This window comes from Salmonella sp. SAL04162, from assembly GCF_046551535.1.
Taxonomy (GTDB): domain Bacteria; phylum Pseudomonadota; class Gammaproteobacteria; order Enterobacterales; family Enterobacteriaceae; genus Salmonella; species Salmonella enterica.
In genome coordinates this window covers 1-57671 of the sequence record NZ_JBGDVX010000009.1, presented here as the reverse complement: position 1 = coordinate 57671, position 57671 = coordinate 1, and the positions used below count along the sequence as shown (strand labels likewise).

The window sequence follows — 57671 nt, the reverse complement described above, 5'->3', positions numbered from 1 at the left end:
AGTTCGGCCCAATAAATTTCGCCACGGGAAGATCCAGCATCCCTGCCACCATCGGCACCAGCGGCCTCGTCGGGCCGACAAAACGTCCGACCAGGATCGTGAACATACTGTGCTGATGCAGCGCGTGTTCGGTTTTATCCAGCAGCGACTTGTTCTTTTTCATAAAAGACCAGCGGTGTAGCGGCTTTTTAAAGCGCCACCCCAGCCAGAACGAAATCCAGTCGCCCATCAGACAGCCGATAATACCCACCAGCCAGGCATGCCAAAAATTGAGCTCGCCGCTGCCGATAAGCGCGCCCAGCCCCGCCATCAGTACCGTGCCGGGTAAAATCAACCCCACCAGCGCCAGCGATTCCAGGAAGGCGACCAGCAACACAGCGATAAGCGAATACAGAGTGGATTGGGTGATAAAGTGTTCCAGCAGTGCTTGCATAGTGTGTCCGTCAGCATGATGAAGCAGGGATTCTGCTTACCCCGTCCCCCTTCGTCAAGCCGTCAATTATCCGAATAGTTACGGCTTATGACATCTTTGTGGACACATCATTCACTTTTTATTCACATCCGGCCCTGAATTCGCTAGGACTTGCCCCGGTGCATTTTTTAAATACCCGCGAAAAATAGAGCTGATCGTCAAATCCAACATTGCGCCCAACGGTCGCTATCGGCATTCGCGTGGTGCTAAGCAGGAGTTTCGCCTGGCTGATACGCTGATCTTCGCGCCAACTCAATACGCTAATGCCTAACTGCTGGCGGAACAGATGCGATAACCGGGAGGGCGACAGGCAGACATGCTGGGCGACGCTGGCGATATCAAAATGGCTGTCCGCCAGATGGTCGCTGATATACTGGCAGGCATCGCGCACACGGCTATCCATCGGCGGATGCAACGACTCATTAATTACCGCCATACGTCTGAGCAACAACTGCTCCAGCAGATTGATCGCCAGTAGCTCAGAATAGCGGCCTTCCCCTTGCCCGGCGCTGATGATCTGCCCGAACAGTTCGCTGAAATGCGGCTGGCGCGCCTCGTCCGGGCGGAAAAATCCTGTCTGGGCAAAGATTGTCGGCCAGGTCAGCCACTCCTGCCAGTAGGCGCGGGGCCGGAAGTAAACCCACTGGTGATACCACTCGCTGGCGTCCGGATGCCGTCCATAGTGATGAATCTCGCCCGGCGGAAACAATAATATATCGCCAGGCCGACAGACAAACTGCTCACCATTATTATTAATGACGCCCTCTCCGCGGATGGTCAGGTTAAGAATATATCCCTTCATACCCAACGGACGATCGATAAAAAAATCCAGATATCCATTCGCTTCAATTGGCGTCAGTCCGGCGACCAGATGGGCATTAAATGAATATCCCGGCAATAGCGGATCATTTTGCGTTTCAGCCATGATTTCTATACCCCCCGATGTTCAGAGAAGAAACAAATTGTCCATATTGACCAGGACGACAGAGCTTACGTCTCCGCAAGACCTTGCGCTTAATGAAAGCACGTATCAACCCCGCTTGTGAAAAGCGCTTTGTAACAAAAGCGTACAGTTCAGGCGATAAAATTAAGTAACAGAAGTGTCTATAACTATGGCTGGAATGTCCACATTGAATATTTGCACAGCGTCACACTTTGCAAAGCATTAGCATTTTTGTCCATAAGATTAGCGAATCCTGCCTGACGGTTTTTGCCGCGACTCTCTACTGTTTCTCCATACCTGTTTTTCTGGATGGAGTAAGACGATGGCAATTGCAATTGGCCTCGATTTTGGCAGTGATTCAGTGCGCGCTCTGGCAGTGGACTGCGCCACCGGCGACGAGATCGCCACCAGCGTAGAGTGGTATCCGCGCTGGCAAGAAGGCCGTTATTGCGACGGCCCGAACAACCAGTTCCGTCATCATCCGCGCGACTACATGGAGTCAATGGAGGCCGCGCTGAAAGCCGTTCTGGCACAATTAAGCTCCGCGCAACGCGCAAATGTCGTTGGCATTGGCGTTGACAGCACCGGTTCTACGCCAGCGCCGATTGACGCCGACGGTAACGTCCTGGCGCTGCGTCCGGAGTTCGCCGAGAACCCGAATGCGATGTTTGTGCTGTGGAAAGATCACACCGCCGTGGAAGAGGCCGACGAAATCACTCGTCTGTGCCATAAGCCTGGTAAGATCGACTACTCCCGCTATATTGGCGGCATTTACTCCAGCGAATGGTTCTGGGCGAAGATTCTGCACGTCACCCGGCAGGATAGCGCCGTCGCGCAGGCCGCCGTCTCGTGGATTGAACTGTGCGACTGGGTGCCGGCGCTGCTTTCCGGCACCACTCGCCCGCAGGATATCCGCCGTGGCCGCTGCAGCGCCGGGCACAAAACGCTGTGGCATGAAAGCTGGGGCGGCCTGCCGCCCGCGAGCTTTTTTAATGAACTCGATCCGTGCATTAACCGCCATCTGCGCTACCCGTTATTTAGCGAAACCTTCACCGCCGATCTGCCCGTGGGCACCCTGTGCGCCGAATGGGCGCAGCGCCTCGGCTTGCCGGAAAGCGTGGTGATTTCCGGCGGCGCGTTCGACTGCCACATGGGCGCGGTCGGCGCGGGCGCACAGTCCAATACGCTGGTAAAAGTCATCGGCACGTCTACCTGCGACATTCTGATTGCGGATAAACAGAGCGTCGGGGATCGCGCCGTGAAAGGCATTTGCGGTCAGGTTGACGGCAGCGTGGTGCCGAACTTTATCGGTCTGGAAGCGGGGCAATCTGCTTTCGGCGACATCTACGCCTGGTTTAGCCGCGTGTTGAGCTGGCCGCTGGAACAACTTGCCGCGCAGCACCCGGAACTGAAAACCCAGATTAACGCCAGCCAGAAGCAGCTACTGCCAGCGCTCACCAACGCCTGGGCGAAAAATCCGTCCCTGGATCACCTGCCGGTGGTGCTCGACTGGTTTAACGGTCGCCGCACGCCCAATGCCAACCAGCGTCTGAAAGGCGTCATTACCGATCTCAATCTCGCCACCGACGCACCAGCGCTGTTTGGTGGTCTGGTCGCTTCGACCGCCTTCGGCGCGCGCGCCATTCAGGAGTGTTTTACCGATCAGGGTATCGCAGTCAATAACGTGATGGCGCTTGGCGGCATCGCCCGTAAAAATCAGGTCATTATGCAGGTCTGCTGCGACGTACTGAATCGTCCGTTGCAGATCGTCGCTTCCGACCAGTGCTGCGCATTAGGCGCCGCTATCTTTGCCGCCGTCGCTGCGAAGGTCCATGCCGATATTCCTGCCGCCCAGCAAAGCATGGCGAGCGCGGTAGAACGCACTCTGCGCCCCCACCCTGAACAGGCGCAACGCTTCGAACAGCTTTACCGCCGCTACCAGCAGTGGGCGCTAAGCGCAGAACAACATTATCTTCCGACTGCCGCGCCGGCGCCAACGATCCCGGCCAATCAGGCAATCCTGACTCATTAAGGACACGACAATGACGATTTTTGATAATTATGAAGTATGGTTTGTGATTGGCAGCCAGCATTTGTATGGCGCAGAAACCCTGCGTCAGGTCACTCAACATGCCGAGCATGTGGTCAACGCGCTGAATACCGAAGCCAAACTGCCATGTAAACTGGTATTAAAACCGCTGGGCACCTCGCCGGATGAGATTACCGCCATTTGTCGTGACGCCAATTATGACGATCGCTGCGCAGGGCTGGTGGTCTGGCTGCACACCTTCTCCCCGGCCAAAATGTGGATCAACGGGCTGAGTATCCTTAACAAACCACTACTGCAATTCCATACCCAATTTAACGCCGCCCTGCCGTGGGACAGCATCGATATGGACTTTATGAACCTGAACCAGACTGCGCACGGCGGTCGCGAGTTCGGCTTCATCGGTGCGCGGATGCGCCAGCAGCACGCGGTCGTCACCGGTCACTGGCAGGATAAAGAGGCCCATACGCGTATCGGCGCCTGGATGCGCCAGGCGGTCTCTAAACAGGATACCCGCCAGCTAAAAGTCTGCCGCTTCGGCGACAATATGCGTGAAGTCGCAGTGACTGACGGTGATAAAGTGGCCGCGCAAATCAAATTTGGCTTTTCGGTCAATACCTGGGCGGTCGGCGATCTGGTGCAGGTGGTGAACTCCATCAGCGACGGCGATATCAACGCTCTGATTGACGAGTATGAAAGCAGCTATACCCTGACGCCCGCCACCCGGATCCACGGCGATAAACGCCAGAACGTGCGGGAAGCGGCGCGTATTGAACTCGGGATGAAGCGTTTCCTGGAACAGGGCGGCTTCCACGCATTCACTACTACCTTTGAAGATTTACACGGTCTGAAACAGCTTCCGGGTCTGGCCGTACAGCGTCTGATGCAACAGGGCTACGGCTTTGCGGGCGAAGGCGACTGGAAAACCGCCGCTCTGCTTCGCATTATGAAAGTGATGTCAACCGGTCTGCAGGGCGGCACCTCATTTATGGAGGATTACACCTACCACTTCGAGAAAGGCAACGATCTGGTGCTCGGCTCTCACATGCTGGAGGTGTGTCCGTCCATCGCGGTGGAAGAGAAACCGCTCCTCGACGTCCAGCACCTCGGCATTGGCGGTAAGGAAGATCCGGCGCGTTTGATTTTCAATACCCAAACCGGCCCGGCGATCGTCGCCAGCCTGATCGACCTCGGCGATCGTTATCGCCTGCTGGTCAACTGCATTGACACCGTAAAAACGCCGCACTCCCTGCCGAAACTGCCGGTGGCTAACGCGCTGTGGAAGGCGCAGCCGGATCTGCCGACCGCCTCCGAAGCGTGGATTCTGGCTGGCGGCGCGCACCATACCGTCTTCAGCCACGCGCTGGATCTGAACGATATGCGCCAGTTCGCAGAAATACACGATATCGAAATCGCGGTGATTGATAACGATACCCGTCTGCCGGCCTTTAAGGACGCGCTGCGCTGGAACGAGGTGTATTACGGTTTAAAACGCTAAAAGTGGAGTCTGAATGCCCGGTGGCACTGCGTTTACCGGGCCTACGGTCCTGTAGGCCGAATAAGGCATTTGTGTCGCCATCCGGCACACCGTCGCTCGTAGGCCGGATAAGCGAAGCGCCATCCGGCAGGGAGAAAACAATGTTAGAAGATCTCAAACGCCAGGTACTGGAAGCCAATCTGGCGCTGCCAAAACACAACCTGGTCACCCTCACCTGGGGTAACGTCAGTGCCGTCGATCGCGAACGCGGCGTACTGGTGATTAAACCGTCCGGCGTCGATTATAGCGTCATGACCGCTGACGATATGGTGGTGGTCAGCCTGGAGACCGGTGAAGTCGTTGAAGGTCATAAGAAACCGTCGTCCGATACGCCAACCCACCGTCTGTTATATCAGGCATTTCCGACTATCGGCGGCATCGTACACACCCATTCGCGCCACGCGACTATCTGGGCGCAGGCGGGTCAGCCGATTCCGGCGACGGGAACCACCCATGCCGACTATTTCTACGGTACGATTCCCTGCACTCGCAAAATGACCGAGGCGGAAATTAATGGCGAGTATGAATGGGAAACGGGCAATGTCATTGTTGAAGCCTTTGAAAAACAAGGTATTGACGCCGCTCAAATGCCCGGCGTGCTTGTCCATTCGCACGGCCCGTTTGCCTGGGGTAAAAATGCCGAGGATGCCGTGCATAACGCCATCGTGCTGGAAGAAGTGGCCTATATGGGGATCTTCTGCCGCCAGCTTGCGCCGCAGTTGCCCGATATGCAGCAATCCCTGCTGGATAAACACTATCTACGCAAACACGGCGCAAAAGCCTATTACGGGCAGTAATGCCTCTAAAAACGCGTCCCATTGGGGGCGCGTTGATGAATCTGGTCGGTGATATATTCAGCAAATGCGCTTTGATAGACGTAATTATCAGAACTCACATATTCAATAATATTATCATAATGTCCCTGCAACACTTTTCCTTCCAGCGCATGGAAGAAAATATAATCTTCGATTGTTGACTGCCAGCGTTGCCCATTTAACAGATAGTTAATAATGGTATCCCGATGTCCGTTTTTTCTGTCGTGTCCTTGCCAGTGAAAAAAAGCATTGCCGTTTTCAATAATTTCGGTACGCCAAATCTGATCTGTCCATGTTTTATACTCAAAAAATCGACTCACGGTTTTTATGGAAGGGTTAGCGCGTTGAGTATTGACGAAAAGATAACGTGCGTTCCCTACCGGACACGCCTGCATATTCACATTCATAAAAGATAATTCCCGAATACCACAAATTTTGATAAAAACACCCGCACCTGAAAGTCAAAATAAAATTATATTCTAAAATAAAAATTAAATTATGCAGAGAGTTCCCGACGAATTCGCACTGTAATCCATTTTTATTTAACCATAGCGGCCAATTGGAATATTATATTTCTACCTGACGGTGCGGATGTTTCAAATAAAATTCTTACACTTTTCATTAATTAAAACAAACAAAAAATATCGCTTTTTTGTTAATCCGAGAAATAAGTAACAAATTCGAGCAAGCACTATTCTGAAAAATACTTAATGTATGGAAACAGACTTGACACAAAACAGCCAACCTATGGATAAAAATTGTAAATAAACATGATTCAAAATTAGCAGTTATAGGATAATTATATCAGCTGTCTACACCGACATCATTATATTGATAAATACACGTCAGCAAAAATATCTGACGCTAAAAGTTCTTTTATCGTTAAAATATTCATTACACCCGTCACGGGGAACGAACTCATTCATGAAATATCGCTACATCACCAGAATCGCGGCAGGCATAATTCTCATTATGGCCACGGTGTTTATCAATAACGCTATCGCTATTTATCAGTTCAGTCAGCAAGACCAGACGCGCGTAGCTGACTGCGCGATTGTCGCAGGAGCAGGCGTTAGCGGAAAAACGCCTTCTCCCGTTTTTCAGGCCAGACTGGATCATGCCATCTGGCTTTACCAACAACACATTGTCCGCGCGTTGGTATTAACCGGCGGCTACGGCGCTGGCGCAACGGTTTCCGACGCGGCGATAGCCCGTCAATACGTTCTGGAAAAAGGCATTCCGGCTAAGGCGATTTTTATTGAAGAGCGCTCTACCGTGACGCGCGAAAATATTCGTTACGCAAAACAGATACAGCGGCAACAACAATGGCGCACAGCGTTACTGGTCAGCGATCCGCTGCATATGCTGCGTCTGAAAACTATCGCTCAGGATAATGGTATCGATAGCCGCTCATCACCCACGCGATCCACCCGCTATAAATCCTGGTGGGCGAAAACCCGCTTCTTACTGCGAGAAACTTTTTATTACAGCGGATATCGGCTTTTACGTTATATGCCTGTACAAAATAACAGTATTACCCCCTAAAACAGGTTATAATTAGCGTGAATTTTTTAGACAGGTAATCATCGTGGCGCAGGCAGGTTTCATTTTAACCCGGCACTGGCGGGATACGCCGCAAGGAACGGAGGTCTCTTTCTGGCTGGCGACAGACAACGGCCCTGTGCAGGCGACGCTGGCGCCGCAAGAGTCCGTGGCGTTTATTCCGACCAGCCAGACCTCCCGCGCCGCCTCGCTGCTACAGGCGGAAAAAGACTATCGCCTGACGCCGCTCCAGCTGCGAGACTTTCATCGTCAGCCGGTCTCCGGTCTGTATTGCCGTACTCACCGCCAGCTTATGCGGATGGAGAAACTGCTGCGCGAAAACGGCGTCACCGTTTATGAAGCGGATGTACGCCCGCCGGAACGTTACCTGATGGAGCGTTTTATTACGTCGCCCGTTTGGGTAGACGGCGAGATGCGCAACGGCGTTATCCGCAATGCGCGTCTTAAACCCCACCCCGACTATCGACCGCCGCTAAAATGGGTCTCGCTGGATATCGAAACCACGCGACACGGCGAACTGTATTGCATTGGTCTGGAAGGCTGCGGCCAGCGTACCGTTTATATGCTGGGTCCGGCGAATGGCGATGACCGCCAACTGGACTTCGAGCTTGTGTATGTCGCCAGCCGCCCGCAGCTGCTGGAAAAACTCAACGCCTGGTTTGCCGAACATGATCCTGACGTCATCATCGGCTGGAACGTGGTGCAGTTCGACCTGCGTATGCTGCAAAAACATGCCGAACGCTACCGTATCCCTTTACGGCTGGGGCGAGACAATAGCGAACTGGAGTGGCGCGAACATGGCTTCAAAAACGGCGTTTTTTTCGCCCAGGCCAGAGGGCGAGTCATTATCGATGGTATCGACGCGCTTAAATCCGCGTTCTGGAATTTTTCGTCTTTTTCGCTGGAAGCCGTCTCGCAGGAACTGCTCGGCGAAGGAAAATCCATTGATAATCCCTGGGATCGTATGGATGAGATCGATCGCCGCTTTGCCCAGGATAAACCCGCCCTCGCCACCTACAACCTGAAAGACTGCGAGCTGGTCACGCGCATTTTCCATAAAACCGAGATCATGCCGTTTTTGCTGGAACGCGCGACGATCAACGGCCTGCCGGTCGATCGCCACGGCGGTTCGGTCGCCGCATTTGGGCATCTTTACTTTCCGCGAATGCACCGCGCCGGCTATGTCGCGCCCAATCTCGGCGAAGTGCCGCCGCTGGCAAGTCCCGGCGGCTACGTAATGGATTCACAACCCGGATTATACGATTCAGTACTGGTGCTGGATTATAAAAGCCTGTACCCGTCGATTATCCGCACGTTTTTGATTGATCCCGTCGGGCTGGTCGAAGGCATGGCGCAGCCGGATCCGGAACACAGTACCGAAGGTTTCCTTGACGCCTGGTTTTCACGAGAAAAGCACTGCCTGCCGGAAATTGTTAGCCAAATCTGGCACGGGCGCGATGAAGCCAAACGTCAGGGTAATAAACCGCTCTCGCAGGCGCTTAAAATCATTATGAACGCCTTTTATGGCGTACTCGGCACCACGGCCTGTCGCTTTTTCGATCCCCGTCTGGCGTCGTCAATCACCATGCGCGGTCATGCGATTATGCGCCAGACCAAAGCGCTGATTGAGGCGCAGGGTTATGACGTGATTTATGGCGATACCGATTCCACTTTCGTCTGGCTCCGGCGCGCGCATTCAGAAGCCGACGCGGCGGAAATCGGGCACAGGCTGGTGCGTCACGTGAACGAATGGTGGGCGCAGACGTTACAACAGCAAAATTTGACCAGCGCGCTGGAGCTGGAGTTTGAAACCCACTTTTGTCGCTTTCTGATGCCGACCATCCGCGGCGCGGATACTGGCAGTAAAAAACGCTACGCGGGCCTGATTCAGGAAGGCGACAGCCAGCGTATGGTATTTAAAGGTCTGGAAACGGTGCGGACCGACTGGACGCCGCTGGCGCAGCGCTTTCAACAGGAGCTGTATCTGCGTGTTTTTCGCAATGAACCTTATCAAGACTATGTGCGCGAGACTATTGATAAACTGATGGCGGGCGAACTGGACGCGCAGTTGGTTTATCGTAAGCGTCTGCGTCGCCCTTTACATGAGTACCAACGTAACATCCCGCCGCACGTTCGCGCCGCCCGGCTGGCGGATGAACAAAACCTGAAGCGGGGTCGTCCGGCGCAGTATCAGAATCGCGGCGCCATAAAATATGTCTGGACTGTTAACGGCCCCGAGCCCGTGGATTACCAGCAGTCGCCGCTGGATTACGAACACTATCTTACCCGCCAGCTACAACCCGTGGCGGAAGGAATTCTTCCCTTCGTTGAAGATAATTTTGCTACACTACTGACCGGGCAACTGGGGTTATTTTGACGCGTGACGAAAGCGCCGCCTTCCAGTACCATAGCGCCCTTTCCATTCCTGGACCTAATTAACGCCACTACCACATTAGCCTGGTAGCGGGGTCGTATACTCGCAATTATCCAGTGCTGTCGCCTGGGAATGGCGAGTAATGCCTGCAATTAAAGATATAGAGCCGAACACATATGCCTTTTACACTTGGTCAACGCTGGATCAGCGATACAGAAAGCGAGCTGGGACTTGGAACCGTTGTTGCGATGGATGCGCGAACCGTCACCTTACTTTTCCCGTCCACGGGGGAAAACCGCCTGTATGCGCGTAGTGATTCTCCCGTGACCCGCGTCATGTTCAACCCTGGCGATACGATTACAAGCCATGAAGGCTGGCAGCTACATATCGATGAAGTAAAAGAAGAAAATGGCCTGCTTGTTTATGTCGGCACCCGCCTGGATACCGAAGAGACCAATGTGACGCTGCGCGAAGTTCTGCTCGACAGCAAGTTGGTTTTCAGTAAGCCCCAGGATCGTCTGTTCGCCGGTCAAATCGATCGAATGGATCGGTTCGCGCTGCGCTATCGCGCCCGTAAATTTCAGAGCGAGCAGTACCGGATGCCATACAGCGGCCTGCGCGGTCAGCGGACCAACCTGATCCCGCATCAGCTTAATATCGCTCATGATGTGGGTCGTCGCCATGCGCCGCGCGTACTGCTGGCGGATGAAGTGGGCTTAGGTAAAACCATTGAAGCCGGGATGATTCTGCATCAACAGTTATTATCCGGCGCGGCGGAACGCGTATTGATCATTGTTCCGGAAACCCTGCAACACCAGTGGCTGGTAGAAATGCTGCGCCGTTTCAACCTGCGCTTCGCGCTGTTCGATGACGAACGCTATACCGAAGCGCAGCACGACGCGTATAACCCGTTTGAAACCGAGCAACTGGTGATCTGCTCGCTGGATTTCGCCCGCCGTAATAAGCAGCGTCTGGAACATTTGTGCGACGCCGAGTGGGATTTGCTGGTGGTCGACGAAGCGCATCATCTGGTGTGGAGCACCGATGCGCCGAGCCGTGAATATATGGCCATCGAACAATTAGCTGAACGCGTACCGGGCGTGCTGCTGCTGACCGCCACGCCAGAACAGCTGGGGATGGAAAGCCATTTCGCCCGTCTGCGCCTGCTGGATCCGAACCGTTTCCACGATTTCGAACAGTTTGTCGAAGAACAGAAAAACTACCGCCCTGTCGCCGATGCGGTGGCCATGCTGCTGGCGGGCAATAAACTCAGCAACGACGAACTGAACAGGCTGGGCGATCTGATCGGCGAACAGGATATTGAACCGCTGTTGCAGGCCGCTAATAGCGATCGCGACGACGCGCAGGCCGCCCGTGATGAGCTGGTGTCGATGCTGATGGATCGCCACGGCACCAGCCGCGTTTTGTTCCGCAACACCCGTAACGGCGTCAAGGGGTTCCCGAAACGTGAACTGCATACGGTAAAACTGCCGCTGCCGACCCAGTATCAGACCGCCATTAAGGTCTCCGGCATTATGGGCGCGCGTAAAAGCGCGGAAGATCGCGCCCGCGATATGCTCTATCCGGAACAAATTTATCAGGAGTTCGAAGGCGATACCGGCACCTGGTGGAACTTCGACCCACGCGTTGAGTGGCTAATGGGCTATCTGACCAGCCATCGTTCGCAAAAAGTGCTGGTGATCTGCGCTAAGGCGACCACCGCGTTACAGCTGGAGCAGGTGCTGCGCGAACGCGAAGGCATCCGCGCCGCCGTGTTCCATGAGGGCATGTCGATTATCGAACGCGACCGCGCCGCCGCCTGGTTCGCCGAAGAAGATACCGGCGCGCAGGTGCTGTTATGTTCTGAAATCGGCTCCGAAGGACGTAACTTCCAGTTTGCCAGCAATCTGGTGATGTTCGACTTGCCGTTTAACCCGGATCTGCTGGAACAGCGTATTGGTCGTCTGGATCGTATCGGCCAGGCGCATGATATCCAGATCCACGTCCCGTACCTGGAAAAAACCGCCCAGTCGGTGCTGGTTCGCTGGTATCACGAAGGGCTGGACGCCTTTGAGCACACCTGCCCGACCGGTCGCGCGATTTATGATTCAGCCTACGCCAGTCTGATTAACTATCTGGCCGCGCCTGAAGAAACCGACGGGTTTGACGATCTGATCAAATCCTGCCGCGAACAGCATGAAGCGCTAAAAGCCCAGTTAGAACAGGGCCGCGACCGCCTGCTGGAGATCCACTCCAACGGCGGAGAAAAAGCCCAACAGCTCGCACAAAGCATTGAAGAACAGGACGACGACACCAACCTGATCGCGTTCGCCATGAACCTGTTCGATATCGTCGGCATTAACCAGGACGATCGCGGCGACAATCTAATCGTGCTGACGCCGTCTGACCACATGTTGGTGCCGGATTTCCCCGGCCTGCCGGAAGACGGCTGTACTATCACGTTTGAACGTGACGTAGCCCTGTCTCGCGAAGATGCGCAGTTTATTACCTGGGAACATCCGCTCATCCGTAACGGACTGGATCTGATCCTCTCCGGCGACACCGGCAGCAGCACCATTTCGCTGTTGAAAAATAAAGCGCTGCCCGTCGGCACGCTGCTGGTCGAACTGGTTTACGTCGTGGAAGCGCAGGCGCCGAAACAGCTACAACTGAACCGCTTCCTGCCGCCGACGCCGGTACGTATGCTGTTAGATAAAAACGGCAACAATCTGGCCGCCCAGGTCGAGTTTGAAACCTTCAACCGTCAGCTCAGCGCCGTGAATCGCCACACCGGCAGCAAACTGGTGAACGCCGTGCAACAGGACGTCCACGCCATTTTGCAACTGGGCGAGACGCAGATTGAAAAGTCCGCCAGAGCGCTGATTGATAACGCGCGTCGCGAGGCGGATGAAAAACTGTCCGGGGAACTGTCGCGTCTGGAAGCGCTGCGCGCCGTCAACCCGAACATTCGCGACGACGAACTTGCCGCTATCGACAGTAACCGCCAGCAGGTACTGGAAAGCCTGAATCAGGCAGGCTGGCGTCTGGACGCGCTGCGTCTTATCGTCGTCACGCACCAATAACGGAGCCGTACATGGGGATGGAAAACTACAATCCGCCGCAGGAACCCTGGCTGGTTATCCTGTATCAGGATGAGCACATTATGGTGGTCAATAAGCCCAGCGGCCTGTTGTCCGTGCCGGGGCGTCTGGAAGCGCACAAAGACAGCATTATGACGCGTATCCAGCGCGACTACCCGCAGGCAGAATCGGTGCATCGTCTGGATATGGCCACCAGCGGCGTAATTGTAGTGGCGCTGACCAAAGCCGCGGAACGGGAGCTAAAACGTCAGTTCCGCGAACGTGAGCCGAAAAAGCAGTATGTGGCGCGCGTATGGGGGCATCCCTCCCCGGCGGAAGGACTGGTTGACTTACCACTCATCTGCGACTGGCCGAACCGGCCAAAGCAGAAAGTGTGTTATGAAACCGGCAAACCGGCGCAAACGGAATATAACGTGGTGGAGTTTGCGGCGGATAATACCGCCCGCGTGGTGCTCAAACCGATCACCGGACGTTCGCATCAGCTTCGTGTGCATATGCTGGCGTTAGGCCACCCGATTTTAGGCGATCGGTTTTACGCTTCGCCGGAAGCGTTGTCGCTGGCGCCGCGTTTGCAGTTACACGCCGAAATGCTGACCATTACTCATCCCGCTTACGGCACCAGCATGACGTTTAAAGTCCCGGCAGATTTTTAAATTCTGAGCCAATTTATGCCGGGGCGCTTCGCTTGCCCGGCCTACATTCATTAACGTAGGCCGGATAAGGCGCTAGCCGCATCCGGCAATTCAATCACTTGAAGCCTTTCTGTTCTTTGATTAGCTCATACGCTTTCTGAATTTCCTGCGCTTTTTGCTTCGCCATTTCCATCATTTCCGGCGGTAAACCTTTCGCGACCAGTTTGTCCGGATGATGCTCGCTCATCAGTTTGCGATAAGCGCGTTTAATGGTGGTTGCATCGTCGGTGGTTTTAACCCCCAGCACATTACAGGCATCTTCCAGCGTCGGGCCGCGCTGCGCCTGCTGCCAGCCGCCGCCGGACTGTTGATGATAACCACCGCCAAACTGCGCGCCGCCCTGCATCATGCGCAGAAACTGATCGAACTGTACGCGGGAAATACCTAACTCTTCCGCAATCACATACAGCACTTCCCGCTCATTAGGGTGCAGCGAGCCATCGGCAAACGCCGCCTGGATCTGAATTTCCAGAAACATCCGGATCAGATCAAAACGCCCGAAGCAGACGCTACGAAACTGCCGCATCTTTTCACGTAATGGGTAATTATCCGCTTTTCCGACCCGAAAGGCGTTCTGCGCGGCAGTACGTGAATCGCCGTGTAAATTCATGCGATCCATCAACTGACTGGCGATATGAATATCCGCTTCCGTCACCCGTCCTTTTGATTTGGTTAAGTGGCCCATCACCTCAAAGGTGGTGGCAAAAAACAGCGCCTGCCGTTCCCGCTGGTTGGCAAACCACGCCATTTTTCGGCTGCGGGCTTTGTCGAACATATGGCCCACCAGCAGACCCAGGACCACGCCCCAAAAGCCGCCGCCCATCATCAGGGCTACGGCGACGCCAATTATCTTTCCCCAGTACTGCATAGACTCCCCAAAACGTTACGCTATCGGTGAGGCTATCTCCCACAAAATAAGGTGCTTTTCTGCGAATGAAGGCTACGGTCAATTGTGGGACATCGCCTATAATTTGCATTATCATACCTGTCATTCAATGCCGTGCCTAACACCACAGACGCTAAACGGCAGGATTAACACTGGCGCAGCGAAGATGAGTAAGTTAGGCTGTGACCGTTTGTCACGCGCAACGCTACCGATGATGGAACAATAAATACAACGTATGAAAAAACGTATTCCCACTCTTCTGGCCACCATGATCGCCAGCGCCCTTTATAGTCATCAGGGGCTGGCAGCCGATCTCGCCTCACAGTGTATGTTGGGCGTGCCGAGCTACGATCGTCCTCTGGTAAAAGGCGATACCAACGATCTGCCGGTTACTATCAATGCCGATAACGCTAAAGGTAACTACCCGGACGATGCCGTTTTTACCGGCAACGTGGACATTATGCAGGGGAATAGCCGCCTGCAAGCGGATGAAGTGCAGCTTCATCAGAAGCAGGCGGAAGGTCAGCCGGAACCTGTACGCACCGTCGATGCGCTGGGTAATGTGCATTATGATGACAATCAAGTCATCCTTAAAGGGCCGAAGGGCTGGGCGAACCTGAACACCAAAGACACGAACGTCTGGGAAGGCGATTACCAGATGGTGGGCCGTCAGGGACGCGGTAAAGCCGATCTCATGAAGCAGCGCGGCGAAAACCGCTATACCATTCTGGAAAACGGCAGCTTTACCTCCTGTCTGCCTGGCTCCGATACCTGGAGCGTGGTGGGGAGTGAAGTCATCCATGACCGTGAAGAACAGGTTGCGGAGATCTGGAACGCCCGGTTTAAAGTAGGTCCGGTTCCGATCTTTTATAGCCCCTATTTACAGCTCCCCGTCGGTGACAAACGTCGCTCAGGTTTCCTGATCCCGAACGCGAAATACACGACCAAGAACTATTTCGAGTTCTACTTACCGTATTACTGGAACATCGCGCCCAATATGGACGCCACCATCACCCCGCACTATATGCACCGCCGCGGCAATATTATGTGGGAGAACGAATTCCGTTATCTCACGCAGGCAGGCGCCGGGTTGATGGAATTAGATTATCTGCCTTCTGATAAAGTCTACGAGGACGAACATCCCAAAGAGGGCGATAAGCACCGCTGGTTATTCTACTGGCAGCACTCAGGCGTGATGGATCAGGTGTGGCGTTTTAACGTCGATTACACCAAAGTCAGCGACTCCAGCTATTTTAATGATTTCGACAGTAAGTACGGTTCCAGTACCGACGGCTACGCAACGCAGAAATTCAGCGTCGGCTACGCCGTACAAAACTTTGACGCTACGGTGTCGACCAAACAATTCCAGGTGTTTAACGATCAGAACACCAGCAGCTACTCTGCGGAGCCGCAGTTAGACGTTAACTACTACTATAACGATCTCGGGCCGTTTGATACCCGGATTTACGGCCAGGCGGTACATTTCGTCAACACCAAAGACAATATGCCGGAAGCGACCCGCGTCCACCTGGAGCCAACCATCAATTTGCCGCTCTCCAACCGCTGGGGCAGCCTGAACACCGAAGCGAAGCTGATGGCGACGCACTATCAGCAAACGAATCTGGACTGGTACAACGCCAATAACAGCAAAAAACTGGAAGATTCGGTTAACCGCGTCATGCCACAGTTTAAAGTCGACGGTAAGCTCGTCTTCGAACGCGATATGGCGATGCTGGCGCCGGGGTATACCCAGACGCTGGAACCACGCGTGCAGTACCTGTATGTGCCGTACCGCGACCAGAGCGGCATCTATAACTACGATTCTTCTTTGCTGCAATCCGACTATAACGGCCTGTTCCGCGACCGCACTTATGGCGGTCTCGACCGTATTGCTTCCGCCAACCAGGTCACGACCGGCGTCACAACACGCGTTTATGATGATGCCGCCGTTGAACGTTTTAACGTTTCTGTTGGTCAAATCTACTATTTCACGGAGTCTCGCACCGGCGATGACAACATTAAATGGGAGAATGACGACAAAACCGGTTCGCTGGTTTGGGCAGGCGACACTTACTGGCGTATTTCAGAACGCTGGGGGCTGCGTAGCGGAGTGCAGTACGATACCCGTCTGGATAGCGTCGCTACCAGCAGCAGCAGCCTCGAATACCGTCGGGATCAGGATCGTCTGGTACAGTTGAACTACCGCTATGCCAGCCCGGAATATATTCAGGCTACGTTGCCTTCGTATTATTCCACGGCAGAGCAGTATAAAAACGGCATCAACCAGGTGGGCGCGGTGGCAAGTTGGCCGATTGCCGATCGCTGGTCGATTGTCGGCGCGTACTACTTCGATACCAATTCGAGCAAACCTGCAGACCAGATGCTCGGCTTGCAGTACAACTCTTGCTGCTATGCGATCCGCGTCGGATACGAACGTAAGCTGAACGGTTGGGATAACGATAAACAACACGCGATTTATGATAACGCGATTGGCTTCAACATTGAGCTGCGCGGTTTGAGCTCTAACTACGGCCTCGGCACGCAAGAAATGTTGCGTTCGAACATTCTGCCGTACCAAAGCTCTATGTAATCTGATTGATTTACAACGTAATCCGCATTGCGGTTAATTGAAATGGAAAAAGTATGAAGAACTGGAAAACGCTGCTTCTCGGTATCGCCATGATCGCGAATACCAGTTTCGCTGCCCCCCAGGTAGTCGATAAAGTCGCAGCCGTCGTCAATAATGGCGTCGTGCTGGAAAGCGACGTTGATGGCTTAATGCAATCAGTCAAACTCAACGCGGGTCAGGCAGGTCAGCAGCTTCCGGACGACGCCACGCTGCGTCACCAGATCCTGGAACGTTTGATTATGGATCAAATTATCCTGCAGATGGGTCAGAAGATGGGGGTGAAGATCACGGATGAGCAGTTGGATCAGGCCATCGCCAACATCGCCAAACAAAACAATATGACGATGGATCAGATGCGCAGCCGTCTGGCTTACGATGGGCTGAACTATTCAACCTACCGTAACCAGATTCGTAAAGAGATGATTATCTCTGAAGTGCGCAACAACGAGGTTCGTCGCCGTATCACCGTTTTGCCGCAAGAAGTTGACGCGCTGGCAAAACAGATTGGCACCCAAAACGACGCCAGCACCGAGCTGAACCTGAGCCATATCCTGATTGCTCTGCCGGAAAACCCAACCTCCGAGCAGGTTAACGACGCGCAGCGCCAGGCGGAAAGCATTGTTGAAGAAGCGCGTAACGGCGCAGATTTCGGCAAACTGGCGATTACCTACTCTGCCGACCAGCAGGCGCTAAAAGGCGGTCAGATGGGCTGGGGCCGTATCCAGGAGCTGCCGGGGATTTTCGCCCAGGCGCTGAGCACCGCGAAGAAAGGCGACATTGTCGGCCCGATTCGCTCCGGCGTCGGCTTCCACATTCTGAAAGTAAACGACCTGCGCGGTCAGAGCCAGAGTATCTCCGTGACCGAAGTTCACGCTCGTCACATTCTGCTTAAGCCGTCGCCGATCATGAACGATCAGCAGGCGCGCCTGAAGCTGGAAGAAATCGCGGCTGACATTAAGAGTGGTAAAACCACCTTTGCCGCTGCGGCGAAAGAGTACTCTCAGGACCCGGGCTCCGCTAACCAGGGCGGTGATTTGGGTTGGGCTACGCCAGATATTTTCGATCCGGCGTTCCGCGACGCGCTGACGAAGCTGCATAAAGGCCAAATAAGCGCGCCGGTACACTCCTCTTTCGGCTGGCATCTGATCGAATTGCTGGATACGCGTAAGGTAGACAAAACCGATGCGGCGCAGAAAGATCGCGCTTATCGTATGCTGATGAACCGTAAATTCTCAGAAGAAGCGGCGACCTGGATGCAAGAACAGCGCGCCAGCGCTTATGTTAAGATTTTGAGTAACTAATGAGCAGTGCGCAACGCGTTGTTATCACTCCCGGCGAACCCGCCGGGATTGGCCCCGATCTTGTTGTCCAACTGGCGCAACGCGCGTGGCCGATTGAACTGGTCGTCTGTGCGGACGGCGCGCTCCTGACGGAGCGGGCCGCCATGCTCGGCCTGCCCCTCTCGCTTCTCCCTTACTCGCCTGATGTCCCCGCTGCGCCGCAGCCCGCGGGAACGCTGACCCTATTGCCAGTCTCGCTGCGCGCGCCTGCCATCCCCGGTCAGTTGATGGTAGAAAATGGCCCCTATGTGGTAGAAACGCTGGCGCGAGCGTGTGATGGCTGTCTGAACGGTGAATTTGCCGCGCTGATCACAGGGCCGGTGCACAAAGGCGTGATCAATGACGCCGGCATTCCGTTTACCGGTCATACCGAGTTTTTCGAAGAGCGTTCGCAGGCGAAAAAAGTCGTGATGATGCTGGCAACCGAAGAACTTCGCGTGGCGCTGGCGACCACGCATCTGCCACTACGGGCGATTGCAGACGCCATCACCCCTGCGCTTTTGCACGAAGTGATTGCTATTTTGCATCACGATTTGCGGACCAAATTTGGTATTGCCGAACCGCGCATTCTTGTCTGTGGCCTGAATCCGCACGCGGGCGAAGGCGGTCATATGGGCACGGAAGAGATAGACACCATCATTCCGGTGCTCGACGAGCTGCGGGCGCAGGGGATGAAACTCAACGGGCCGCTACCTGCTGATACGCTGTTTCAGCCCAAATATCTCGATAATGCCGACGCGGTGCTGGCGATGTACCACGATCAGGGCCTGCCCGTGCTAAAATACCAGGGATTCGGTCGGGGAGTGAATATTACGCTCGGCCTACCTTTTATTCGAACCTCCGTTGACCACGGCACCGCGCTTGAACTGGCGGGCCGTGGAAAAGCGGATGTCGGCAGTTTTATTACGGCGCTTAATCTCGCCATCAAAATGATTGTTAATACCCAATGAATAATCGAGTCCATCAGGGCCATTTAGCCCGTAAACGCTTCGGGCAAAACTTTCTCAACGATCGGTTTGTGATCGACAGTATTGTTTCTGCTATTAATCCGCAAAAAGGCCAGGCGATGGTTGAAATCGGCCCCGGTCTGGCGGCGCTGACGGAGCCGGTCGGCGAACGACTGGATAAGCTCACGGTCATTGAACTTGACCGCGATCTGGCGGCGCGTTTGCAAACCCATCCGTTCTTAGGGCCGAAGCTGACTATTTATCAGCAGGACGCCATGACCATGAACTTTGGCGAGCTGTCTACGCAGTTGGGCCAACCGCTGCGTGTGTTCGGCAATCTGCCTTATAATATCTCCACCCCGCTGATGTTCCATCTCTTTAGCTATACTGATGCCATTGCCGACATGCACTTTATGTTGCAAAAAGAAGTGGTAAATCGTCTGGTTGCAGGGCCGAACAGCAAAGCGTATGGTCGTTTAAGCGTGATGGCGCAATATTACTGTCAGGTGATCCCGGTGCTTGAAGTGCCGCCATCCGCCTTCACGCCGCCGCCCAAAGTGGACTCCGCCGTGGTGCGTCTGGTTCCACACGCAACAATGCCTTACCCGGTTAAAGATATTCGCGTGTTGAGCCGTATTACCACCGAGGCCTTTAACCAGCGCCGTAAAACGATCCGTAACAGTCTCGGCAACCTTTTTAGCGTTGAGACGTTGACGGAAATGGGTATTGACCCGGCAATGCGCGCGGAAAATATCTCTGTCGCGCAGTACTGCCAGATGGCCAATTATCTGTCGGAAAACGCGCCTTTGAAGGAGAGTTAAACATGATCAATTCGCCCAGAGTGTGTATTCAGGTGCAAAGCGTCTACATTGAGGCGCAATCCTCACCTGACGATGAACGTTACGTTTTTGCCTATACCGTAACCATCCGCAATCTGGGCCGGGCGCCAGTGCAGCTATTGGGCCGCTACTGGCTGATTACCAATGGTCATGGCCGTGAAACCGAAGTCCAGGGCGAAGGTGTGGTTGGCGTCCAGCCGCGCATTGCGCCTGGCGAAGAGTATCAATACACCAGCGGCGCGGTAATTGAAACGCCGCTGGGCACCATGCAGGGTCATTACGAAATGATCGATGAAAATGGCGACGCCTTTACCATCGACATTCCCGTGTTTCGACTCGCCGTCCCTACACTCATTCACTAAAATTATAACAATGGCAACTTATCTCATCGGCGACGTTCACGGTTGCTACGACGAACTGATCGCCTTATTACAGCAAGTGGAATTTACGCCAGACACAGACACTCTGTGGCTGACTGGCGATTTGGTCGCCCGCGGTCCCGGTTCGCTGGACGTGTTACGCTACGTCAAATCGCTTGGCAATAGCGTGCGTTTGGTGCTGGGGAATCACGATTTACACCTGTTGGCCGTATTCGCCGGGATTAGCCGCAACAAACCTAAAGACCGGCTGACCCCGCTTCTTGAAGCGCCGGACGCCGATGAGCTGTTGAATTGGTTACGCCGTCAGCCGCTGTTGCAGGTAGATGAAGAGAAAAAGCTGGTCATGGCGCATGCGGGTATTACCCCGCAGTGGGATTTGCAGACGGCAAAAGAGTGCGCCCGCGATGTTGAAGCGGTGCTGTCGAGCGACTCGTACCCGTTTTTCCTCGACGCGATGTATGGCGATATGCCGAATAACTGGTCGCCGGAGTTAAGCGGTCTGGCGCGGCTACGCTTTATTACTAATGCCTTTACCCGTATGCGTTACTGCTTTCCTAACGGTCAACTGGATATGTACAGCAAAGCGTCGCCGGAAAATGCCCCTGCGCCGCTGAAGCCGTGGTTCGCCATTCCGGGGCCGGTGAGCGAGGCTTACAGTATTGCGTTCGGGCACTGGGCGTCGCTGGAAGGGAAAGGGACGCCAGAAGGTATTTACGCGCTGGATACCGGCTGCTGCTGGGGCGGGGAGTTGACCTGTTTACGCTGGGAAGATAAACAGTATTTTGTGCAGCCGTCAAACCGCCAGATGGATATGGGCGAAGGCGAAGCGGTCAACGCCTGATAGGTTTATGCCTGATGGCGCTACGCTTATCAGGCCTACATCTGGCTCAAGAATTGGTTTATGCCTGATGACGCTACGCTTTTCAGGCCTACATCTGGCTCAAGAGTAGGCCGGATAAGGCGTGTTTCGCCGCCATCCGGCACTACAGTGTTAACGACGTTCCAGAATCTCGAAACAATAGCTGTGAGAATTCTGCGCGTCGGCATCGTGAAACTCACTGAATACCGATTCCCAGTCATCCGGTTCATAATCCGGAAAATGGGTATCGCCTTCGACTTCCGCATCAATATGCGTCAGATAAAGCTTCTGCGCCTTTGGCAGGAACTGCTCGTACACGCGCCCGCCGCCAATGACCATAATTTCCGGCGCATCGCCGCAAGCGGCAATCGCCTCATCGACAGACTTCACCCACTGCACGCGATCGTCGGTGCCCGGCTGGCTGCTGATAACAATATTTTTACGTCCCGGTAAGGGGCGCCCGATGGATTCCCAGGTGTGACGTCCCATAACGACAGGTTTATTTAACGTGTTACGTTTAAACCAGGCGAGATCGGCAGGCAGGTTCCACGGCATGGCGTTTTCCATACCGATGACGCGATCCACCGCTAACGCCGCAATCAGACTGATCATTAATTATTTCCTGATACAAAAAAAATTGCCGCCACTATACGTAAAGCGCAATCTTTCGTCGACTGACGAAAAGAGGATGAGCACGAAAATTTTTCGTTCTGCTGGCGACGCCACTCATTTGATGTGGAGCGCCAGCATTACAGTAGTTCAAAAACAGCCAATTAGCAGTAAAGTTTGCAGAACATCACATTTTTTACTTTAGATTGACGGTTTGACTTCGGGTTCATCGGCGACCTCTCCGGAATGTTTGCCCTCAGCCGTTCCCTGCCAGCCGTGGCGCTGAATCAACGACAGATGCTCCCGGTCCTCGGTAATAATTTCGCTCAACATCGCGCTGGTACGTTTATAGGCGGCGGCGCGAGATAACGGATCGTTTTCCCCTTTCGCCATCTCTTCCACCATCCGGGTATTAAAATGACGGAACAGATCCGCGCGCTCGCGGGCTTCATAACGCCCCAGCCCCAGCGCCTCCAGCGCCTGTCGCCCGCTTTTGAGCGCGCCTTCGAAGGTTTCACGTTCGGGCATCGCCACACCAGCCTGGCGCAGGCGAATGTAATGATCGACATCACGGGCGCGGGCGATAATCTGCAGATGCGGGAAATGCGACTTCACCAGTTCACTCAGTTGCAAATTGGTTTGCGGATCGTCAATGGCGTTAATCAATACCTCCGCCTTCGCCGCTCCGGCAGATTCCAGCAAATCCATACGCGTCGCGTCGCCATAAAAAACCTTCATGCCGAATTTACGCAGCGTTTCGATATGATCGGGGTCGTGATCGAGCACCACCATCTTCACCCCGCTCGACAGCAGCAAACGCCCGGCTATCTGACCAAATCGTCCAAACCCGGCCACAATAACCCGCGGTTGCTCTTCGTCGATTTCATCCGCCTCGCGCGCTTCACCCATCGCGGTCTTCTCCATGCGCGTCAGCAGCACCAGAAAAATCGGCGTTGCCGCCATCGACAGCGCGACCGCCAGCGTCAGCGCTTTTGCCCATTCCGGCTCAAGTACACCCGCCATTTGCGCCGCGCCAAAAACCACAAACGCAAACTCACTTCCCTGGCCTAATAAGACGGCAAACCAGCGACGCTGTTTTGCCGGTACGCCCAGCGGCCTCGCGACCAGCCACAGCATGACGATTTTGATTGCCAGAAAACCGGCCAACAACAGCAGAATGCGCAGCGGATTCTCCACCAGCGTGCCGAAATCAATCGACATGCCGACGCCAATAAAGAACAGCCCCAGCAGCAACCCCTTAAAGGGTTCAATATCGCTTTCCAGCGCATGACGATATTCCGAACTCGCCAGCAGAACGCCCGCCAGGAACGCGCCCATCGCCATTGACAGCCCAACTTCTTCCAGCAACAGGCCGAAACCAAACACCAGAAATAGCGCCACGGCGCTGAACACTTCCCGCAAACCAGAACGCGCGACAAAGCGCAGCGCCGGGCGCGTGACGTAGCGTCCCAGCACCACCACCAGCGCCAACGCGCCTGCGACTTTCAACGCCGATAGCGCAAACGCGCCAAGCGTGGTGGATGCGCCGCTGGCGGCCAGCAGAGGAATCATCGCCACCAGCGGGATCGCCGCGATATCCTGGAACAAGAGCACTGCAAATGCGCTACGCCCTACTTGCGAAACGGTCAGGTTACGCTCATTCATTGCCTGCATGGCGATAGCCGTGGACGAAAGCGCCAGCGTCATGCCAATCAGTTCCGCCACCTGCCAACGCAGGCCAAGAAACATACAGAACAGACCAATCAGTCCGCCGCAGACCACCATCTGTAACGCGCCGCCGCCAAATACCGAGGCGCGCAGCTTCCATAACCGTTGCGGGTCCAGTTCAAGCCCAATAACAAACAACATCAGCACGACGCCGATTTCCGCAAAATGCAGAATAGATTCGGCGTCCGTCACCAGCCGTAGCCCCCAGGGGCCGATAATGCAACCCGCAATCAGATACCCCAGCACCGATCCTAAGCCCAAACGTACCGCAATCGGCACAATCAGCGCCGCCGAACCAAGATAGATCAGCGCCTGCAGTAGAGTATGGCTATCCATGATTCACCTCCTGCCATGTCAGTAAACGCTGTTTATACTGACGCGCCTGCGCCTGTAAGGTGTCGTCATCGCAAATGAACGTGCAGTGCATGGCAAACGGCGGCAGCCATTTGAGGCCGCAATAGAGCGCCGTCGCCTGTAGCGGCTGAGAAAGGACGTCAAATCCCGGATGTGAACCGATAGCAAAGTGGTTTTCACCACCGCCGGTCGTTACCGCCCACAGCAGATGTTTACCGTGTAATGCCGTACCGCCATGACCGTAAGCCCAGCCGTGGGTGAGGACTTTATCCATCCATAATTTGAGTAAAGGAGGGACGCTGTACCACTGCATCGGATGCTGCCAGACGATAAGACTCGCGCGCGACAGCGCCTCCTGCTCGGCGGCAACGTCAATATTGAAATCGGGATAGAGGTGATAAAGCGAACGTATTTCGACGTTTTCCAGCGTCCCTGCCTGTTCAAGCATCCGTTTATTCGCATGAGAATGATGCGGATACGGATGCGCATAAATAATGAGGATCATGATTAGCCTGTGATGATCTGTTTTTTATTACAAAGTGTAGTGACAAATTCGCCAGGCTAATAGTGAATATTATTGAGCGGCTAACCAGAAAAAATTGAATTAACGCCAGCAAGGGTTGACGCCATCCTGCCCCCGGAAGACGCTCTCGAAGGGCCGCAGGCGTTTGCGGAAAAGCGCGATCCGGTGTGGAAAGGTCGGTGATGATAGCAGCCTTAAATCGCTGACAAATCGGTTTAAGGCCTTCTTGCCGGACGGCGCTGCGCTAAATTTGCCTGTAATGACTGTAATATCAATCTATTACATGATGACACAGGCCCAATAAGCGCAGCGCCAACAGCATCTGAACCTCCAGACACGCTGGATGCCAGATCGCCGACGCATAAATTAACCTAATGGGTCAGGCACTTAGAGCCTGGCCCAGTAGGCGTAATTGTTGAAGCCAGTTTGGGGCCGACCAGCGCGCAGAAACCGGAGCGTACACGTAGTACGTGAGGATTTTGAGCACTGCCCGGTCCCAAAATGGCGAATAAAATAGCCTAATGGGCCAGGCTCTTAATCTTTCGCCATGCGGTTAAACTGCTCAATAGTAAGATCCCACGGCTCATGGGCCGCATCCGGCATAAAACTGCCGTCATCCACGCCAATTTCGTCTTTGATAATTTTATTCAGTTTTTCATTCATCGTAAGTATGAGATCCTGATATTTCTGTTTATCAGCAGCAAGGTTATGGTTCTCATCGGGATCATTTTTAAGATCGTAAAGTTCAAGATCGTTGTACTTAATAAGATCCTCCCAGGTTTCCGGCGTATTATGCTCCCTTAGCGAGAAATAACGCGCAAACTTATAACGGCCATCGTTAATCATCCGCGTCCCTGAACGATGGCTAAAATCAGGATGCAAATGGGATATTTCCTGCTTGATTTGCGCCACCGTTTTTTGTTTATCTCTTTGTAGCGCGATAACGCGGTGGAGATAATGGGCATCGGTATACAAGATCATGCCATAGCAATATAAGCTGGCATTTCTCACCGCATTAACCGCAACGCCCTCTGGGTTTTTTAGCAATCCGCTAAAATTAACGCCTTTGCGGTTGCCTAACGCCTGGTGCTGTTTTTCTTCCGGCAAACCGGTCAGCCCAACTAATGTCGGCGCGATATCAAGATGACAGGTCAACGCCTGACATTTCTTATTACCGGGGTACGCCGGGTGGGAAATAATCATCGGTACATGGATCTGTTCTTTATAAACGGAAGCGCCTTTACCGTGCATCTGATGGCTTCCGCCTAATTCGCCATGATCGGCAGTAAATACAACAATCGTTTTATCAGTTAACTTGAGGGCATCAAGTTCATTTAATATCCGGTCAAGGTGAGTATCACAATCGCGGATACAGTTGAAATAGTAGTCAAGCAGTTTACGCCAACGACGATCTTCATCAGGAAACTGCCCTTCCAGCGCAGCGCGCGCCGTCTGGTATTCAAGATGCGCCGGCGGTCTTCCCTGCTCATTGAATGATTGATGCCTGTTTGCCGGCAGCGGATAGTTCGGCCAGCTTGCCTGATAAAGCTCGTTTTCCGGCGGCTGCGTGGGCGCCAGGGTATTATCATCCTGATCCAACTCGCCACGCCACTGTACCTTTTCTCCCTCTTTATCGGTATCAATAAACATGACGTCATGAGGATTAACGAGGTTAACGGCCAGGAACCAGGGCTTGTGTTGGTCATTCAAGGGCTGCCCCTTGCATCTTAACCAATTTATAGTCTGAGCCGTGGTGGTTGAATCATAAAAATAGCCGCCTTTACTATGGCCAATAATATCGCCGATGCCGTGATAGTCAGCAAAACCATATTTTTCCATAATTTTATGTAATTCTGGTTCAGGAATATCCCCGACATCAATATCCTCATCTTTTTCGTCAGGCAAAGGCTTCTCCAGTTTTTCTGTAAGATGCCACTTACCTTTATAGGCCGTATAGTATCCCAGTTCCCGCATCATATGGCCTGTGGTTCCAAGAGCGGGGTCAAGATCATAAGGCATCCAGGGTAATCCCAGATTATCAAACATCTTTGTCTGGGGCATATGTAAGCCGGTATACAATACGGAGCGGGAAGGCGTGCAGACATTACTGGTATTCTGATGATTACAGAATGTCACCCCCGTTTTCATGAGCCGCTCTCTGCCGGGTACCGGGAAAGGAAACGTAGGAAAAAAACGCTCCTGGTCGGTCACGACTAACAGAATATTATATCCTTCTGGCAATTTTTCCGGGATTTCGCCGGTAAACGGTTTATCCCACGCCGGTTTCGCCTTGACGGCGCATTTTTCATCAGCCTTTACCGCGCCGGATAGCATACCGCCGGCGGCAAGAATACCGGCGCTGGTTAACAGTTTCCTACGCGTAAGATCCGTCTCTTCTGCGGACAGATTTTTTTTATTACTCATATTATTATACCTGTAGTCAGTAACTTTATCACATATTCATTTATTACTGTACGAGGAAGCGTGGATATGTATCAATGCCTTCCGGGTAAGAATATGTGTTATAAATTGATTTGTATTTCAAATTAGAAATATATTAATAAATAACCATAATTCACTGAAAAATTATTTAGATGAAAAGCTCATTATTTTTATTTTAGAGATACAACTGCAGACATTACTTCATAAAAAAATACATTATTAAACATACTCTATAGCGCTGTGTTCGTGCCTTTTCCCTTCAGCTACGGTGATTACCCTATGCCGCTACAAGAAAATCTCCCCGAAAGAAACACTATCAGTAACAGGCCGCGCAACCATAGACATACAACCGGTAATATCACTCTGGGAAATTAAAACATAACTCAATTCTGTTATGTTGCTTATGAATAAAACTAGCGTATTGCCGCGTGATTCAATAAAAATTCCGTCATTACAAGAAATAATATAAAAACTATTATTTACAGGGAGTTAAGTTTCTTTTTAACTGACAGTGCATTATTTTACATTGACAACAACATAAAGAGGTGACTATAACAAGATATAAGACGGTCACACCAAATAAGTCTATTTTCAGATAATCAACCGAGGTTATATACCCAAAATAATTCGAGTTGCTTAAAGGCGGCAAGGGAGTGAGTCCCCTGGAGCATAGATAATTATGTGACTGGGGTGAGCGGCAAATCTGCCGGGAGCAGATTTGAACGTCGCGTGCGACGGCCCGTCAGGGCGAGGCCCATAGGTGGGCCGAGTAATCCGTAGCCAACCCGTAAGCAACCTGAAGTATGAAGGGGATAAATAATTTCGTTACGGATTACTGATATTGCGCAAACCTTATCATCAATGCAACAGGAACAGAACCATGAAAAAACGCATTATTGCCGCCGCATTACTGGCAACGGTTGCTTCATTCAGCACGCTTGCGGCAGAGCAGGTCTCTAAGCAAGAAATCAGCCACTTCAAACTGGTTAAGGTCGGCACCATAAATGTGTCCCAGAGTGGCGGGCAGATTTCCTCACCCTCTGATCTACGCGAAAAACTGTCAGCATTAGCCGATGCGAAAGGCGGAAAATATTACCATATTATCGCTGCACGTGAGCATGGTCCGAATTTTGAAGCCGTTGCCGAAGTTTATAACGATGCGACGAAATAAAGCTCTGATTGCGCCATAACGAGGGCACAGGCATGAAATAATAAGAGAGCGCCAGCAAGGTGCCATGTTCCGTCACAATCCACTCAGGGCCGTCTGGAAACAGATGCTGGCCCTCTTTTTTATCAACAGTTCATCCGGGGCAGGCAAGCCGTTGGAATGGGCGCGCGCAGGCAGTAAGCCCTTCGTGAATAAGACGGTTTTGCGGGCTGTTTTAAGGTAATATTTAGTGCGCTTTTACCTGCCTGAACCAGTAATTTTCCATTTTCGTTATCCATTTCCCCTTTTTATTTTTCGGTATTACGCCAGCCCAAAGTAATTGCAGCTGTCGGTTATAGGTTCCAATAGCGTGTCCACCATACGCCCCTTCAAATGCTATCACCATGGGGCCCTGCCCTTTTACCCCCTCTTGTCCTTCATGGCAATAAAGCGCGTTGCGGTGAGTCACGTCAAGTTCATACTGTACGTTCAGTTTCACACATTTTTCCCCGCAGCCTTCTACTGGCGGCAATATTGTCATGGTATAAGGCGGGTTATCTGCCGTGGTTTTCCATGTTCCGATCAGGTCTTTGCAGGCGTTTATCTCCGTAGCTCCGGAGACGGCAGAAAATAGCGCGAGCAAATAAAAAGGTATTAGTTTCAGTTTCATTACAGACTCCTGTTCCTTATACCTGGTCATTTATACCTAATCATAAGGATAAATGCCCTGCGATATGTTTTTTTCCGGGAAATGTTGAGCCGCTGTTCAGAGAAATGTCGATGAGTGTAACCTCATGTAAGCGGACAGCGCGGTGGGGAAAGCGGGAACACGGGCGAATGGTCTAACGTATTTCGACGTTTTCCGGCGTCCCTGCCTGTTCAGGCATCCGTTTATTCGCATGGGAATAAATGGATGCGCATAAAGAGAGAATATTATTGAGCGGCTAATCAGAAAAAATTGAATTAATTATCCAGCTCGCTCATATTTTTCAGCTGATCGCGGTTAATCTGTTCGGTTTTCCCGGTGGCGGCGTTTTTGTAAGACACCATACCGGTATCGTTATCGACCTCGGGTTTCCCGTCGGTGACAATAGTTTTGCCATCCGTGGTTTCAACCGCCTGGTTAGAAGAGCATCCTGCGACGGTGAATAGTGTTGCTGCGGTAAACAGTGCGGTCATAAGACGTTTTTGCATGGTGTTCTCCCTGCTTTTCAGTTGTTTTAGCATGTGACTGTTAACTGTAGCGTTATTGGCGAAAAGCAAGGAGAAATGCAGAACACTCTTAACGAGGGTTATCCGATGGCGTTCCGCGCAAAGTCATGTTTCCGGTCTGTGTTAGCGTCAAGCCGCGAGTTTCCGGGGCAAACATCACCGATACGCCAAGCCCGACTAACGAAATCAACGCGCCAATCAGCATGACGTTATTAATGCCGTAACGAGTAATAAAAATTGGTAATGCCCAGGTGGAGACAATGGTTCCGATGCGGCTTAATGACATGATGACCCCCACGGCCGAAGCGCGAATATCCGTCGGGAAGAGTTCATTAGGATAAAGCCATTGCAGTATGCCCGGCCCGCCGGAAAAGAAGGCGTATACCGCAAACGCCACCACGACCAGTATGATGCCCAGATTTGACACCAGCCCCAGCAGTGCCAGCGCGATAGTCATCATGGCGAAGCTGCCAATAAGCAGAGGGCGACGGCCAATACTGTTTAGCCAGAACATCGCTGGTATACAGCCCAGCATAAAAAAGAGGCTAATCACCACATTGCCGAGCGCCGCGTTGCGCCCCTGCTCCCAGCCGAGTAACCCGACGATCTGCGGCCCAAAGGTATAGATAGCGAACATCGGGATTACCTGACAGGTCCAGATAGCCGCAACGAACAGTACAAACGGGAAATGACGGCGATTAAACAGTTGCAGGAAGCGGGTCTCCTGCGGCGGCTCATCGTCAAAGCAGACCGGTTCGCCGAACAGTTTGATCATCATTTGTTCGCACTCTTTTACCCGTCCTTTTCGCAATAGCCAGCGTGGCGATTCCGGCAGGTCAAAGCGGCCAATCAAAATGATTAAGCACGGGATAAAGGCGCTGCCAAGCATCCAGCGCCAGCCGCCTTCCATGTCATACAGCCAGTAACCCACCAGGTTGGCGCAGGTCGCGCCGACGTACCACATCGCGGCGATAAAACCGATGGAGAACGCGCGCTGGCGGGTGTTGGAAAACTCCGTAATCATGGAAGTGGCGATAGGGTAATCCGCGCCGATAACAATGCCAATTAAAACGCGCATCACCAGCAATTCAAGCGGCGTGGAAACAAACATGGTCGCCACGGAGATAACGCCGATAGCGATAATATCAAGCAGGAACATTTTACGCCGCCCGACTTTATCGCAAATATAGCCAAACAACGAGGTGCCGATAAACAGTCCGGCAAGCGTAGCCGCGCCGAGCGCGCCAATCCATTCAGCATCAAGGTGCAATAGCGGCGTCAGTTGTTCCAGCGCCACGCCAATGATCACCAGCACGTAGCCATCAAGGAACGGGCCGCCGCTTCCCCACAGCATAATTCTGCGATGGATGGAGGAGAATTTAAGGTCGTCAAAGTTCCTGGGCTGCGGCATGGTGATGTCCTGTTTCAACACGGGCAAAGCGTCATCTGTAGGCCGGATAAGGCGTTTCCGCCGCCATCCGGCATTGGCGCCACATGATTGCCGGATGGCGACGCTACCGCATCTTATCCGGCCAACGGGGGCACAACTTCGTACTTATTAGCCGTAGCGGAACTCCACGCCAAACGTCCCGCGCGGGTATTCCCATTTTTCCAGCGCCGTATCAAGGCCGAGGATCCGGCACGTTCCGCACTCCAGGCACCCGGCGTAATCAAAACGAACGCTACCGTCGTCCTGCTTTTTATACAGTCCCGCCGGACAGGCCTTAATCAGCACCTCCAGCGCCTGTTTATCAGGATCGGTTTTGAGAATGATGTGCGGGCTATCTTCATCCACATTGAACTTATTGACGCCCAGTTTGACGTCCACATTAACGGGAGATGTCATAATACGGTCACTCCTTTCAGGCCATCTTTCATCAGGTTGATGAAGCCCACTTTCTTCGCATGGCGCAGGATTTTTTTACGCATCGGCACCGGCGCGGAGCCATCCACGGTGAACAGGTCGCGCGCGATATTGACCGCCATTTCGGGATAAGCGGTAAACATGCGGGGATTATCAAGAAAAGCCGGCAGTTTCTGATACATACGCATATCGCGCATCGGACCTTCGTCCAGATGCTGACGGTATTCCCCCAACGACTGCTTGCTAAAATCGTCGCGCTTCATCGCCGAAAGCACCGTCTTCGCCGCCGCTTCGCCTGCGGATATGGCGAGATCCATACCCCGGATGGTAAAGCCGAGGTTCATACACATGCCGGCGGCGTCTCCGGCAATCAGTACGCCATCGCCCACCAGTTCAGGCTGCATATTCATTCCCGCCTCGGGTACAACGTGTGCGGCATATTCCACCAGCTTGCCACCGGCGATCAGCGGAGCAACTGCCGGATGCTGTTTGAAATCTTCCAGCATTTGCGGGACCGATTTTTTCGCGTCTTTCAGATGATGAAGTCCACAGACCAGCCCCAGGGAAAGGGTTGTTTCATTCGTATACAGGAAGCCACCGCCCATCAGACCATCGGTTGGCGCCCCGGCAAACAGACAGGCGGCACCTTCGTTGCCCTGTAACTGGAAACGATCTTCAATGACCGACTTCGGCAGTTCGATCAGTTCCTTCACGCCGACAGCAACATGCGATGCCTCAACGCGTTTGGCCATGCCCAGCTTTTCAGCCAGCAGAGAATTCACCCCGTCAGCGAGGATTACGACTTTGGCTTCCAGAATATCGCCATCGGCTTCCACGCCCACGACGTTGCCATCACGCTGAACGACGTTATCGACGCGAATACCGGTGATCAGTTGCGCCCCCGCCTCTTCGGCCTGCTCCATCAGCCAGGCGTCAAATTTACTGCGCAAAACGGAATAAGAAACTTGCGACGATGCGGCGTCCTCGCCGTTGCAATAATCCATCGTCATCGCCCCTTTGTCGGTCATAAAGGCGAGTTTTTCGTGGGTGATCATGCGTTCAATGGGGGCCTGATCCGCAAAGCCGGGAATGATGCGTTCCAGGCTATGTGCATACAAGCGCCCACCGGTGACATTCTTCGCGCCAGCAGAATTGCCGCGCTCGATAACCAGCACCTGTGCACCTTCGCGAGCAAGCACCAGCGCCGCAACCGAACCGGCCAGACCTGCACCCACGATGATGGCATCAAAGATATCTTCGGACATACGTACTCCTGTCAGCGGCAGGATACCTTCGCATCCTGCCCGAAATGGTTTATCGCGCTAAGGCAGCCGTCAGCGCAGGCAGGATCTTCAGCGCATCGCCAACGATGCCAAAATCCGCATACTGGAAGATTGGCGCGTTTTTATCTTTGTTGATGGCGAAAATCGTCTGCGCGCCGTTGGCGCCGACCATGTGTTGGATCTGCCCGGAGATCCCCACCGCCAGATACAGTTCAGGCTTGAGCATCAGGTTGGAGATACCGACGTAGCGCTCGTGCTCCATCCACTTCTCGTTTTCCGCCACCGGGCGAGAACAGGCCAGCTCGGCGCCAATCGTCTGGCACAGCGCTTCGGCCAGCGAGATATTCTCTTTGCTGCCGATGCCGCGTCCCACGCTGACCACCAGACGCGCTTTGTCGAGGTCAACGCTGTTGCTCTGACGCGCCTGGGTTGCGGTGCGGGTCACGGCAGTGGCTGGAGCCTGCCACTGCACGGTGTGCATCTCGCCGCTGCGGGAAGCATCCGGTTGTTGTGCGTCAAACGTTCCGCTGCTGAGTGTGATCACGGCAAACGGCGAAGCGATGGTCTCTGCCCCTATCGCCAGACCGCCGTAGACCATATGTTTAACCGCCGCTTTTCCATCCTGCAGGGCGACGTCGCTGGCGTCGTTGGAAACCGCAGCCGACAAGCGATAGCCCAGCTTTGCCGCCAACAGCTTGCCCCGACGCGTATTCGGCAGCAGCACCGCGCCGCCCTCGCTATGCTGACGAATAGTCTCAGCCATCGCAGCAGCGTAGTCTTCGATCATGCGGTCTTCTGGTTTGCCGCTGAGCAGCCAGACATGATCCGCGCCTAAGTGACATGCTGTCGCGCTATCCGCTTCGTTCAGTACGAACGCGTTAACTTTTTCACCTACAGCCTGCGCGCCACTCATCAGTTCGGGCAGACGAGAAGGGGTATCGCTGAATACCCAGACACTGGAAAATTTGTTCATAACATCCCCTGATAATTAAATGATTTTGCGCAGATTCTCGACAAACGCGGCGATTTGTTCTTCACCGTCACCTTCAATCACCACACGCTGACGCTCGCGCTGCTTCGGTGCGGCAACCTGTTGTGCGGAATACGCGGGTACGCTGTTCAGCCCGATATCCGCAGGCGACCAGACCTGAACCGGTTTTTTCGCCGCGCCAAGAATGGCTTTCATCGAAGGGATTTGTGGGGTGTTAATGTCGGTGGAAACCGCGATCACCGCCGGGAGCGGGATGCTCAGCGTTTCAACTTCATCTTCCAGTTCGCGTTCTACCGTCAATGTGCTGTCGGTAAGAGAGAGGATCTTACTCACGCCGTTAATCGCCGGAATGTTCAACGCTTCGCCCACCAGCAAACCAACCTGCTGAGCATAAAGATCGGAAGAACCGTCGCCGCAGATAAGCAGATCGAAACCTGATTTTTGCGCGGCAGCGGCCAGCGCGGTAGCGGTGTGTTGCGGCAGCGCCTGCTCAAATTGATCGTCAATGACCACAATCAGTTCATCAGGGCCACGAGAGAGGACATCTTTGCGCCCTTTTGCATTAGTCAGCGCTTTGCCGCCAACGCTCATGGCGACAACCTGAGCGTCTCCCAACTGCTGTTTTAACTGGCAAGCAGCTTCAATTGCATTCAGATCATATTGGCTGATTTTGCTATCCGCTTTGCTGAAATCGAGTGTTCCGTCAGCATTATTAATCGCAATATCCTGCTCATCAGGTACGCATTTGTAGCAAGTAATTATCTTCATTGCATCTCCAGAAATCATGAAGGAAACGTATTTATATCGGCGGTGTTAAATACAGATATCACGCTCTTTAATTCGGAAATAAAACCTTAATCACCAATATTGAAAATGTCACACATTGATATTCGTAACTTTCAATAGTGTTACGCACCTCACCAATATTGAAAGAAATATGCCAAATATGAAAATTTTCAATATTGTTTGCTGGCTCAACAATATTGAACGTCAGATACTTAAAAAAGTTAAAAAACCACAACCAACTAATTGATAAATAAAGCAAAAATCAAAATTTAGACACAAAATAATCAACGCAAAAAAGTGTGACGAAGATAACAGAATCACCCGAAGTGAATACCCATCATGAGTTACTCATTGAGGCGTCCCAGAGGTTAAAAACTTATCAACAAATCATTAATAATAAATAAACAAACGTTCATGGACTGGCACGCTAAATAAATTTCGTTTTCACACTGGAATTCACTTATGAAAAATGAAAAGAAAAAATCGGGAATTGAACCGAAGGTTTTTTTTCCGCCATTAATAATTGTCGGGATACTTTGCTGGCTAACAGTCAGAGATCTTGATGCCGCTAACGTCGTTATTAATGCGGTATTCAGTTATGTCACCAACGTCTGGGGTTGGGCATTTGAATGGTATATGGTCGTCATGCTCTTCGGCTGGTTCTGGCTGGTTTTTGGCCCCTATGCCAAAAAGAGATTAGGTGACGAAAAACCGGAGTTTAGCACCGCCAGCTGGATTTTCATGATGTTCGCCTCCTGTACATCCGCTGCAGTTCTGTTCTGGGGCTCTATTGAGATCTACTACTATATCTCCACCCCGCCGTTCGGCCTGGAACCCAATTCCACCGGCGCGAAAGAGATAGGTCTGGCGTACAGCCTGTTCCACTGGGGGCCGCTACCGTGGGCAACCTATAGCTTCCTTTCCGTGGCTTTCGCCTACTTCTTCTTTGTACGCAAGATGGATGTCATCCGCCCCAGCTCCACGCTAGTACCGCTCGTCGGTGAAAAGCATGCGAAAGGGTTGTTCGGTACCATCGTCGATAACTTCTACCTGGTGGCGCTGATCTTCGCGATGGGCACCAGCCTCGGTCTGGCTACCCCGCTGGTCACCGAGTGTATGCAATGGCTGTTCGGTATTCCGCATACGCTGCAATTGGATGCCATCATCATTACCTGCTGGATCATTCTGAACGCGATTTGCGTGGCCTGCGGCCTGCAAAAAGGGGTCAGAATCGCCAGCGATGTGCGTAGCTACCTGAGCTTCCTGATGCTCGGCTGGGTGTTTATCGTCAGCGGCGCCAGCTTCATCATGAACTACTTCACCGACTCCGTCGGGATGCTGTTAATGCACCTGCCACGGATGCTGTTCTATACCGACGCCATCGGTAAAGGCGGCTTCCCACAGGGCTGGACTGTTTTCTACTGGGCGTGGTGGGTTATTTACGCCATCCAGATGAGTATCTTCCTGGCCCGTATTTCCCGTGGTCGTACCGTACGTGAACTGTGCTTCGGGATGGTGATGGGTCTGACCGCGTCTACCTGGATCCTGTGGACAGTGCTGGGCAGCAACACGCTGCTGCTGATGGATAAAAACATCCTCAACATTCCGCAGTTGATTGAACAACACGGCGTGGCGCGCGCCATTATCGAAACCTGGGCCGCCTTGCCGCTCAGCACCGCCACCATGTGGGGCTTCTTCATCCTCTGCTTTATTGCCACCGTCACGCTGATTAACGCCTGCTCTTACACCCTGGCGATGTCGACCTGTCGTGAAGTTCGCGATGGTGAAGAGCCGCCTCTGTTAGTGCGTATCGGCTGGTCGGTGCTGGTCGGCATCATCGGTATCGTTCTGCTGGCGCTGGGTGGGTTGAAGCCGATTCAGACCGCGATTATCGCCGGAGGATGCCCGCTGTTCTTCGTCAACATTATGGTGACGCTGTCCTTTATTAAAGACGCCAAAGTGCACTGGAAAGACAAGTAATTCTTATTAACCCAATTGATCAAGAGGCTGAAAGATGGATTTCAACTTAAATGACGAACAGGAGCTGTTTGTCGCCGGTATTCGCGAACTGATGGCCAGTGAGAACTGGGAAGCTTATTTTGCCGAGTGCGATCGTGACAGCGTCTACCCTGAGCGTTTTGTAAAAGCGCTGGCGGATATGGGTATTGATAGCCTGCTGATCCCGGAAGAACACGGCGGTCTGGAAGCGGGTTTTGTTACCGTCGCCGCCGTCTGGATGGAGCTGGGACGTCTTGGCGCGCCAACTTACGTGTTGTACCAATTGCCGGGAGGTTTTAACACTTTCCTGCGTGAAGGGACTCAGGAGCAAATTGATAAAATCATGGCGTTCCGGGGCACCGGTAAGCAGATGTGGAACTCTGCTATCACCGAACCGGGAGCGGGATCGGATGTTGGTAGTCTGAAAACCACTTATACACGCAAAAATGGTAAGGTTTATCTCAATGGCAGTAAGTGCTTTATCACCAGTAGCGCCTATACCCCGTACATCGTGGTCATGGCGAGAGACGGTGCATCGCCGGATAAACCGGTTTACACCGAGTGGTTTGTGGACATGAGCAAAGCGGGTATCAAGGTCAACAAACTGGAGAAACTCGGTCTGCGCATGGATAGCTGCTGTGAAATCACCTTTGATGACGTTGAACTGGACGAAAAAGACATGTTCGGTCGGGAAGGTAACGGCTTCAACCGCGTGAAAGAAGAGTTTGACCATGAGCGCTTCCTCGTCGCGCTGACCAACTACGGTACCGCAATGTGCGCTTTTGAAGACGCGGCGCGTTACGCTAATCAGCGCGTGCAGTTTGGTGAAGCTATTGGTCGTTTCCAGCTGATTCAGGAGAAGTTTGCGCATATGGCGATCAAACTGAACTCCATGAAAAATATGCTGCTGGAAGCCGCGTGGAAAGCAGATAACGGCACGATTACCTCCGGCGACGCGGCCATGTGCAAATACTTCTGCGCCAACGCCGCGTTTGAAGTGGTAGACACCGCCATGCAGGTACTGGGAGGTGTTGGTATCGCGGGCAACCACCGCATCACGCGTTTCTGGCGTGACCTGCGCGTTGACCGTGTTTCTGGTGGTTCTGACGAAATGCAGATCCTGACGTTGGGTCGTGCGGTACTCAAGCAATACCGCTAATCGATCCCTTGTAGGCCTGATAAGACGCGGGGCGTCGCCATCAGGCAATCATGCCGGATGGCGCTGTGCTTATCCGGCCTACATACCGCAAAAAATGCCAGGAGAAAAATGATGAATCATTTACCAATGCCAACCTTTGGCCCGCTTGCTGGGGTACGCGTTGTTTTTTCAGGAATCGAAATCGCCGGTCCGTTCGCCGGACAGATGTTCGCCGAATGGGGCGCTGAGGTTATCTGGATTGAAAACGTCGCATGGGCCGATACCATCCGCGTGCAGCCTAACTATCCGCAGCTCTCACGCCGTAACCTGCACGCCCTGTCGCTGAATATTTTCAAAGATGAAGGCCGGGAAGCGTTTCTGAAGCTGATGGAAACCACCGATATTTTCATTGAAGCCAGTAAAGGTCCGGCCTTTGCCCGCCGCGGTATTACCGATGAAGTGCTGTGGGAACATAACCCGAAACTGGTCATTGCCCACCTTTCCGGCTTCGGCCAGTATGGTACCGAGGAGTACACCAATCTTCCGGCGTATAACACCATCGCGCAGGCATTCAGTGGTTATCTGATCCAAAACGGCGACGTTGATCAGCCGATGCCAGCCTTCCCGTATACCGCCGATTACTTCTCCGGGATGACCGCGACGACAGCCGCGCTGGCAGCCCTGCACAAAGTACGCGAAACGGGTAAAGGTGAAAGCATCGATATCGCCATGTACGAAGTGATGCTGCGCATGGGTCAGTACTTCATGATGGACTACTTCAACGGCGGCGAAATCTGTCCACGTATGACGAAAGGGAAAGACCCCTACTACGCCGGTTGCGGCCTGTATAAATGCGCCGATGGTTACATCGTCATGGAGTTGGTCGGCATCACGCAAATCAACGAGTGTTTTAAAGATATTGGCCTGGCCCACATTCTCGGTACGCCGGAAGTTCCGGAAGGCACGCAGCTCATCCATCGCGTGGAATGCCCTTACGGCCCGCTCGTCGAAGAGAAACTGGACGCCTGGCTGGCAACACACACTATCGCCGACGTTCAGGCGCGCTTTGCTGAGCTGAATATCGCCTGTGCGAAGGTGCTCACCATTCCGGAACTGGAAGGTAATCCGCAGTACGTTGCCCGCGAATCGATTACTCAGTGGCAAACAATGGACGGTCGCACCTGTAAGGGGCCGAACATCATGCCGAAATTTAAAAACAACCCGGGGAAAATCTGGCGTGGCATGCCGTCACACGGCATGGATACCGCCGCCATTCTGAAAAACATTGGTTATAGCGAAGCAGATATTAAGGAACTGGTCGGCAAAGGCCTGGCCAAAGTTGAGGATTAAACGCGATGCGCTAATCGGTTTTCCGGTTAGCGCTCACGCCTGATTTCAGTGGATAAAGCAATATGGATATCGTTGGCGGACAAAACTTACGTCAGATGTGGGACGACCTGGCCGGGGTGTACGGAGATAAAACGGCGTTAATTTTCGAATCCTGTGAGGGAATCGTTCGGCAGTTTAGCTATGCTTCGCTCAATGAAGAGATTAACCGCACGGCGAACCTTTTTTACTCCTTAGGGATCCGCAAGGGTGATAGGGTCGCGCTGCATCTGGATAACTGTCCGGAATTCATCTTTTGCTGGTTTGGACTGGCAAAAATCGGCGCCATTATGGTGCCGATTAATGCCCGCTTACTGGGCGAAGAAAGCGCCTGGATCCTGCAAAACAGCCAGGTGAGTCTGCTGGTTACCAGCGTCCAGTTTTATCCTATGTACCGTGAAATACGCCAGGACAAGAGCACTCCGCTTAATCATATCTGTCTGATTGGCGAGCAGCTTCCGGCTGACGATGGCGTGAGTCACTTTACCCAACTACAAGCACGCCAGTCGGCCACGCTGTGCTATACGCCCGCGTTATCCACTGACGATACGGCGGAAATTCTGTTTACCTCCGGTACCACCTCGCGTCCAAAAGGGGTGGTGATTACCCACTATAACCTGCGTTTTGCAGGCTACTACTCTGCCTGGCAAATCGCCCTGCGCGATGATGACGTGTACATGACGGTGATGCCCGCTTTTCATATCGACTGCCAGTGTACCGCCGCAATGCCAGCCTTTTCCGCCGGCAGTACCTTTGTGCTCCTGGAAAAGTACAGCGCCCGGGCCTTCTGGGATCAGGTACGTAAATATCAGGCGACGGTGACCGAGTGCATCCCGATGATGATCCGCACGCTGATGGTTCAGCCCTCCGCACCAACGGACAGGCAGCATCATCTGCGTGAAGTGATGTTCTATCTCAATCTATCCGCGCAGGAAAAAGACGCCTTTACCGAACGCTTTGGCGTCAGGCTGCTGACCTCTTATGGTATGACTGAAACCATTGTCGGAATTATTGGCGACCGTCCCGGAGACAAACGGCGCTGGCCTTCCATTGGTCGCGTGGGTTTTAGCTATGAAGCTGAAATTCGCGACGATCAAAATCGCCCGCTGCCCGCCGGAGAAATTGGCGAAATCTGTATTAAAGGCATCCCCGGCAAGACTATCTTCAAAGAGTATTACATGCAGCCGGAAGCAACCGCCAGGGCGCTGGAACCAGAGGGCTGGTTACATACCGGTGATTCGGGTTACCAGGATGAGGATGGCTATTTCTATTTTGTCGACAGACGCTGCAACATGATTAAACGTGGCGGAGAAAATGTCTCCTGCGTCGAGCTGGAAAATATTATTTCTGCACATCCGAAAATTCAGGACATTGTGGTGGTCGGTATTAAAGATGCGATCCGTGATGAAGCCATTAAAGCGTTTATCGTCCTTAATGAAGGTGAAACATTAAGCGAAGCCGAGTTTTTCAGCTTTTGCGAAAACAATATGGCGAAATTCAAGGTTCCCTCTTTTATGGAGATCAGAACTGACCTGCCACGCAACTGTTCAGGAAAAATAATCAAAAAAAATCTGAAATAAACCTTCCGGCAGGAATCCCTCCCGCCGGGAAACTATTTATCTGGAGATGAACTATGAGTGAGTCATTACATCTGACCCGTAACGGCCCGATCCTGGAAATTACCCTTGACCGACCTAAAGCGAATGCCATTGACGCCAAAACCAGCTTTGCAATGGGTGAAGCTTTTCTTAATTTCCGTGACGATCCGGAATTACGCGTAGCAATCATTACCGGCGGCGGGGAGAAATTCTTTTCTGCTGGCTGGGACTTAAAAGCGGCAGCGGAAGGTGAAGCGCCGGATGCTGATTTTGGTCCCGGCGGCTTTGCCGGTTTAACCGAAATATTTGACCTCGATAAGCCGGTTATCGCCGCGGTGAACGGCTACGCGTTTGGCGGCGGTTTTGAGCTGGCGCTGGCGGCGGACTTTATTGTCTGCGCCGAAAACGCCAGCTTCGCGCTGCCGGAAGCAAAGCTCGGCATCGTGCCTGACAGCGGCGGCGTATTGCGTCTGCCTAAGCTGCTGCCACCGGCTATCGTCAACGAAATGGTGATGACCGGCAGACGAATGAGCGCCGAAGAAGCGCTGCGTTGGGGAGTCGTGAACCGCGTTGTCAGCCAGAGCGAACTGATGGAGAGCGCGCGCGAACTGGCGCAACAACTGGTCAATAGCGCCCCGCTGGCTATCGCGGCGCTGAAAGAGATTTATCGCGCGACCAGCGAAATGCCGGTAGAAGAAGGCTACCGCTACATCCGCAGCGGCGTGCTGAAACATTATCCGTCGGTACTGCATTCAGAAGATGCGCTCGAAGGACCGCAGGCATTTGCCGAAAAACGCGATCCGGTGTGGAAGGGTCGTTAATGTGACTATGCCGGATGGCGCTTCGCTTATCCGGCCTACAGCACATGCGCAACCGTAGGCCGGATAAGGTGTTTACGCCGCCATCCGGCAAAAAAACCGAGGTACAACCATGAGCTATTACGCCTTTGAAGGACTGATCCCGGTGGTGCACCCGGACGCGTTTGTCCATCCCAGCGCCGTGCTGATTGGCGATGTCATCGTGGGTGCTGGTGTTTATATTGGCCCACTCGCGTCATTGCGTGGGGATTATGGTCGCCTGATCCTGGAGGCAGGCTCTAATCTGCAGGATGGCTGCATTATGCATGGCTACTGCGATACCGATACCATCGTGCATGAAAACGGCCATATCGGCCACGGCGCTATTCTACATGGCTGCGTGGTGGGACGGGACGCCCTGGTCGGCATGAATAGCGTCATTATGGACGGCGCAGTGATTGGCGAAGAGAGCATTGTCGCCGCCATGAGTTTTGTCAAAGCCGGATTTCAGGGTGAGGCAAGGCAACTGCTGGTGGGATCACCGGCGCGCGTACTACGCCAGGTTACGGACCAGGAGCTGCACTGGAAACGCCTCAACACTAAAGAATATCAGGATCTTGCGATCCGTTGTCGAACGGGGTTATCTGAAACGAAGCCGTTAACGCAGGTCGAAGAAAACCGGCCGCGCCTGAAAGGCACGACGGACGTGAAGCCAAAATCAGCACAGTAATTGATGCCGGATGCGCTCACGCTTATCCGGCCTACGCGTCAATTACCGTTTACCCCGCCATCAGGTAAACAGACAATTAGCGACGCATACTCTTGGAGAGCATCATCTGCCATTTCTGCTCACGGTTTAGCTCTGTGGGGGGAACGGCAGACAGTCGCGGCGCTTTCGCCACGCTCACTTTTCTTTCCTGCAAATTATGATTCAATCGGCGATAGAGTTGAGAGTCGATACTCACGACTTTCACCAGACGCTGGCACTGGCAGCCTCGTCCTGCAATCTGGTTAGGGATCATCTTCACTTCACAAACAATTTCCCCCACTTCTGACAGAATATAGGAGAGCGTATTAATTGCTTTGCAGTGTTCAATATCAAATTGACGGGAAATCTCCCTGGCCGTGATCCATCGGTTCTCTGCCATCATCCAGTCAGCAATTAACAAATAAAGCGGTCTTTCAACATATTTTTCACACATAAGCACACCATTTCACAAATTAAAAATCTGGCTACGGCCTGTCCAAACTAATAAAAACTAAGCCATATTAAAATTGTGGATATGCAAGATAGTATGCGACTTAAATATTGATTAGTGTGAGCAATATCGTGCTTATTACATAGAAAATGTGGTTACGGAAACGGACTTCTCCAGGAATGACCTTACGCAAGATAAAAAAAGGGTTTCTTTACAGAAACCCTTTCAGAATTATATTACAGGTCCGGTTAGAGCAATATCCACCGGACTCTTTATTTACGACTTTTTGATCTGCGCGTGCATTTCCTGCACCGAGGTTACCTTCTCGGTGGCATCGGCATTGAGCGCCATCGTCGTTGCAAAACCGCCGTTCAGCGTGGTGTCATAATGCACTTTATACTGCAGCGCGCTACGACGAATCACCCTGGAGTCTTCAATCGCGCGGCGGCCTGCGGTGGTATTGATGATATAGGTATATTCGCCATTCTTGATGCGGTCCTGAATGTGCGGACGACCTTCGTGCACCTTGTTCACCAGACGCGGGTTGATACCGGCTTCGCCCAGCACAATCGCCGTACCGTGAGTGGCATCCAGCTCAAAGCCCTGTTTCAGCAGCTTGGCCGCGAGATCCACCACGCGCTCTTTGTCGCCTTCGCGAACGGAGAGCAGCGCACGGCCCTGTTTCTTCATCGTGGAGTTACTGCCCAACTGTGCCTTGGCGAACGCTTCCGCGAAGGTACGACCGACGCCCATCACTTCCCCGGTAGAGCGCATTTCTGGCCCTAACAGCGGGTCAACGCCGGGGAATTTGTTGAACGGCAGCACCACTTCTTTCACCGAGTAGTACGGCGGGATAATTTCTTGGGTCACGCCCTGCTCGGTCAGCGATTTGCCGGCCATCACGCGCGCCGCTACTTTCGCCAGCGGCACGCCGGTGGCTTTGGAGACGAACGGTACGGTACGCGCCGCACGCGGGTTGACTTCAATCAGATAGACTTCGTTGTCTTTCACCGCAAACTGCACGTTCATCAGGCCGCGCACCTGCAACTCGAAAGCCAGCTTCTGCACCTGCTGGCGCATCACGTCTTGAATTTCCTGGCTCAGCGTGTAGGCCGGCAGGGAACAGGCGGAGTCGCCGGAGTGTACGCCAGCCTGCTCGATGTGCTCCATGATGCCGCCAATCAGCACCATTTCGCCGTCGCAGATAGCGTCCACGTCCACTTCAACCGCATCATCAAGGAAGCGGTCCAGCAGTACCGGCGCATCGTTAGAGACGCTGACTGCGGTCTGGAAGTAGCGACGCAGGTCGGCTTCGTCGTAGACAATTTCCATCGCCCGACCGCCCAGCACGTAAGAAGGACGTACCACCAGCGGGTAGCCAATTTCTTTCGCCTTCTCAACCGCTTGTTCAATGGCGGTGACGGTGGCGTTGGCCGGTTGCTTCAGCTTCAGACGGTCAACCGCATGCTGGAAGCGTTCACGGTCTTCCGCGCGGTCGATGGCGTCCGGGCTGGTGCCGATAACCGGCACGCCTGCCGCTTCCAGCGCGCGCGCCAGCTTCAGCGGCGTCTGGCCGCCGTACTGCACGATAACGCCTTTCGGCTTCTCGATGCGCACGATTTCCAGCACGTCTTCCAGCGTCACCGGCTCGAAGTACAGACGGTCGGAAGTGTCGTAGTCGGTGGAGACGGTTTCCGGGTTACAGTTGACCATAATGGTTTCGTAACCGTCTTCGCGCAGCGCCAGCGAGGCGTGTACGCAGCAGTAGTCAAATTCGATGCCCTGGCCGATACGGTTCGGGCCGCCGCCGAGGACCATGATTTTATCGCGATCAACGGACGGGTTCGCTTCGCACTCATCTTCATAAGTGGAGTACATATAGGCGGTATCGGTGGCGAATTCCGCCGCGCAGGTATCCACACGCTTGTAGACCGGGTGCAGGTCATACTGGTCGCGTAGCTTGCGGATTTCCGCCTCGCGCACGCCCGCCAGTTTCGCCAGACGCGCATCGGCAAAACCTTTGCGCTTGAGCTGACGCAGGAAGTCGGCGTTGAGGCCGGTAATCCCGACTTCAGCCACTTTCTCTTCCAGACGCACCAGCTCTTCAATCTGCACCAGGAACCAGCGGTCGATGTTGGTCAAGTTGAACACCCCGTCAACGGAGAGACCTGCGCGGAAGGCATCGGCGATATACCAGATACGATCAGCGCCCGCGTCTTTCAGCTCGCGGCGGATTTTAGTCAGCGCTTCCGGGTCGTCGAGGCTGACTTTCGGGTCGAAGCCGGTAGCGCCCACTTCCAGGCCGCGCAGCGCTTTTTGCAGGGATTCCTGCTGCGTGCGGCCAATCGCCATCACTTCACCAACCGATTTCATCTGGGTGGTCAGACGGTCGTTGGCACCGGCGAATTTCTCGAAGTTAAAGCGCGGAATTTTGGTGACAACGTAGTCGATAGACGGCTCGAAGGAGGCCGGTGTACGGCCACCGGTGATGTCGTTCATCAGCTCGTCGAGGGTATAACCCACCGCCAGTTTGGCGGCCACTTTGGCAATCGGGAAACCGGTGGCTTTCGACGCCAGCGCCGAGGAGCGGGAGACGCGCGGGTTCATTTCGATAACGATCAGACGACCGTTTTTCGGGTTTACTGCGAACTGGACGTTAGAACCGCCAGTTTCGACGCCGATTTCACGCAGTACCGCCATCGAGGCGTTACGCATGATTTGGTATTCTTTGTCGGTCAGCGTCTGTGCCGGGGCCACGGTGATCGAGTCCCCAGTATGGATACCCATTGCGTCGAAGTTTTCGATAGAGCAGACGATGATGCAGTTGTCGTTTTTATCACGCACCACTTCCATCTCGTACTCTTTCCAGCCGATCAGCGATTCATCAATCAGCAGCTCGTTGGTTGGCGAGAGGTCCAGACCGCGTTCGCAGATTTCTTCGAACTCTTCACGGTTGTAAGCGATACCGCCGCCGGTGCCACCCATGGTAAAGGACGGACGAATAATGCACGGGAAGCCCACGTCAGCGGCAACCGCCAGCGCTTCTTCCATAGTGTGCGCGATACCGGAACGCGCGGTGTCGAGACCAATTTTCTTCATCGCGATATCGAAGCGACGACGGTCTTCGGCTTTATCAATGGCGTCGGCGGTGGCGCCAATCATGGTGACGCCGAACTCTTCGAGCACGCCCTGCCGCTCCAGCTCCAGCGCGCAGTTCAGCGCTGTCTGGCCGCCCATGGTCGGCAGCACCGCATCCGGACGCTCTTTTTCAATGATTTTGCGCACCACTTCCCAGTGAATCGGCTCGATGTAGGTGGCATCGGCCATTTCCGGGTCGGTCATGATGGTGGCCGGGTTGGAGTTCACCAGAATGACGCGGTAACCCTCTTCGCGCAGCGCTTTACACGCCTGAGCGCCGGAGTAGTCAAACTCACACGCCTGACCGATAACAATCGGGCCCGCGCCCAGAATCAGGATGCTTTTTATATCTGTACGTTTTGGCATGGCTCTTATTACTCCTGATTATTTCGCGGACTGACGGTATTGCTCAATAAGCTCGATAAAGTGGTCGAACAGCGGTGCAGCATCGTGCGGGCCGGGGCTGGCTTCCGGGTGGCCCTGGAAGCTGAACGCCGGTTTATCGGTACGGTGAATGCCCTGCAGGGTGCCGTCGAACAGCGACTTGTGGGTCACGCGCAGGTTGGCTGGCAGCGAGTCTTCATCCACCGCAAAGCCGTGGTTCTGCGCGGTGATCATCACCACGTTTCGGTCCATATCTTTTACCGGATGGTTGCCGCCGTGATGGCCGAACTTCATCTTAACGGTCTTCGCACCGCTCGCCAGCGCCAGTAGCTGATGGCCGAGGCAGATGCCGAACACAGGAATGTCGGTTTCGAGGAATTTCTGGATAGCAGTAATCGCGTAGTCGCACGGGGCCGGGTCGCCAGGGCCGTTTGACAGGAAGATGCCGTCCGGATTCATTTCCAGCACCTCTTCAGCAGAAGTCTGCGCTGGCACCACCGTCAGGCGGCAGCCGCGATCCACCAACATACGTAGAATGTTGCGCTTGGCGCCAAAATCGTAGGCCACCACGTGGAACGGCAGGTCATCCTCAGATTTCGCTTCCGGTAAACCGTCTTTCAGCGTCCAGCTACCCTGCGTCCAACGGTAGGTTTCCGCCGTGGTCACTTCTTTCGCCAGATCCATACCGTTAAGTCCAGGAAATGCTTTCGCTTTTTCCAGCGCCAGCTTCGCATCCGGGCTATCGCCTGCAATGATGCAGCCGTTCTGTGCGCCTTTCTCACGCAGCAGTCGGGTCAGCTTGCGGGTATCGATATCGGCAATCGCCACGATGTTATGGCGTTTCAGGTAAGAAGAGAGGTCTTCTGTGTTACGGAAGTTGCTGGCAATCAACGGCAGATCGCGAATCACTAAACCTTGCGCATGAACCTGAGAAGATTCTTCATCGGCTTCATTGGTGCCGACATTACCAATATGGGGATAAGTAAGAGTGACGATTTGGCGGGAATAGGAAGGATCAGTGAGGATTTCTTGATAACCGGTCATTGAAGTATTGAAAACGACTTCCCCAACCGCCGAACCTGTTGCCCCAATGGCCCGACCGTGAAACTGGGTTCCGTCTTCCAGAACCAATAGCGCTGACTTAATCAAAACACCCTCCAGAGAATATTCACTCACTTTATTTGCATATTAATTCATTCAGTCAGTATGAAGCAATGCAAATTTGCTTACCCGTGGATTTCTGGCAAACGGCGGCATTCTGAAGTTAAGCCGGATAAAAGTCAACTTAAAGAGGGTGTTTTTTATGTTATTTTGCACATTATAAGGAAGTTATCCTATTTAATAGGCAAAAAGATCAACTAAGTGACGATAGAAAACGCTTGCGCTTCCTTGAGTTCGAAAAAAGCTGACTGGAACGATAAAAAGTGGACCAAATGGTCAAATTTCACATTAAAACAACGAAAAACAACGATAAAAATTAATTTAATAACCACTAATACCATTAAATGAATAAAAATTCAAAATAAAGCAAATTAACGATAAAAATAATTTAAAAATCAAGCACTTGTTAAAATAAAAAACAAACCAAACACATCAAAAAATCGACAAAAAACAGCAAATTAAGATAATGTAATGAGAATCACAATCGCGCTATAAAGGTCTAACTTCTTTTTCTTTAAGACTAGCGCATACGATTGAACCACAACCAGCCTCACTACAGCATAAAAAAGCTAACCTATTGAAACAAAAGAGATAAAACGCCCCCGAGGAACAGCGCTAACCCCACGATGGATATCAGTCTTATCAGTCTGGTCGAGGTGCCTTTTGCATACGGTAAGCCACTGCGGCTGAATATGACTAACATCAGTTCAGGCAGTATTTTTCCCGTTGAACGTAATGGCCCGTACCGATGCGCCTGAAGGACTAATTAACCGCATTTATCGTAATGGCAATTACGTCACGCAAATGGATGCCGTTGGCCCGGATGTCTTTAAACTGACTATTCTTAACGCGAAAACAACGGCAGAACATATCGTGGGCGAAGAAACTGTCGAAACATGAATGGTGAAAGGCGTTATTTATCTGACCGAATAACCGGGGGGCAAAAAACAAAAGGGCAATAATATATTGCCCTTTGTAATCAATTAATCTTGATTACCACAACCACATCACGAAGGTATTTAGTCGTTATAGTACATCCAGTCCCAGCACATCCCGCATGTCAAATAGCCCATTTTTCTTCGTTTTTAGCCATAATGCCGATCGCAACGCGCCATTTGCAAACGTCATGCGGCTGGAAGCTTTATGCGTAATCTCTACGCGCTCGCCAATATCGGCAAACATCGCGGTATGTTCGCCGACGATGTCGCCCGCCCGAACGGTTGCAAAGCCAATCGTTCCCGGTACGCGCTCGCCGGTATAACCTTCACGCGAGTAGACCGCGCAGTCCTTCAGATCTTTATCCAGCGCCCCGGCGATTGCCTCGCCCATTGCCAGCGCCGTACCCGACGGTGCATCCACTTTATGGCGGTGGTGCGCTTCAATAATTTCAATATCGGTGTAGTCGCCCATTACCTTCGCGGCTTTCTCCAGCAGCTTGAGCATGACGTTAACGCCGACGCTAAAGTTTGCGGCGAAAACGATCGCAATCTCTTGCGACGCCTCGCGAATGGCCTGTTTACCGGCGTCGTCAAAGCCGGTAGTACCAATCACCATCCCTTTACCATGTTTACGGCAGAATGCCAGATGCGCCAGTGTGCCTTCAGGACGGGTAAAATCGACCAGAACATCGAAATCATCTTTGACCGACGCCAGATCGCTTTGAATGATGACGTCCGTTTTCCCCACGCCTGCCAGTTCGCCCGCATCGCTACCCAGCAATGAAGAGCCTTCGCGCTCCAGCGCGGCACCCAGCTGAACACCTTCCATCGCCATGGCGGCCTGGATTAACTGCCGTCCCATGCGGCCACCGGCGCCGACAATCGCAACGCGGATCTGTGCTTCATGCATAGCTATTCTCTTTTGTAAAAATTGCGTAAACCGTTTTCAGAGTAACCAGCGCGCCCGGAGGCCGCCATCTAAAATCGCCGATAATTAGAAATTAATGATAAACAGGGAGCGATATCAGTAAAAGACATGATTCATCCCGCAGGATGAATCATTGCTGGAGAGAATGAAAGAAGAGAAACTTACTCAGGATAGAGGGAACCGGCAGGAAAATGACTTAAAAACCAGGTCACTGCCAGTAAATCCGCGCTACCGCCAGGGCTTAAGTTACGCAGGATGAGTTCATCATCGAGGGACTGCATCGCTTCAATGCCCCCCTCAACCAATACGCCCCCTTGCCACAACAATTTTTGTGCCTGCTGCTGCACGTAGTAAAGCCCTTCCAGGCCTCCCCGTGACACCAGATTGGTATCATCATTCCACGCCATCAGATGCAACAATGTTTGCAGCAGGGCAAGATGGGTATCGTCATGCTCCTGCACGACCCGGTTAAACACCGGCAAAGCCTGCGTTCTGACGGTTCGAAAACCGCTTTCCGCTTCTCCCCGCGCGCCCGACAGGCCATAGCACTGGAAATGGGTTTCACTCTTTGTCAGTTTTCCCGCTTTTTTTGCTGAGAGCTCGTGGGCAACAATATTCCGACTCAGGCGGGCAACCTGGTCGCAGATACGATTTTGCTCCAACGGTTCTCCCCGCGCGAGAAGTCGGCCAATCGCTGCGCTCAGCAGGCCAAAAGCGAAAATCGCCCCGCGATGGGTATTCACACCATTGGTCGCCTGTAGCATATCGTTCTCACAGGCCATCCCCAGCGGACGCAGCATCACCAGGACATTTTCTGCCGCCAGCGCCGCCGTGTTGTTGCCCATGATAAAAAACTTTTCCATCCACGGAGCAATGGCGGTAGTGCTACGTTCAAATGCCGCCAGATCCATATCCCTATGCGCTCCCGAATTACGAATATCGACCAGACCGGGTTTTGGTGTCAGCCTGGCTTCCGTCAGCAGCGCTCTTGCAACCAACCCATTAAGTTCGCCAGCCGCCAGCGATGAGTACGCTGGCGTACGCCGTTCAGTCACAACGCTCACGTTCATAGCATTCAATCCTTCGTGCAATTTCATCCAACAAAAGGTCAAGGGTGTGATGCTTGCCCCGGGCACAGAGATGAGCATCCTGCTGGCATATCAAACATGGCCGGGCAGGATGCCCGAGTTCACGGCGTGATAGCGACTTACCGTCGCTATCAATAATGTCGATGTCCCAAAGCCGCCCTAACGGATGGCTCATCTCTAGTGTCGACATGTGCTGTTTCAACGCCATTGCCGGCGCACAGACCGCTGCCATCCATTCCGGGCCGCTGCGTTCATTCACCTGCATTTCCCAGACGTTGACCCACTCCTTCTGTTCGCAAAGCGCCAGTATTTCGGCAATTGCATAATCGGCGACACGCCGCCAGACCGCTGAGTTTTTAACGGCGCCCGGTGCAACCAGCGTGAGGGAAATCAACGGTAGCCGATAGCAGTTCAACGCCTGACGCTGCCTGGCGGCACGTTTATCGCGCGCTTGTAGCATCTCCTCCAGCGTAACTGCCTGGCCCTGGTACAGCAGGTCTGTGCCCTTCATCAGCCTTTAACCTGGCGAATCACGTCAATCACTGAACCGTCGCGATAACGCACCACAGCCACCACCCGATCGGTAAACTCAATCGGCTGCGGTTTACCGGTCAGTTGCTCAGCGCGCTGTTGCAGTTGTTCGATGGTCATCAGCGCCACACCCGCAGCACGCAGGTTATCAAGCAGATCCTGACGCGCAGGGTTCACCGCAATACCATGGTCGGTAACCAGCACATCAACACTTGCCCCAGGCGTGACGGTAGTCAGCACTTTTTCCACCACGCATGGGATTCGGCCACGGACCAGCGGTGCGGTAATAATGGTGAGATCGGCCCCTGCTGCCGTATCGCTATGGCCGCCCGATGCGCCACGCAGTACGCCGTTTGAACCGGTCATCACGTTAACGTTGAAATTCACGTCAATTTCCAGTGCGCTCAGCATCACCACATTCAGGCGTTCGCATGCCGCGCCTTTAGAGGCGGGGTTCGCGTATTGATTGGTTGAGATTTCAATATGATGTGGATTCTGCGCCAGCGAACGGGCTGCATCGCCATCGAATGATTGCGTATCCAGCAGCGCTTTGATCAACCCTTTCTCATGCAGATCCACCATGGTGCCGGTGATCCCGCCCAGGCCAAAACTCGCCGTAATGTTGTGGCGACGCATTTTGTCTTCCAGGAAACGGGTGACCGCCAGAGATGCGCCACCGGTGCCGGTTTGCAGCGAGAAACCATCACAAAAATAACCTGAGTGTTCGATCACATTGGCCGCCTGCCGGGCGATCAACAGTTCACGCGGGTTGCTGGACAGACGAATCGCGCCCGCGGTGATTTTTTCCGGATCCCCTACTTCGTCCACCTGTACGATCAAATCAACCTGATCCTGCGCGATACTGGCCGGATAATTGGGGAACTCGACCCACTCTTCAGTCAGGAGCACCACACATTTAGCGTACTGCGCATCAACCTGCGCATACCCCAAAGAGCCGCAGCGTGACTTGCCGCTAAAACCGTTCGCATTACCAAATTCGTCGCAGCACGGCACGCCGAGGAAAGCGACATCAATATTCAGCTCACCGCTCTGAATCAGTTTTACGCGGCCGCCGTGAGAGTGGATCTGTACCGGGTTTTCCATCAGGCCAGCGGAGATCTCTTCCCCTAACTTGCCGCGCAGCCCGGAGGTGTAAATCTGCCGCACCACGCCATTTTTAATGTGTTCGATAAGCGGCCAGTGGGCATCAATTAATGAGCTGGAGGCAAGCGTCAGATCGCGGAATCCCATTTCCGCCAGCTTCGCCATCACCATATTGACAACTTTGTCGCCACCACGAAACGCATGGTGGAAGGATATCGTCATGCCATTTTTAAGCCCGGAACGACGAATAGCCTCTTCAAGCGAGTCACAAATTTTACGCCGACGCTTTTCCGTTTCACAGGCAAGCCACGGGCTGTTCGCTGTTACCCCCTGGTAGGGCTGTAATCCTTCCGGTACGACATATTGCTGGTTGAGCATGGTTACAGTCTCTTTCATGGTTCCTTCCTTAATCACGAATACCGGAAGCCGACAGCGCCACCACTTTGCGCGCGTGGTCGATAATCGGGCCGTCAATCATTTTGCCGTTGAGTGAAACGACGCCCAGACCGCGAGACTCAGCCTCTTCAGCGGCGGCAATCACCTCATACGCATGCTCAACTTCTTTACGTGTCGGAGAATAAGCCTGATGTAACAGCTCAATCTGACGTGGATTCACTAAGGACTTACCGTTAAAACCAAGTCCTTTCGCCAACTGCACTTCCTTCAGGAAGCCTTCTTCATTATTGATATCCGACCAAACAACATCATAGGCGGCAATACCCGCAACACGCGCCGCGTGCAGCACTGCGCAGCGGGCGTAGAACAGCTCGGTGCCATCGCCCCGGCTGGTGCCCATATCCATCACGTAATCAAATGCCGCCAGCGCAATTGCCACCATGCGCGGGCTGGAGGTGGCGATGTCGACGGCATTGACCACGCCTTTCGCTGATTCGATCGCCGCCATCAGCCTGGTACTGCCGACCTCGCGTCCGCATTCACGTTCGATCCGTTCGACCTGCGCTTCCAGCTCCAGCACATCGTTTTTGCTGTCGGTTTTCGGCAGACGCACAATATCCGCGCCACCACGCACGACGGCCTCAAGATCGGCCAGACCAAACGGCGTGTTCAGTGGATTAATGCGCACCACTTTTTCAACATCCTGATAGAACGGATGTTGAAGCGCGTGATGGACTAAAAGACGGGCGGTATCTTTCTCACGTAACGCTACGGCGTCTTCTAAGTCGAACATCACCGCGTCCGCACCATAGACAAACGAGGTGCTCAACATGGCCGCATTTGCGCCGGGGATAAACAACATACTGCGACGTGGTCTCATAACGCACTCCATTGAATTTCCGTTTGTTCTGCAGCGCGCAGCGCCGCCGCCTGCACTCGGGCGCGTAAAATACACTCCAGTGCGCCTTTGTCATCGACGCTAACCAGCGCGCGTTCAACGCCCAGCTTCGCCAGCGTTTCGCGCACGACTTGCTCAATCGCCGCGCCAAACTGCTGCTTCACCAGACTCTCTAGCTCCAGCCGAATTCCTGGCTCGCTGGATGGACCAATCCTGATCATCACATCGCTGGATTCCAGCGTGCCTGCCAGGGCATCTTTAATGATTTTCATTAGTTATGTTCCTTGTTAACGGTGTTACGTCATATGGTTTCAGTGTGTCTGGCGGCATGCCGCTGCAGATATGCCAGGGTACCAGCAGGCACCAGCGCGCTTATCGCCGGCCAATTACGTTCGCTATACAGTTTTCTGACGCGAGAGGCGGAAATAGCCGTGCCGTTTTTCTCCACCCGCGCCAGCTCGACGACCTCAATAACCGGGCCGCTGCGCTTCGGATCGTGTAAAATGTCGTGCATTCGCTGGTTATAGGCACAGGTCAGAGGACAAAACGGTTCACTGCCGACAAAACGATGGGTAATCCCCAGAGCTGGAGCCAGATGTTCACGGAAGAGTTGCAGATCGATCTGGCAATGGCAGTCGTCCACAACCCCTTTTTCTTTGAGGAAATAGCCGGGAAACGTCGCACGCGAGATCATATAAGCGGAGCCGGAATGCAACGTGACGTTGTCAATGCCCGCGATTCCTTGTTCGATCAGCGCCCAACGGTCGGTATAGGAAAAAAATGAAGCATCTTCTTTGACCACAAACAGATGCAGCCAGTCACAGGCCGCAGCCGCTTGCTCCACCAGATAACGGTGGCCCAATGTAAACGGATTGGCGTTCATGACGATGGCGCCGATCGTTTTTCCCGGTTGACGATAAAGCGCCAGTTGGCGACAAAAGCGCGCTAACCGTTCACTGCTGTTCTCCATTAACACCGCCAGCTGACCTGCCTGCGCAATGGGCCAAAACCCCGCGCCAGAAAACAGCAACCGATTTTGCGGCTTAGTGAACAGGAAAAGCTCGCTGCGGTTTAACTCGTAGGCCAATGTAAGCAACTCAGTCAGCAGTTTGAGGCTGAGCCCTTCCCCTTGTAAAACTGGGGAAACAGCGATGCATTTCAGTACGTTCCCGACCAGCGAGCCGCATCCAACTATCTCACCCTGCCAATATGCGCATACCGCGATTTCACAATCGTCTTCCAGGGCGAGTCCCTCGCCCTCCAGAAACATGGCGACCGACTCGCGACGCAATACATCCTTTTGCAAATAAATGCGTTTAAATATCAGATTCACTCTATTCAGCATCCGTCAGCAAATAACGCCGCATATTTCGCCAGTGTTTATATTATTCGTCTGGAATAGACATCACACTTTCCCCGCTGCCTTTATGACCTTTATAGTTTTTATTTCCTTAATTAATCAGAGTTAATAAAAACAATTAAATTAATTAAAAACACAACCATTCAGTGAAGATAGTCACATCTCACGGTTCATTGAATTTATTAGTATGCGCAGGTCTTGTTACCCATCAATACACAGGAAAATGTTTATGACCAACATGACCCAGGCTTCGGCTACGGAGAGAAAGGGGGCTAGCGATTTACTCAGATTCAAAATCTTTGGTATGCCGCTACCGCTTTATGCTTTTGCATTAATTACTTTATTACTTTCTCATTTTTATAATGCTATACCTACTGACTTAGTCGGTGGTTTTGCCCTTATGTTTGTGATGGGGGCCATTTTTGGTGAAATCGGCAAACGTTTACCGATCTTCAATAAATATATTGGCGGCGCACCGGTTATGATATTTCTGGTTGCAGCTTATTTTGTCTATGCTGGCATATTTACGCAGAAAGAAATTGATGCGATCAGCAACGTAATGGATAAAAGCAACTTCCTTAACCTGTTTATCGCGGTGTTGATCACAGGCGCTATCCTGTCGGTAAACCGTAAGCTGCTATTAAAATCACTGCTGGGCTATATCCCAACCATCCTCGCCGGGATCGTCGGCGCGTCCCTTTTCGGTATCGTCATTGGTCTGTGCTTCGGTATCCCGATCGACCGTATCATGATGCTGTACGTTCTGCCGATTATGGGCGGTGGTAACGGCGCAGGCGCCGTGCCTTTGTCTGAAATTTATCACTCGGTTACCGGACGTTCTCGCGAAGAGTACTACTCAACGGCTATTGCTATTCTGACCATTGCGAATATCTTCGCCATTATTTTCGCCGCCCTCCTCGATATGATTGGCAAAAAATACACCTGGCTTAGCGGTGAAGGCGAGTTGGTTCGTAAGGCTTCCTTCAAAACCGAAGATGATGAAAAGGCCGGTCAGATTACCCATCGTGAAACGGCGGTTGGCATGGTGCTATCCACCACCTGCTTCCTGCTGGCCTATGTTGTTGCCAAGAAAATTCTGCCAAGCATCGGCGGCGTCTCTATTCACTACTTCGCCTGGATGGTTCTGATTGTTGCTGCGCTGAACGCATCAGGTCTTTGCTCACCGGAGATTAAAGCCGGGGCAAAACGTCTTTCTGACTTCTTCTCCAAACAACTGCTGTGGGTGTTGATGGTAGGTGTGGGTGTTTGCTACACCGATCTGCAAGAGATCATCGACGCCCTGACGTTCGCCAACGTCGTTATCGCCGCGATCATTGTGGTCGGCGCTGTCGTTGGCGCAGCTATCGGGGGCTGGTTGATTGGCTTCTACCCGATTGAATCATCCATTACTGCGGGTCTTTGTATGGCCAACCGCGGCGGCTCCGGCGATCTGGAAGTGCTCTCCGCCTGTAACCGTATGAACCTCATTTCATATGCACAAATTTCCTCTCGTCTGGGCGGCGGTATTGTGCTGGTTATCGCTAGCATCGTGTTCAGCATGATGGTGTAAAAAAACGCACGGCGGTGTCTTTGCCGCAAACGACCTGGAGAAAAGTAGAGGCCAAAGCCAGAGGTGGCCAAGGGAAATCCACTCTACTCCTTAGCCGGATTCACCAGGAAGGTTGTCGTCAAGGCCACCGTCGTGCCTCTCATTATGGAAAATGATTCATGAATGAAGCTGTACTACTGGGTGAAGGTTTCACCCTGATGTTTTTAGGGATGGGGTTCGTACTGAGCTTTCTGTTCCTGCTCATCTTTGCCATTCGCGGCATGTCTGCCGTGATTACTCGCTTCTTCCCGGAACCCGTCGCCGCGCCCGCACCGCGCGCCGTTCCCGTCGTGGACGACTTCACCCGCTTAAAGCCGGTGATTGCCGCCGCCATTCACCATCACCGCCTTAACGCTTAATTCCCGGAGGGATCCATGACTATTGCCATTACCGACGTCGTCCTGCGTGACGCCCACCAGTCCCTGTTTGCCACCCGTCTGCGTCTTGACGATATGCTGCCGATTGCCGCTCAGCTCGACGACGTGGGCTACGGCTCCCTCGAATGCTGGGGCGGCGCCACCTTTGACGCCTGCATCCGTTTTCTCGGCGAAGACCCGTGGGTCCGCCTGCGCGAGCTTAAAAAGGCCATGCCCAAAACCCCGCTGCAGATGCTGCTACGCGGGCAGAACCTGCTCGGCTACCGCCACTACGCCGATGACGTGGTGGAACGCTTCGTCGAACGCGCGGTGAAAAACGGCATGGACGTCTTCCGCGTCTTCGACGCCATGAACGACCCGCGCAATATGAAAGCCGCCCTGCAGGCGGTGCGCAGCCACGGCGCGCACGCCCAGGGCACGATCTCCTACACCACCAGCCCGGCCCACACCCTGCAGACCTGGCTGGATTTAACGGAGCAACTGCTGGAAACCGGCGTTGACTCGATTGCCATCAAGGATATGTCCGGCATTCTCACGCCGATGGCCGCTTTTGAGCTGGTCAGCGAAATCAAAAAACGTTTTGAGGTGCGCCTGCACCTGCACTGTCACGCCACCACCGGGATGGCGGAGATGGCGCTGCTGAAGGCTATCGAGGCGGGCGTTGACGGCGTGGACACGGCGATTTCCTCCATGAGCGCCACCTACGGCCACCCGGCCACCGAAGCGCTGGTCGCCACCCTTGCCGGCACAAAATATGACACAGGGCTGGATATCCTGAAGCTGGAAAACATCGCCGCCTACTTCCGCGAGGTGCGCAAAAAGTATCACGCCTTTGAAGGCCAGCTGAAAGGCTACGACAGCCGTATTCTGGTGGCGCAGGTGCCGGGCGGAATGCTGACCAACCTGGAAAGCCAGCTGAAGCAGCAGAACGCGGCGGACAAACTCGACCAGGTGCTGGCGGAAATCCCCCGCGTGCGCGAGGACCTCGGCTTTATCCCGCTGGTGACCCCCACCTCGCAGATTGTCGGCACCCAGGCGGTGCTCAACGTCCTGACCGGCGAACGCTACAAAACCATTGCCAAAGAAACCGCCGGCATTCTGAAAGGCGAATACGGCCACACCCCGGTGCCGGTGAACGCGGCGCTACAGGCCCGCGTGCTGGAAGGTGCTGCCCCGGTGACCTGCCGCCCGGCGGATTTACTCAAACCGGAGCTGGCTGAACTGGAAGCGGACGTGAAGCGCCAGGCGCAGGAGAAGGGCATCCAGCTTGCGGGAAACGC

At 53.3% G+C, this 57671-nt stretch carries 49 protein-coding genes and 1 pseudogene (1 of these 50 running past the window's edge); 25 read left to right on the top strand and 25 right to left on the bottom strand.

The genetic code is table 11. The annotated features are described in order from the left end of the window. Both ACLJRH_RS17730 and araC read right to left on the bottom strand, forming a co-directional pair. On the bottom strand, positions 1-433 hold the 5' portion of the coding sequence (locus ACLJRH_RS17730) for a DedA family protein (RefSeq protein WP_001148371.1). It extends 335 nt beyond the left edge of the window; the window shows 433 of its 768 coding nt (coding positions 1-433); its start codon is at positions 431-433; its stop codon lies off the left edge, out of view. A gap of 118 nt (positions 434-551) precedes the next feature. Next, a complete protein-coding gene (araC, locus tag ACLJRH_RS17725) occupies positions 552-1397 on the bottom strand; it encodes an arabinose operon transcriptional regulator AraC (protein ID WP_000852387.1) in 846 nt (281 codons plus the stop codon). 340 nt (positions 1398-1737) lie between these two features. On the opposite strand from araC, the gene araB reads away from it, so the two are divergent. The 3 genes from araB (at position 1738) to araD (ending at position 5796) form a co-directional block, all read left to right on the top strand. Further along, positions 1738-3447, top strand: coding sequence for a ribulokinase (araB, locus tag ACLJRH_RS17720; RefSeq protein WP_023223146.1), 1710 nt, complete (start codon positions 1738-1740; stop codon positions 3445-3447). Positions 3448-3457: 10 nt separating this feature from the next. After that, positions 3458-4960 (top strand): L-arabinose isomerase, encoded by a 1503-nt coding sequence (araA, locus tag ACLJRH_RS17715; protein ID WP_023137258.1) that lies wholly within the window; start codon positions 3458-3460, stop codon positions 4958-4960. Positions 4961-5100: 140 nt separating this feature from the next. Continuing rightward, a complete protein-coding gene (gene araD, locus ACLJRH_RS17710) occupies positions 5101-5796 on the top strand; it encodes an L-ribulose-5-phosphate 4-epimerase (RefSeq protein WP_000888684.1) in 696 nt (231 codons plus the stop codon). Positions 5797-5801: 5 nt separating this feature from the next. Here araD and ACLJRH_RS17705 read toward each other — a convergent pair whose 3' ends face one another. Further along, a complete protein-coding gene (locus ACLJRH_RS17705) occupies positions 5802-6221 on the bottom strand; it encodes a DUF4751 family protein (protein ID WP_023137259.1) in 420 nt (139 codons plus the stop codon). Between the two features lie 517 nt (positions 6222-6738). Between ACLJRH_RS17705 and ACLJRH_RS17700 the strand changes: the two genes are divergently transcribed. The 4 genes from ACLJRH_RS17700 to rluA all read left to right on the top strand — a co-directional run bounded on the left by ACLJRH_RS17700 (position 6739) and on the right by rluA (position 13505). Next, the gene (locus ACLJRH_RS17700; RefSeq protein WP_001628131.1) at positions 6739-7359 is read left to right on the top strand and encodes a YdcF family protein; all 621 of its coding nucleotides are present in this window, start codon (positions 6739-6741) and stop codon (positions 7357-7359) included. A gap of 43 nt (positions 7360-7402) precedes the next feature. Further along, positions 7403-9754, top strand: coding sequence for a DNA polymerase II (polB, locus tag ACLJRH_RS17695; RefSeq protein WP_023137260.1), 2352 nt, complete (start codon positions 7403-7405; stop codon positions 9752-9754). Positions 9755-9927: 173 nt separating this feature from the next. Then, positions 9928-12834, top strand: coding sequence for an RNA polymerase-associated protein RapA (gene rapA / locus ACLJRH_RS17690; RefSeq protein WP_001116966.1), 2907 nt, complete (start codon positions 9928-9930; stop codon positions 12832-12834). An 11-nt stretch (positions 12835-12845) separates the two neighbouring features. Continuing rightward, a complete protein-coding gene (rluA, locus tag ACLJRH_RS17685; RefSeq protein WP_000525198.1) occupies positions 12846-13505 on the top strand; it encodes a bifunctional tRNA pseudouridine(32) synthase/23S rRNA pseudouridine(746) synthase RluA in 660 nt (219 codons plus the stop codon). 94 nt (positions 13506-13599) lie between these two features. On the opposite strand, the gene djlA is transcribed toward rluA, so the two are convergent. Continuing rightward, positions 13600-14412, bottom strand: coding sequence for a co-chaperone DjlA (gene djlA, locus ACLJRH_RS17680; protein ID WP_001200595.1), 813 nt, complete (start codon positions 14410-14412; stop codon positions 13600-13602). Positions 14413-14665: 253 nt separating this feature from the next. On the opposite strand from djlA, the gene lptD reads away from it, so the two are divergent. From lptD to apaH, 6 genes are read left to right on the top strand one after another with little or no spacing between them, the layout of a single operon-like run. Continuing rightward, entirely contained in the window at positions 14666-17020 is a 2355-nt protein-coding gene (lptD, locus tag ACLJRH_RS17675; protein ID WP_000746125.1) for an LPS assembly protein LptD, read from the top strand. A gap of 53 nt (positions 17021-17073) precedes the next feature. Continuing rightward, positions 17074-18360, top strand: a complete 1287-nt coding sequence (gene surA, locus ACLJRH_RS17670; RefSeq protein WP_000800482.1) for a peptidylprolyl isomerase SurA — start codon at positions 17074-17076, stop codon at positions 18358-18360. Further along, positions 18360-19349 carry a 4-hydroxythreonine-4-phosphate dehydrogenase PdxA gene (gene pdxA, locus ACLJRH_RS17665; protein ID WP_023137175.1) on the top strand — a complete coding sequence of 330 codons (990 nt, stop codon included), beginning with the start codon at positions 18360-18362 and terminating at the stop codon, positions 19347-19349. Before surA ends, pdxA begins: the two co-directional genes overlap by 1 nt. Beyond that, positions 19346-20167, top strand: coding sequence for a 16S rRNA (adenine(1518)-N(6)/adenine(1519)-N(6))-dimethyltransferase RsmA (gene rsmA, locus ACLJRH_RS17660; RefSeq protein WP_001065402.1), 822 nt, complete (start codon positions 19346-19348; stop codon positions 20165-20167). Before pdxA ends, rsmA begins: the two co-directional genes overlap by 4 nt. Before the next feature lie 2 nt (positions 20168-20169). Next, complete coding sequence (gene apaG, locus ACLJRH_RS17655; protein WP_000610894.1) at positions 20170-20547, top strand: Co2+/Mg2+ efflux protein ApaG; 378 nt, start codon at positions 20170-20172, stop codon at positions 20545-20547. A 10-nt stretch (positions 20548-20557) separates the two neighbouring features. Further along, positions 20558-21406, top strand: a complete 849-nt coding sequence (apaH, locus tag ACLJRH_RS17650; RefSeq protein ID WP_000257211.1) for a bis(5'-nucleosyl)-tetraphosphatase (symmetrical) ApaH — start codon at positions 20558-20560, stop codon at positions 21404-21406. A 150-nt stretch (positions 21407-21556) separates the two neighbouring features. Here the strand turns inward: apaH and folA are convergent, their stop codons facing one another. The 3 genes from folA to kefF all read right to left on the bottom strand — a co-directional run bounded on the left by folA (position 21557) and on the right by kefF (position 24620). After that, a complete protein-coding gene (gene folA / locus ACLJRH_RS17645; RefSeq protein WP_000624379.1) occupies positions 21557-22036 on the bottom strand; it encodes a type 3 dihydrofolate reductase in 480 nt (159 codons plus the stop codon). Positions 22037-22234: 198 nt separating this feature from the next. Further along, positions 22235-24097 carry a glutathione-regulated potassium-efflux system protein KefC gene (gene kefC, locus ACLJRH_RS17640; RefSeq protein WP_001632188.1) on the bottom strand — a complete coding sequence of 621 codons (1863 nt, stop codon included), beginning with the start codon at positions 24095-24097 and terminating at the stop codon, positions 22235-22237. After that, a complete protein-coding gene (gene kefF, locus ACLJRH_RS17635; RefSeq protein WP_000600707.1) occupies positions 24090-24620 on the bottom strand; it encodes a glutathione-regulated potassium-efflux system oxidoreductase KefF in 531 nt (176 codons plus the stop codon). The genes kefC and kefF overlap by 8 nt, the downstream gene beginning before the upstream one ends. A gap of 120 nt (positions 24621-24740) precedes the next feature. Between kefF and ACLJRH_RS17630 the strand changes: the two are divergent. Beyond that, a pseudogene (locus tag ACLJRH_RS17630) lies at positions 24741-24821 on the top strand (hypothetical protein); the annotation flags it as partial. A 351-nt stretch (positions 24822-25172) separates the two neighbouring features. On the opposite strand, the gene ACLJRH_RS17625 reads toward ACLJRH_RS17630, so the two are convergent. Then, a complete protein-coding gene (locus tag ACLJRH_RS17625) occupies positions 25173-27062 on the bottom strand; it encodes a sulfatase-like hydrolase/transferase (RefSeq protein ID WP_000066315.1) in 1890 nt (629 codons plus the stop codon). 898 nt (positions 27063-27960) lie between these two features. Between ACLJRH_RS17625 and srfN the strand changes: the two genes are divergently transcribed. Next, positions 27961-28251 carry a DUF1471 family virulence protein SrfN gene (gene srfN / locus ACLJRH_RS17620; RefSeq protein WP_000745957.1) on the top strand — a complete coding sequence of 97 codons (291 nt, stop codon included), beginning with the start codon at positions 27961-27963 and terminating at the stop codon, positions 28249-28251. A gap of 223 nt (positions 28252-28474) precedes the next feature. Here the strand turns inward: srfN and ACLJRH_RS17615 are convergent, their stop codons facing one another. From ACLJRH_RS17615 to ACLJRH_RS17585, 7 genes are all read right to left on the bottom strand, one after another. Further along, positions 28475-28891, bottom strand: a complete 417-nt coding sequence (locus ACLJRH_RS17615; RefSeq protein WP_162493624.1) for a hypothetical protein — start codon at positions 28889-28891, stop codon at positions 28475-28477. Between the two features lie 299 nt (positions 28892-29190). Beyond that, complete coding sequence (locus tag ACLJRH_RS17610) at positions 29191-29421, bottom strand: YgdI/YgdR family lipoprotein (protein ID WP_001172089.1); 231 nt, start codon at positions 29419-29421, stop codon at positions 29191-29193. 88 nt (positions 29422-29509) lie between these two features. Next, positions 29510-30850 carry an MFS transporter gene (locus ACLJRH_RS17605; RefSeq protein ID WP_001136169.1) on the bottom strand — a complete coding sequence of 447 codons (1341 nt, stop codon included), beginning with the start codon at positions 30848-30850 and terminating at the stop codon, positions 29510-29512. Between the two features lie 147 nt (positions 30851-30997). Continuing rightward, positions 30998-31285, bottom strand: coding sequence for a ferredoxin-like protein FixX (gene fixX / locus ACLJRH_RS17600; protein ID WP_000203736.1), 288 nt, complete (start codon positions 31283-31285; stop codon positions 30998-31000). Further along, positions 31282-32568: an FAD-dependent oxidoreductase gene (locus ACLJRH_RS17595; protein ID WP_001287763.1), complete on the bottom strand. Its 1287-nt coding sequence runs from the start codon at positions 32566-32568 to the stop codon at positions 31282-31284. Before ACLJRH_RS17595 ends, fixX begins: the two co-directional genes overlap by 4 nt. Positions 32569-32617: 49 nt before the next feature. Further along, a complete protein-coding gene (locus ACLJRH_RS17590; RefSeq protein WP_001032188.1) occupies positions 32618-33559 on the bottom strand; it encodes an electron transfer flavoprotein subunit alpha/FixB family protein in 942 nt (313 codons plus the stop codon). A gap of 15 nt (positions 33560-33574) precedes the next feature. Beyond that, positions 33575-34345, bottom strand: coding sequence for an electron transfer flavoprotein FixA (locus ACLJRH_RS17585; protein ID WP_000692185.1), 771 nt, complete (start codon positions 34343-34345; stop codon positions 33575-33577). 480 nt (positions 34346-34825) lie between these two features. Between ACLJRH_RS17585 and caiT the strand changes: the two genes are divergently transcribed. The 6 genes from caiT (at position 34826) to caiE (ending at position 42010) form a co-directional block, all read left to right on the top strand. Continuing rightward, entirely contained in the window at positions 34826-36343 is a 1518-nt protein-coding gene (caiT, locus tag ACLJRH_RS17580) for an L-carnitine/gamma-butyrobetaine antiporter (RefSeq protein WP_000787073.1), read from the top strand. Positions 36344-36377: 34 nt separating this feature from the next. Beyond that, complete coding sequence (gene caiA, locus ACLJRH_RS17575; RefSeq protein ID WP_000347134.1) at positions 36378-37520, top strand: crotonobetainyl-CoA dehydrogenase; 1143 nt, start codon at positions 36378-36380, stop codon at positions 37518-37520. A gap of 111 nt (positions 37521-37631) precedes the next feature. Next, entirely contained in the window at positions 37632-38849 is a 1218-nt protein-coding gene (gene caiB, locus ACLJRH_RS17570) for an L-carnitine CoA-transferase (protein ID WP_001016212.1), read from the top strand. Positions 38850-38911: 62 nt separating this feature from the next. Continuing rightward, a complete protein-coding gene (gene caiC, locus ACLJRH_RS17565) occupies positions 38912-40465 on the top strand; it encodes a crotonobetaine/carnitine-CoA ligase (protein ID WP_023137176.1) in 1554 nt (517 codons plus the stop codon). A gap of 53 nt (positions 40466-40518) precedes the next feature. Then, positions 40519-41304, top strand: a complete 786-nt coding sequence (gene caiD / locus ACLJRH_RS17560) for a crotonobetainyl-CoA hydratase (RefSeq protein ID WP_000004385.1) — start codon at positions 40519-40521, stop codon at positions 41302-41304. A gap of 109 nt (positions 41305-41413) precedes the next feature. Further along, complete coding sequence (gene caiE, locus ACLJRH_RS17555; RefSeq protein ID WP_000122863.1) at positions 41414-42010, top strand: carnitine operon protein CaiE; 597 nt, start codon at positions 41414-41416, stop codon at positions 42008-42010. Positions 42011-42086: 76 nt separating this feature from the next. Here the strand turns inward: caiE and caiF are convergent, their stop codons facing one another. The 3 genes from caiF to carA form a co-directional block, all read right to left on the bottom strand. Next, positions 42087-42482, bottom strand: a complete 396-nt coding sequence (caiF, locus tag ACLJRH_RS17550) for a carnitine metabolism transcriptional regulator CaiF (protein WP_000333324.1) — start codon at positions 42480-42482, stop codon at positions 42087-42089. 273 nt (positions 42483-42755) lie between these two features. Beyond that, complete coding sequence (gene carB / locus ACLJRH_RS17545; RefSeq protein WP_001126310.1) at positions 42756-45983, bottom strand: carbamoyl-phosphate synthase large subunit; 3228 nt, start codon at positions 45981-45983, stop codon at positions 42756-42758. A gap of 18 nt (positions 45984-46001) precedes the next feature. Beyond that, a complete protein-coding gene (carA, locus tag ACLJRH_RS17540; RefSeq protein ID WP_000597270.1) occupies positions 46002-47150 on the bottom strand; it encodes a glutamine-hydrolyzing carbamoyl-phosphate synthase small subunit in 1149 nt (382 codons plus the stop codon). Between the two features lie 747 nt (positions 47151-47897). Here carA and ACLJRH_RS17535 point away from each other — a divergent pair. Then, on the top strand, positions 47898-48062 hold the full coding sequence (locus ACLJRH_RS17535; protein ID WP_001529894.1) for a hypothetical protein: 165 nt from the start codon (positions 47898-47900) through the stop codon (positions 48060-48062). Between the two features lie 126 nt (positions 48063-48188). Here ACLJRH_RS17535 and dapB read toward each other — a convergent pair whose 3' ends face one another. The 7 genes from dapB to citC all read right to left on the bottom strand — a co-directional run bounded on the left by dapB (position 48189) and on the right by citC (position 54390). Further along, positions 48189-49010: a 4-hydroxy-tetrahydrodipicolinate reductase gene (gene dapB / locus ACLJRH_RS17530; protein WP_000544044.1), complete on the bottom strand. Its 822-nt coding sequence runs from the start codon at positions 49008-49010 to the stop codon at positions 48189-48191. Between the two features lie 179 nt (positions 49011-49189). Next, positions 49190-50098 (bottom strand): triphosphoribosyl-dephospho-CoA synthase CitG, encoded by a 909-nt coding sequence (gene citG / locus ACLJRH_RS17525; protein ID WP_001103238.1) that lies wholly within the window; start codon positions 50096-50098, stop codon positions 49190-49192. Continuing rightward, positions 50076-50627 (bottom strand): citrate lyase holo-[acyl-carrier protein] synthase, encoded by a 552-nt coding sequence (gene citX / locus ACLJRH_RS17520; protein WP_000679050.1) that lies wholly within the window; start codon positions 50625-50627, stop codon positions 50076-50078. Before citX ends, citG begins: the two co-directional genes overlap by 23 nt. Beyond that, a complete protein-coding gene (citF, locus tag ACLJRH_RS17515) occupies positions 50627-52147 on the bottom strand; it encodes a citrate lyase subunit alpha (protein WP_023137177.1) in 1521 nt (506 codons plus the stop codon). Before citF ends, citX begins: the two co-directional genes overlap by 1 nt. Positions 52148-52157: 10 nt before the next feature. Then, entirely contained in the window at positions 52158-53027 is an 870-nt protein-coding gene (gene citE, locus ACLJRH_RS17510) for a citrate (pro-3S)-lyase subunit beta (RefSeq protein ID WP_001247811.1), read from the bottom strand. Further along, entirely contained in the window at positions 53024-53317 is a 294-nt protein-coding gene (gene citD, locus ACLJRH_RS17505; RefSeq protein ID WP_000691461.1) for a citrate lyase acyl carrier protein, read from the bottom strand. Before citD ends, citE begins: the two co-directional genes overlap by 4 nt. 29 nt (positions 53318-53346) lie before the next feature. Continuing rightward, positions 53347-54390 (bottom strand): [citrate (pro-3S)-lyase] ligase, encoded by a 1044-nt coding sequence (citC, locus tag ACLJRH_RS17500; protein WP_000934791.1) that lies wholly within the window; start codon positions 54388-54390, stop codon positions 53347-53349. A gap of 244 nt (positions 54391-54634) precedes the next feature. On the opposite strand from citC, the gene citS reads away from it, so the two are divergent. From citS to oadA, 3 genes are all read left to right on the top strand, one after another. Then, positions 54635-55975: a citrate/sodium symporter CitS gene (gene citS, locus ACLJRH_RS17495; protein ID WP_000183606.1), complete on the top strand. Its 1341-nt coding sequence runs from the start codon at positions 54635-54637 to the stop codon at positions 55973-55975. Positions 55976-56133: 158 nt separating this feature from the next. Beyond that, positions 56134-56373, top strand: coding sequence for an oxaloacetate decarboxylase subunit gamma (locus ACLJRH_RS17490; RefSeq protein ID WP_001001155.1), 240 nt, complete (start codon positions 56134-56136; stop codon positions 56371-56373). 15 nt (positions 56374-56388) lie between these two features. Then, a partial coding sequence (oadA, locus tag ACLJRH_RS17485) for a sodium-extruding oxaloacetate decarboxylase subunit alpha (protein ID WP_369529286.1) occupies positions 56389-57671 on the top strand: 1283 nt, incomplete at its 3' end.

Excerpts from the sequence above, each read along its gene's own strand:
- araC (WP_000852387.1), bottom strand. The coding sequence starts at position 1,397 with ATGGCTGAAACGCAAAATGATCCGCTATTGCCGGGATATTCATTTAAT.
- araB (WP_023223146.1), top strand. The coding sequence starts at position 1,738 with ATGGCAATTGCAATTGGCCTCGATTTTGGCAGTGATTCAGTGCGCGCT.
- araA (WP_023137258.1), top strand. The coding sequence starts at position 3,458 with ATGACGATTTTTGATAATTATGAAGTATGGTTTGTGATTGGCAGCCAG.
- araD (WP_000888684.1), top strand. The coding sequence starts at position 5,101 with ATGTTAGAAGATCTCAAACGCCAGGTACTGGAAGCCAATCTGGCGCTG.
- ACLJRH_RS17705 (WP_023137259.1), bottom strand. The coding sequence starts at position 6,221 with ATGAATGTGAATATGCAGGCGTGTCCGGTAGGGAACGCACGTTATCTT.
- ACLJRH_RS17700 (WP_001628131.1), top strand. The coding sequence starts at position 6,739 with ATGAAATATCGCTACATCACCAGAATCGCGGCAGGCATAATTCTCATT.
- rapA (WP_001116966.1), top strand. The coding sequence starts at position 9,928 with ATGCCTTTTACACTTGGTCAACGCTGGATCAGCGATACAGAAAGCGAG.
- rluA (WP_000525198.1), top strand. The coding sequence starts at position 12,846 with ATGGGGATGGAAAACTACAATCCGCCGCAGGAACCCTGGCTGGTTATC.
- djlA (WP_001200595.1), bottom strand. The coding sequence starts at position 14,412 with ATGCAGTACTGGGGAAAGATAATTGGCGTCGCCGTAGCCCTGATGATG.
- lptD (WP_000746125.1), top strand. The coding sequence starts at position 14,666 with ATGAAAAAACGTATTCCCACTCTTCTGGCCACCATGATCGCCAGCGCC.
- surA (WP_000800482.1), top strand. The coding sequence starts at position 17,074 with ATGAAGAACTGGAAAACGCTGCTTCTCGGTATCGCCATGATCGCGAAT.
- pdxA (WP_023137175.1), top strand. The coding sequence starts at position 18,360 with ATGAGCAGTGCGCAACGCGTTGTTATCACTCCCGGCGAACCCGCCGGG.
- rsmA (WP_001065402.1), top strand. The coding sequence starts at position 19,346 with ATGAATAATCGAGTCCATCAGGGCCATTTAGCCCGTAAACGCTTCGGG.
- apaG (WP_000610894.1), top strand. The coding sequence starts at position 20,170 with ATGATCAATTCGCCCAGAGTGTGTATTCAGGTGCAAAGCGTCTACATT.
- apaH (WP_000257211.1), top strand. The coding sequence starts at position 20,558 with ATGGCAACTTATCTCATCGGCGACGTTCACGGTTGCTACGACGAACTG.
- folA (WP_000624379.1), bottom strand. The coding sequence starts at position 22,036 with ATGATCAGTCTGATTGCGGCGTTAGCGGTGGATCGCGTCATCGGTATG.
- kefC (WP_001632188.1), bottom strand. The coding sequence starts at position 24,097 with ATGGATAGCCATACTCTACTGCAGGCGCTGATCTATCTTGGTTCGGCG.
- kefF (WP_000600707.1), bottom strand. The coding sequence starts at position 24,620 with ATGATCCTCATTATTTATGCGCATCCGTATCCGCATCATTCTCATGCG.
- ACLJRH_RS17625 (WP_000066315.1), bottom strand. The coding sequence starts at position 27,062 with ATGAGTAATAAAAAAAATCTGTCCGCAGAAGAGACGGATCTTACGCGT.
- srfN (WP_000745957.1), top strand. The coding sequence starts at position 27,961 with ATGAAAAAACGCATTATTGCCGCCGCATTACTGGCAACGGTTGCTTCA.
- ACLJRH_RS17610 (WP_001172089.1), bottom strand. The coding sequence starts at position 29,421 with ATGCAAAAACGTCTTATGACCGCACTGTTTACCGCAGCAACACTATTC.
- ACLJRH_RS17605 (WP_001136169.1), bottom strand. The coding sequence starts at position 30,850 with ATGCCGCAGCCCAGGAACTTTGACGACCTTAAATTCTCCTCCATCCAT.
- fixX (WP_000203736.1), bottom strand. The coding sequence starts at position 31,285 with ATGACATCTCCCGTTAATGTGGACGTCAAACTGGGCGTCAATAAGTTC.
- ACLJRH_RS17595 (WP_001287763.1), bottom strand. The coding sequence starts at position 32,568 with ATGTCCGAAGATATCTTTGATGCCATCATCGTGGGTGCAGGTCTGGCC.
- ACLJRH_RS17590 (WP_001032188.1), bottom strand. The coding sequence starts at position 33,559 with ATGAACAAATTTTCCAGTGTCTGGGTATTCAGCGATACCCCTTCTCGT.
- ACLJRH_RS17585 (WP_000692185.1), bottom strand. The coding sequence starts at position 34,345 with ATGAAGATAATTACTTGCTACAAATGCGTACCTGATGAGCAGGATATT.
- caiT (WP_000787073.1), top strand. The coding sequence starts at position 34,826 with ATGAAAAATGAAAAGAAAAAATCGGGAATTGAACCGAAGGTTTTTTTT.
- caiA (WP_000347134.1), top strand. The coding sequence starts at position 36,378 with ATGGATTTCAACTTAAATGACGAACAGGAGCTGTTTGTCGCCGGTATT.
- caiB (WP_001016212.1), top strand. The coding sequence starts at position 37,632 with ATGAATCATTTACCAATGCCAACCTTTGGCCCGCTTGCTGGGGTACGC.
- caiC (WP_023137176.1), top strand. The coding sequence starts at position 38,912 with ATGGATATCGTTGGCGGACAAAACTTACGTCAGATGTGGGACGACCTG.
- caiD (WP_000004385.1), top strand. The coding sequence starts at position 40,519 with ATGAGTGAGTCATTACATCTGACCCGTAACGGCCCGATCCTGGAAATT.
- caiE (WP_000122863.1), top strand. The coding sequence starts at position 41,414 with ATGAGCTATTACGCCTTTGAAGGACTGATCCCGGTGGTGCACCCGGAC.
- caiF (WP_000333324.1), bottom strand. The coding sequence starts at position 42,482 with ATGTGTGAAAAATATGTTGAAAGACCGCTTTATTTGTTAATTGCTGAC.
- carB (WP_001126310.1), bottom strand. The coding sequence starts at position 45,983 with ATGCCAAAACGTACAGATATAAAAAGCATCCTGATTCTGGGCGCGGGC.
- ACLJRH_RS17535 (WP_001529894.1), top strand. The coding sequence starts at position 47,898 with ATGGCCCGTACCGATGCGCCTGAAGGACTAATTAACCGCATTTATCGT.
- dapB (WP_000544044.1), bottom strand. The coding sequence starts at position 49,010 with ATGCATGAAGCACAGATCCGCGTTGCGATTGTCGGCGCCGGTGGCCGC.
- citG (WP_001103238.1), bottom strand. The coding sequence starts at position 50,098 with ATGAACGTGAGCGTTGTGACTGAACGGCGTACGCCAGCGTACTCATCG.
- citX (WP_000679050.1), bottom strand. The coding sequence starts at position 50,627 with ATGAAGGGCACAGACCTGCTGTACCAGGGCCAGGCAGTTACGCTGGAG.
- citF (WP_023137177.1), bottom strand. The coding sequence starts at position 52,147 with ATGAAAGAGACTGTAACCATGCTCAACCAGCAATATGTCGTACCGGAA.
- citE (WP_001247811.1), bottom strand. The coding sequence starts at position 53,027 with ATGAGACCACGTCGCAGTATGTTGTTTATCCCCGGCGCAAATGCGGCC.
- citD (WP_000691461.1), bottom strand. The coding sequence starts at position 53,317 with ATGAAAATCATTAAAGATGCCCTGGCAGGCACGCTGGAATCCAGCGAT.
- citC (WP_000934791.1), bottom strand. The coding sequence starts at position 54,390 with ATGCTGAATAGAGTGAATCTGATATTTAAACGCATTTATTTGCAAAAG.
- citS (WP_000183606.1), top strand. The coding sequence starts at position 54,635 with ATGACCAACATGACCCAGGCTTCGGCTACGGAGAGAAAGGGGGCTAGC.
- ACLJRH_RS17490 (WP_001001155.1), top strand. The coding sequence starts at position 56,134 with ATGAATGAAGCTGTACTACTGGGTGAAGGTTTCACCCTGATGTTTTTA.